This is a genomic window from Bradyrhizobium canariense (assembly GCF_018130465.1).
GTDB classification, from domain to species: Bacteria; Pseudomonadota; Alphaproteobacteria; order Rhizobiales; family Xanthobacteraceae; genus Bradyrhizobium; species Bradyrhizobium canariense_C.
The window spans coordinates 1-57,671 of sequence record NZ_JAFCKJ010000010.1 but is presented as its reverse complement, the minus strand read 5'-3'; the positions used below and the strand labels follow the sequence as shown (position 1 = coordinate 57,671).

Below are 57,671 nucleotides of genomic sequence, written 5' to 3'. Positions count from 1 at the left end.
CCGCTTCGCCTTCGAGGAACCGCCAGGGGCCGGTGATGCCATTGGCCGCCAGATGCGCAGCCAGCAAGCCGGAGCGCGAAGCAAAGCCCGGCCCGATACGCTTGGCGAGCGCACCATCGGCGATGAACTGGGTCGTGCCGCTCAGCTGGACGAAGGCAAGCCCCATCGCATGCAAGGTGCGTTCGGCATCCAGCCCGAACACCTTGGCGGCAGCCGCCGCAGCGGCAATCGATCCCAACGCGGTGGTCGGATGCCAGCCCTTGCCCAGCGAATTGTAACAGGCAAGGCCAAGACGACAGAACAACTCGACGCCTAGCGTGACAGCGGTGATAAATTGCCGGCCCGTCGTCGGCTCGTCTTGGGCCTCAATTGCCGCCAGCACTGCTGGGAGCACGACGCAGAACACGTGAACGCGCGCGGGATCATGCTGATCGTCAAAATCGAGGCTGTGGGCGGCGGCGCCGTTGGCGAGAGCCGCGGTAACCGGATTGACGGTGCTTGAGTTGAGCAGGAGCGTGGCCTTGCCGCTGCTTTCCCACGCCGTCAGCGCGGACACCAATTCGGCCATGCCCGGCGCCTTGGCGGCGCCAGCGATGACGCCCAGCGTGTCGAGCGTGAAGAGCTTGGTGGTGCGCACGACGTCGTCACGCAAATCGTCATACGACAAACCGGCAAGAATAGCAGCAATGTTGCGCCCAATGCTCGGTGCTACGGCAGTATGATCGTTCATCGGAGCCTACGCATTCATGTCATGCCGCAGGAGATCGGATATCTCGCGCCGTAATTGGAGGAATAGAGGATCGAGTTTCATGCTTTCGTGGCGCGGCCGCTCGTACGGCACGACCAGTTCACGCAGCACGTGGGCAGGGCGCTTGCTGAACACCAGGATGCGATCGGCCAGATAGAGCGCCTCTTCGATGCCATGGGTGACGAACAGCACCATCTTGCGCTCCGCCTCCCAGATGCGCACCAATTCGTCCTGCAGGACGTCGCGGGTCTGAACGTCGAGTGCGCCGAACGGTTCATCCATCAGCAACAGACTCGGACGAATACAAAAAGCGCGGGCGATGCCGACGCGCTGCTGCATACCGCCGGATAGCTGATGCGGCCAGGCATTTTCGAAGCCGCGCAGGCCGACGAGGTTTAGATAATGGGAAGCCTGTTTCAGCCGCTCAGACTTGCCGACGCCCATCACCTCGAGCCCGAAGGCCACGTTCTCCAAAGCTGTACGCCAGGGAAACAGATCGGCTCCCTGAAACACCATGCCACGACCGGCGCCCGTCTTGCCCGTGATGTCCTTACCGTCGAGCACGACCGTGCCACGATCTGCCGGGACCAAACCGTTGATGATCTGTAGCAAAGTGGATTTGCCGCAGCCGGACGGACCAAGGAGAGCGACGAACTCACCTTCCTGTACTTCCAGAGACTGATCGAGCAGGACCGGGGTATTTTCGAACGATTTACAAATGCTCGATACATTGAGATGAGCCATGTCAGGTAAGCTCTTTGTTGGCTTGCTCGAGGTAGGTGCGGTCGATGAGCTTATTTAGATCGATCGTGCCCTTCAGCGCGCCCGCCTCCTTATAAGCCGGGATGATCTTGGCGAACTCGTCCGGCGTCATGGTCTGCATGTGATCGGGAAAGGCCGCGATCTCGGTCGTCAGCGTTTCCCATACCGGCTTCAGGAATGCGTCATCGGCGGCTCGCAATTCCTTCGACGAGGCGTATTTGCCGAGTTGGTCCTTGTACCATCCGTAGTCCTTATTCGTCTTGCGAAACGAAGTGAGGATCGCTTTCAGGGTGGCAACGGCTGCAGCCTTGTTCTCATCCCGCTCCAGCCATTTGCCGCTTGTTATGACGACAGCGCTGAACCAATTGCCATATTCCTGCCAGGGACGCTCGAGAATCTGATAGTTGCCGCGCCTCGTTAGCTCGGCTGCTTGCTCGATATGCATAGGTACTGCGTCGACCCGACCGCCAATGAGCGCACGGGCGCGGTCGCCCGAGCTGCCTATCTCGATGAAATTGACCTTCTTCGGATCGATACCTCGCTTGATGAGCGCGCCGAATAGCATGACGTACATGAAATCGCCAATGCTGTTGATGGCAATGGTGCCGCCCTTGGCGGCCACTTCTTCAAGGCTCTTGGTCTTGTCGGCGTTGACGACCACGACCTGCGATGTGTTGCTATAGGAAAGGCCAATGATCTTGAGATCGGCTCCCGCCTCTGCCGCAGCCAGCGTCGAGGCAACGTCGGCATCGCCGAGATCAGCGCCGCCCGCAATAACTTCCTGCACGATCTGAGGAATTTTCTGAGTCGGCCGGACTTCAGGCGAGGCGAAACCCGGTATCTTAGCAAGCTCACTCTTCAAGCCTGCCTGCATCGGCACGTTCACTGCGGCGGCCGACGCCAGCGTATTGACTTTAAGCACGCGCCCGGCTTGTGCGAAGGACGAAGAGACCGGACCAAGCGTTATGATGCTCAAGCCACCTGCGCCGGCAGCGACACCGGCACGCAGGATGCTGCGCCGATTCATGACCTCGAACATCGTCATCAGTCAATCTCCTGTTGCTGTCTGAGAATGAACTTCATCGATCGCGGGTCCGACTGGCGTACCAGGGCGCAGCATAGTCGGCTATCCATCGCATCAGTTTCGTCGCTGAGATGCTAACCATCATGAGAATGACAATTAACGCGAAGAGCGGAGCGGTCGACAGGTCAAGGCCGGCATTGTTGAGCAAGCCACCATAGTCTGCACCGATAAACATTTCGGCGGTGACGATGGCGCGCAGCGCGTGCACAAAGCCCACGCGCGCCGCGATCATCAGGTAAGGGTGCAGCGCCGGCAGGATAACATAGCGGAAGCGTTTGAAATCGTCGGCGGCAAACGAATGCGCAACGTTGAGCAAGCGAGGCGAGACCGATCGGGCCGCTTCGGTGATAGCAATCACAACATACCAGACCGTCACCACGAAGACGATGGACGTACTGAGCAACAGGCCTCGCCCCATAAGGATAATGAACAACGGAACGATCGCTGCCGCCGAGACGACAATGAACATCGAGGCCCATGGCTTCACGACCGCATCGACCGAGGGAATGCGCCCCATTGCAATGCCGAGCGGCACGCCGATACCGAGTGCGAGCAGGTAGCCAATCATCATCTGCCACATCATTCGCCATAGCCCGGCCCAAACGAGCCCATCGGAAAGCGTCTCAACCAGTGCGCGCCCCACCTGCACCGGCGTGGCAAGCAGGGCGTCCCCTAAGCGCTGCCCGGCCATCTGCCAGAGGACCAGGACCAGAAGGATACCGAGAAGATTCAGGAGGCGCGGATGGGATTTCATGACGAAGCCTTTGGGCGCCATACACAAAGGCGCCGCTCGACGAGCAGCAAAATCTCCTGGAACGCGAGCCCCAACATGCACAAAAGGACCAGCACGCCGAGTACGGCCGCGCTGTCAAGGCGAACCGCAGACTGCTTCATGATCGAGCCGAGATTGACCGCAGCCAAAAACAGCTCCGCCGTGATCATTGCATTGACGGCGCGCACGACTCCGATACGAAGCGCAGTGAACAGGAAGGGCAAGCTTTCCGGTAACAGCACAAGACGCATACGTTGCCATGCAGTGGCACCGAAGGAGCGCCCGACGTCGAGCAGCTTGCGGTCGGCATTGCGGGCCCCTGTGCCGATAACGATGATCATATCGAAAACACACATCATGACGACGAGCGCGACGCGCGCTTCGAAATAAAGCCCGAACCAGATCATGATAAAAGGCGCCCACGCGACACTCGGCACTGCGTAGATAAGATTCACAATCGGATCGATCAGATCGTGGACGAAGCGCACACGCCCCATCAGCATACCGACGGGAACTGCGATCGCGCAGGAGATAACATAGCCGAGCGCCATGTGTCGCAGCGACCCGGCTAGTGCTACCGGCAGTTCGCCGCTCGCGATCAGCTCATAGAGCCGCGAGAGCACCCCCAAGGGCGTAGCCAACACAAAGCTGGAATAATTTTGCGCCACGGCCTGCCAGATCAAAAGACCGACCGCGACCGATGCGACGTATAAGAAACAGAATGAGCGTTCTTTAGCCCGGCGGAATGCGGGGCGGCCTCCCTTCGGTTCGACATCGGAATCGATCGTCATGGCTACGCTACCTTGAGTAATGGGGCTTCCGCCCGGTAACTAGATTAAGCTCATCCACATAGTTGGAAGCAAACTGTCGCAAATCAACTTCACGCCGATTACGGATGCACAGGTTCACGGTGGAAGAGAACGCATCCGGCCGAATGACAGGGAGGAGATCACATCTTCACTTCCATTGCATAGGACAAGCGCGCGGCCTGCAGGCTCACATAACCATAGGCGATGTCCCGCTCGAGCGATGCTCGGTCGCGCTGGCTCGGATCGCCATAGCCGCCACCACCCGCCGAAATGCAGATGATGCGCGCACCCGGCATCACCGCGACTCCGCTGTCGTGAATGCCGATCTTACGGCTGCCGACTTCGTCCGCGAGGTAATAGTCATGGCCAGGTCCAGCCGCTCCATCCTGCGTACCAAATGGACGGACGGAAACTCCTTCGCCCGCAGCATTAAGAATTGCCGGCGCATCACCCTGATAACGTAGCACGAGCTTGCCGCCGAGGCCGCCGCGCCAGCACCCAACCCCACCAGTGTCGGCCTCAAGCGCATATTCCTCTACCAGCAAGGGATAGGAATTTTCTGTACGTTCGATACTGGGGGAGGGTGTGCCGCCGGGATTGTGCAAGCCGCCGATGTTCGGCCAGCCATCATGACCGCGATTACCACCAGTGCCGCCCTTGTTGAAAAAGTAGTGCCAGATGAAAGGCGTGCCCGCGCGATCCTTACCGGCCAGCGCAAAGCGGAAGCGACGCGCGAAGCCGCCGATCGCGCGGCTGGGATCAGCCCCTTCCAGCGCCTGCAGCACGGCCTCGATCACAGCACAGGCGGTTGATGACGTGCATGCGCCAACGGGCGCGGGAGAAACGGGATCGAGCAGGCTGCCGGAGCGCGTGCGGAGTTCGATTGCGCGAGCGCTTCCGTCGTTCAATCCATCTTCGTCGCCGCTGAAATATAGGAAAGCCACCATGACAGCAGCGCGGGTGTTGGCCTGGGGGCTGTTGATGAACGCTTTCACCTGGTCCGGGCATTGGGTGAGGTCGACGATCGCATGTCCATCCTTGATCTCCACGGTGACTGGGATCGGCAACAGACCATTTGGCGCTCCAGAAAATTCCATGTAGCTAAGTCCCTCGTGAGTGCCATCGCAACACTCCGCGAGCATCCTGCGTGTTACTGCCTCACCGCCATCGAGGATGCCATTAACACACCCTCCGATCTCAGCGCTGCCGTAACGCACGAACAGATGATGTAAACGGCAGATGCCGATGCGGACCGCTGCGAGCTGCGCCATCAGATCGCCCCGCAAATCGCCAGGCTTGCGGGAGTTTTCCGCGACAAGCCGCAGTATGTCCTCGCGCAATCGGCCTTCCGCGACGAGCTTGAGCGGCGGTATGCGTAATCCCTCTTGCCAGATCTCGCTTGCAGCGGCGCTGTAGCCGCCGGCCGACATGCCTCCGATATCGCCTTGATGTGCACGGAGCGCCACCCAAAGGTGAACCTGCCCATCCGCAAAGAACGGCATGGCAAGGGTAACGTCAGGCAGATGGCTGCCGCCCCAATAGGGATCGTTGGCCATCAAGACGTCACCCTCGTGCAGATCGGCCGCGAAGGCTTCGGCCATCATGCGGACCGCCAGCGGCATAGCACCCATGTGTATCGGCACGCGCTCGGCCTGCGAGACTGTGAGGAAATTGGCGTCCAGCACGACTGCCGAAAAATCCTGGTTCTGATTTAAGATGGGCGAGAAGCATGTATGAGTCATGGTCTCGACCATTTCTTCCGTCACAGCCTTCAGCTTGTGGCGAACGACGGCAAGGGTCAGCGCGCTGGCCTTCTGACCTGTACTAAGTTTCATGATTCACCTGCAACGAGGAGGAGGCTACCAACCCGATCCATCATGGCAATACTGCCGGGCTCGACAAGAACGGTTGTGGAGGCAGATTCAATAATGGCAGGGCCACTAACACGCATACCGCGACGAAGATCGTCAAACCAATAGATGTCAGCCTCGATAGGGCGCCCAATATAGATGTCCCGCCTGCCCCGGAAGGCGGGTTCCGGGTCTGGCTGTCCATTCTCTTGAACAGGCAGATCAATCTTGGGCAATGCGCCAAATACCGAGATTCGACAGGCGTCGATAATGCCCGGCTCGCCTTCATGAGCATGCTGGTAAAGGCTTCGATACGCCTCCGTAAAGCGCCGCTCGATATCGACGGGGTAAAGGTTATCACCGAGGGGGACGGGAATTCCATGGTTCTGGCGCGCATAGCGACATTCCATGCTGCGTTGTACGTGGATATGATCAGCGACAACGCCGGTTTCCTTCAGCAAAATGCGCCCCTCGGCTTCGAGCTCCGCGAATATGGTGGCGAGCTCGGCATGGCTGGTCGCAAGAATGGGACGATCAAGCGTTCGCTGAAGATCCTGGCGAATGTCCGCTGCAAGAAAACCGAGCGCTGACAGCACCGATGCCATGCGTGGGATTACGACTTTTGGAATCTGCAGTTCGCGGGCAACCCCATTGGCGTGAAGACCGCCAGCGCCACCGAACGACATCAGCACGAAGTCGCGCGGATCCTGCCCCCGGCGCACCGTGGCGAGACGGATGCCTTCCGTGATACCTGAGGTAGCCAGCACGTGCACGCTCCAGGCTGCATCCTCAATGCTCATACCAAGCGGAATGGCAATGTCGTTTTCGATTGCCGCGCGTGCGCCGTTCACGTCGAGCGGCATGCGGCCGCCGAGAAACGTTGTTGGCGAGATCAGACCGAGCACGAGATTGGCATCGGTTAGGGTCGCCTGCGTGCCGCCCTTTTGAAAACAGGCTGGCCCAGGAACCGCGCCCGCGCTACGCGGACCAACCGCGAGGATGCCACTACTGTCCACCACCGCTACGCTACCGCCTCCAATCCCAATTGGATTTACCTCGATGGCGGGTGCGGCGATGCGCAGGTCCGCGAGATCGGTGCGGCTTTTCTCGACAGGCGCACCGTCTTGGATCAAACAAACATCGGTACTCGTCCCGCCGGTATCGTAGGTGACGAGATTGGCAATTCCGAGCGCCTTAGCGAAGAGTACGCCCGACATGGCGCCACCAGCCGGCCCGCTGGTTACCGCGCCGACAGCCCGACGGGCTGCCGCCTCGATTGGCAGGACACCGCCAGTCGATTGCATCACAAAGACTGGAACCTGAATGCCACGCGCGTTCAGTTGGCCGAACAGATGCCGCAGGTAGGCCTGAAGCCCAGGTCCGACATAAGCATTGACGAGCGCCGTGGAGAGCCGATCGTACTCGCCCTCGCGTGACAGCATCTCGTGGCTTAGTGACACGAAAGGCCGCCATCCCGAACGTTCGATCGCGGTACGAACCGCCAACTCGTGTTCCGGTCGCTTGTGCGCATGCAAAAAGCACACAACTACGCCCCCGACATCGGCGGCCCGAAATTGGGCAATGGCGGCTGCGAGCTCGGCTTCATCCAGCGGCGTGATTACGCTTCCATTCGCCCCTACGCGCTCCGTGACTTCCAGACGCAGCGGCCGTGCAACGATGGCCTCCGGGGCCGGCGTGCGAAGTGTGTATCGGTTGGGCCGCGATCCCTCTCGCAATTCGATCAAATCGCGAAAGCCGCGTGTCGTGATGAGTCCAAGACGAGCGCCGTTACGCTGCACCAGAATATTGGTGGCAACCGTCGTGCCATGGATGAACACGGAAACTTGCCGTAGGAGCGTCTGGAGATCCTCGCCGCGCTGAACTGCCATCAGCTCCAGGGCGTTGACAACGCCGCGTGAGGGATCGTCCGGCGTGGAGGGGGCCTTCGTGAAATGCAGAGCGCCGCCAGCATCTGCAAGCACGAGGTCGGTAAACGTCCCGCCAACATCCACACCGATCAACATTCCGTCACCGTTTTCTTGCCATCGCAGAGCTTGCGTTGGCTCCTTAGCCAGGAAAGCAGTATCCGAGGGAACGAACAATGACATTGATGAATAGCTTGCGATGCCATATAGGCATCAGTCGGAATGAAGGCGTGAGGGGCCACAATCCCTGCGGGTAGCAGGCTGGCATTACCGGCGAAAACGAGGAAAATAAGCGTGAACTTGAACGCCCTGCGCAACTTTATCGCCATCGTCGAGACCGGTTCGATACGCGAGGCGGCGGACAATTTGCAGATCGCGCAATCAGCCCTGAGCCGTCAAATTCTGAGGTTGGAACGAGATTTCGGGGCACCCTTGCTCGAGCGCTTGCCACGAGGCGTGGCGCCAACGACGGCCGGCCAGATTGTTTTGCGACACATCCGCCTTACGCTGGATCAGATTCGCGGAGCGCGCGATGAGCTCACCGCCTTGAAAGGGTTGCGCACAGGAAAAATTGGACTCGCTGTGATCGAACCCTTCGCCAGCAGCGTGCTGCCCGACTGCATCGCGCGTTTCCGGGGCACTTATCCGGGTATTGTTTTCGACGTGCGCGTCGGAAATACCCGCCAGGTCACAACGCTGGTGAAAGAAGGCATCAGTGAATTAGGAATCGCGTACAATGCTCCGCGAGAAGCAGGTATCGCGCTACGCGCATCAACGCGACAACCGCTGGTGGCCATGGTGAATCCACAGCATAAATTGGCGTCAGCCAGCACGCTCAAGCTGAAAGACGTTGCCGCCTGGCCACTCATCCTTCCACCTGGTGGCTCACCAACCCGGCTTCTCATCGAGGAAGCCGCGCGGCGGTCAAACACACAGATCGAGCGGATCCTGCTCGAGAGCGATTCCGTCGCATTGCGCCTTGCGGTCGCGCTTCGAACGGATGGAATTGCGGTGCTTGCGCAATTGTCAGGAGAGAACGACCGCAACGCCGGCGTGCTCCGGATGCTACCGATAAGCGACGCCATGCTCAGCGATGGAAGGTTGGAGTTGCTTGCAGCGGACGGCCGGGTTCTGACGCACGCAACCCAGCAATTCGAACGGTTGCTGCGAACAACGTTGAAGTTTGGCAATCAGAGAAAACAAGCATAGTTCTTTGGTAACCCTACTCTGGGAGACGTCCCGGAAATCAGTTACCCCGATGCGGCGATTCGATCTGATGTCGTACCTCGGGATGCCGGGCGGTGAGGTCCCGGCATCCCGCATGATCAGGTCCGACGTTCGATCAAGGCAGAATTGGTGGATGGTAGGTGAAGGTCGTCATCAAGATTGCAGCAAGGATCATGACGATCGGGAAGTGTACGAAGAATTGCACGGATGTGTAGCCGATGAGGTCTTTCGACTTCAGTCCGAGCACGCCCAGCAGAGGCAGCATCCAGAACGGATTGATGAAGTTCGGCAGCGTCTCGGCGATGTTGTAGACCATGGTGGTCCAGCCCAGATGAGCTCCGATTTCGTTGGCCGCCTTCATGATGTAGGGCGCCTCAATGAACCATTTGCCACCGGCTGACGGGATAAAGAAGCCCAGCGCCGCAGAATAGCACCCGATCAGGAACGAGAAAACGGTCGAGTTGGCCGAGACGTTTGTGAACCAGTGAGCGACGGTATCGGAAAGTGTCAGACCGCTGCTGTTTGGTACCTTGGTCAACATGTGGGCGATCCCGGCGTAGAAAGGAAACTGCAACAGCAGGCCCGAGATGCTCGGCGTTCCCTTCGAAAAGGCATCGAGGAGGCTGCGGGGGCGCCAGTGCAGGAGAATGCCAAGCACCAAAAACACGAAATTATAGGTGTTCAGGCCCGACAGGGTGATCAGCGGATTGCCGGATTGAAAAGTCTGCCAGAGCCAGCCCGACGCCAGTGCGACGATCAGAATGGTCAGAACGGGGCTGAACTCGAGAAGGTCACCCGGCCGGGTCGGCTTTTTTGGCTCGATCCGGTCTTCGTCGAGAGATACGCCGAGATCCTCTGCGGTTCTGGTCAGCGCCTCATTGGGCGCCGTCAAATAACAAATCGCCGCTGACAGCGTGGTCACGACGATAATGGTCACCAGATTTTGCCAGGTCAGGATCGTCTCGGAGAAGCTGATGACACCGGTGATCGGCATCAGCGAACTCGGAATGCTGGCCGCGTTGGCCTGAAGCTGGGCGACCGATGAGGTGATGCCGAGCGTGAAGCCGCAGCCAAGGCCGAGATAGCCGGCCGCACCGGCGGCGCGATAGTCGAGCTTGATGTCCTTGCGTCGCGCGATTTCGCGCACCAAGAGGCCGGAGAAGATCAGGCTCAGGCTCCAGTTCAGCAATGACAGCAGGATACTGAGCACGCCGACGAACACCACGGCGCCGCGCGCAGTGGAGGGCACGCCGGCCAGCCGTCGCATCGACGCCGCGACCGGCGGCGACATTGCGACTACATAGCCGCCGACTGCGGCTAGCGCCAATTGCATCGTGAACGGAATGAGATTCCAGAAGCCGTCGCCGAAGGCACGGCTGACGGCGAGTGGTGAGCCGCCATGCACGATGGTACCGAGCGCGATCACGACCACGGCGATCAAAACGAAGACGTAGGCGTCGGGGAACCAGCGCTCGGCGAAGCGGACCATGTACTGCGAGAATCTCGCAAGCGGGTTGGTTTGTGTCGCTGCTTCGTCGAGGAAGATGGCTTTATCCGTCGTATCGGTCATTGCGGCCCCCATAGTCGCGTTGGTGTTGAGTTCATCATGTCCCGATCAGAGTGCGAGCGTGAGCTCCGAGAGCGGAACGGATTGGCAGGTCAGGCACTGGTCGGTCGCGCCGTCGTCGCCTCCAAGCTGTGCGAATTTGCCGTCGACGACGCGCATGAGGCAGCTCTCGCATTGGCCGACGCGACAGCCGCTCGGCAATGCGACGCCGGCCGCCTGGGCCGCATCGAGAAGGGTGCCAAGCTCCGGCGTCCAGGTGAAGCTATCGTCGCTGTCGGCGATGTGGACGGTTTGCGCCCTCAGCGTCCGCGGCACGATCGGCGGAGACGCAAAGGCTTCCGTGAATATGTCGAAGCCCGGAATGCCACGCTCGATCAGTCGGGCCGTCATCGATGCCGTGAAGTCCGGTGAACCGCAGAGATAGGCGAGCGGCCGCAGTGGCAGCAGTGGATCGATCGCCAGCAGGTCCAGCCGTCCAGCATAGTCGTAGTCCGCGGGACGACGATCCTGGGCTCGCGGCGCCGAATACGCCGTGACGAGATCTAGCTCCGGCAGCAGGCCTGCGAGTTCTCGCAACCGACCAGCAAATGCATGTTCGCCGCCGTTGCGGCAACCATAGAGCAGCAGCACCCGGGCGACGCGTTCGGCCGGGTTCAGTCTCACCAACGCTTCGAGGTAACCGATAAACGGCGTGATGCCGATTCCGGCGGCGAGGAAAATCAGCGGCCGGTTTCCGTGCAGAGGCGGCGTGAAAATGCCCCGGGGCGACTCGATCCGAACGGGATCGCCGACCGCCAGACGATGAACGTGATCGGACAGGTGAACGGGTTCGTCGGCGGTCCCGGAAACACCGGACCGGCGTCTCCTGACCGCGATCGACAGAACATCGCGGCCGTCATGCCCAGTCAGCGAATAGGCGCGGGCAACATCGAGTCCCGGGACGCTCAGCATGATGTGCTGTCCCGGGCGGAACGCGGGAAGCGCGCCACCGTCCTGCGGCAAGAGCTCCAGTGCGACGATGTCGTCGGTCTCGCGATGAATGGCTGAGACCGCGAAGTCGCGTTTGCCGGACCAGTGGCCGCGGCTCGCGGTCTCATCCTTACGGATGTCGCAACTCGTGGCGCGCAACGGTACCGAGCCGCTCACGGGATCGCGAGCCGCATCGCTGAGCGCATCGTTCATGTTCGACGTCGGTGATCCCGCAGGCTGGATCGCGCCACGTCCGAGCGGCGGACAGTCCTCCCACCAGCCGAACTCGGCGACGGCGACGCGGTCGTCGAGCGCCTCATTCAGCCGCACGCGCAGCCGGACTTCGCTGGTGGAGGTTTTGACGATCGCCCAGTCGCCGTCCCTGAGGTCACGCGCGGCTGCGAGCGTCGGGTTGATCTCGATCGCCGGATCGGGCGTCTTCTTGCGAAGCGAGGCGACGTGACGATGCGACGAGTGGACGAACCAGCCGCTCTTGGCCGTGGTGAGCACGAGCGGAAATCGGCTGTCGGCGTGGTCAGCGAGAGGACTTTCGGCAGGCTCGATGTGGCCGGGCAACGGCGCATAGCCATGTTCGAGCATCAATTCCGAATAGATCTCGACACGGCGGGTGGGCGTGGCAAAGCCGACGACTGTGCCGTCCTGTTGCGCGAGCGCATATTTCTCGCGATGGAGCAGCTGCGGGAAGCGCATGCCCTCGGGATGCCGGCGCAACGCGTCGACCGTCACGCCGAGCGGTGCAAGCTGATAATTCCAGCCGGCATGGATGTCGCCGCCGAAGAATTGATCGGTCAGGCCCAGCCTGACCGCAAGTTCAATGGCGATTTCATAGTCCGCCTTGCAGGCGCCGAGCTGCGGCAGCATCTGCGAGCGGAACTGGATCGTCTCGACGGCTTCCTGCGTAATCTCGAAGCCGATCTTCAGGGCATCCCGTTCCCAGGGCATATTGGCCGGCAGCACGATATCGGCATTCTCGGCCGTCGGATTCATGAACATGTCGACGTGAACGTGGAAGTCGAGCGCGCGCAGAGCCTCGAGGTTGCGCGACGAATGACCCTGCGAGACGATGAAATTGGTCCCGAAGCTCATCAGCGCCCGCACCTGGTAGGGTTCGCCGGTCAGGACTGCGCGGCTGAAGTCCCGTGCCGTGATCCATCCCCGGCTCGGCGGCCCAAGCGGCAATTCGCCGAGGCCGAGCGCCTTCGCTCTTTGCTCCGGCGGCAGCAAGGAATAGTCGTTGACCGTGCGTGTCGGCGGCGGCGCCAGCCAGACATTGCCGCCGGGCCGGTCGCAAGCGCCGGTGAGTGCGTAGAGCGTCGCAACCGCCCGCTCGATCATCGTCGCATTGGTATGTTGGCCGACGCCGGTCCAGGAATGATAAGCGAGCCGCGGACTGTTTTCGAACAGTCGGTAGAAGTCCGCGATCTTGCTCTCGTCGAGCCAGGTCAATTCGGCCACGCGGGCGAGCGTGTAGGGAGCGGCCGTGGCTGTCAGCAAACGGAAGGCTGTCGCGGCCGTAATCGCGCGTCCATCCAGCGCACGGAGTGTTGCACCACCTTCCAGCTCGCAGGAGATGGGGGCGAGCATTGCAAGGCGTGGGTCGAAGGCGCGTGCCGCTCCGGACTGGTCCAGCACGACGAAGTTGCTGTCGGATTGATGCGCCCAGAGTTCACTCGCCCGAACGAAGCGGCCAGTGCCGGTGTCGATCAGCAGCGGTCCGTTGGTCCAGCGCGTCACGAAGTCTGCGTCGTAAGAGCTCGTGGTGATGAGATGCCGGATTGCGCCCATCGCCAGCGCGCCATCCGCACCGGGACGGATACGCAACCAGATGTCGGCCTGCTGCCCGGAGCCGTTCGGCTTGGGATCGACCACCGCGACCCGCGCGCCGCGACGCCGAGCGTCGGCGACGCGTGTGGCCTGGGCGAGCCAGGTGCGGGCCGGATTATGTCCCCACAGCACGATGGCGTCGGCCTGTTCATAGTCGGGAGCGCCGATGCCGCGTCCGAAAGTCAGGGCATGGGCATAGTCCTTGTGCCAGCCGCAGATCTCGACCGCGTAGATCAGGTTAGGGCTGCCGAAGCAGCGAATGAAGCGCTCGACCCATTCGAAGCTGTCGACCATCGGCGTGCCGCTCGGCGTGGTCACGGCAAAGGCCACCGCTTCGGCTCCGGATGTCTTGCTGATGTCGCCGAGCTTCCCGGCGATGTCGTCCAGCGCTTCATCCCAGGAAATTTCGATCCAGCCAGGATCCGCCGCGTCTCTGGGCGCGGTCCGGCGAAGCGGTTTGGTAAGGCGGCGCGGACTGTGCACCATTTCGGGCGCGGCCCGACCCTTCGCACATAGCGCTCCGCCGGTCGGATGTCCGGGCAGCGCCTCGACAGCGATCAGCCGGCCATTCTCGACGACCATGGCCGACCCGCATCGGGATCGGCAGAGCGTGCAATAGCCGGGTACGCGCTGCGCCATATGAGGTGTCAGACCGTCCGAAGGTTCAGAAGTAGTGCGTTACAGTAAAGCGTTACATATCCTCATATGTGGCGTATTCTTCGTCAAGCCTATTTATTGTGCCGCGACCAAACCTGACTATTGTGCCGCGGACGAACCGGGTGATTCCGGAGTTGGCGAAGCGGGAGCGGGATGGACCAGAATCTAAGGGAGCAGGTGCTGCAGCAGGTGCGCGCGGAGATCATTTCCGGGCAGAGCATGCCAGGATCGATGTATTCGGTGCCGACACTCGCAGCCAGCCTTGGTGTGTCGACGACCCCGGTCAGGGAAGCGCTGCTCGAATTGGCTCGCAGTGGGCTGATCGAGCCTATGCGCAACCGCGGCTTCAAAGTGGTCGAGCCGACCTTGACCGAGCTACGCAATCTGTTCGACCTCCGCGAGGTGCTGGAGCTTCACGCCGTGTCGATCGTTGCGCGCAAGCCAAAGAAGAATCTCAAGAAGCTCGTTCCGTATGCCGATGAGGTTGCGCGCGCGGTCAAGGCGGAGGACATCAGGCTCTACCTCGAGGCCGATCGAAGCTTTCACCAATTGCTGACCGAGGCGGCGGACAATCCGCGTCTCACCGAAATGGTGATGGGTTTGCGCGATCAGATGCGGCTTTATGGTATCAAATCGCGCGCGGGTCTTGCCCGCCAGAATGAATCCGCAGCCGAGCACTATCAGATCATCGAGCTTGCGATGGCCGGCAAGGAGGAAGCCCTGACCAATCTTCTCAGGCGTCACATCCGGGCATGGGAGCCGGTCTTCATCGAGGCGCTGTCGCGGATGGCGAGCCCACGCGAGCCGATCGTCGCTGGTCGCGATCGCGGCCGGTAATTGCCGGTTCACGAGAGTTGCGCAGCTGCGCGTGCGATGCGCTGGCACGCATCTTCGAGTTCGACAGCGGATGTTGCGTAGGAAATCCTGAAATAGGGTGAGAGGCCGAACGCCGACCCCGGAACGACTGCGACGCCTGCCGCGTGCAGCAGATGCTCGGCAAAGTCCTTGTCGCTCTTCAGCGTTCGTTCCTCCGGCGTGATTTTGCCGATCAGGCCGGCGCAACTCGCGAACGTGTAGAAGGCGCCCTCGGGTACGCGGCAGGTGATGCCTTTGATCCCGTTCAATGCGCTGACGACGAGATCGCGCCGCTTTTGAAACGACCAACAGCAATCGCGGACAAAATCCTGCGGGCCATTCAGCGCCTCGATGGCTGCAGCCTGACTGACCGACGAAGGACAGGATGTCGATTGGCTCTGGACGACGGCCATGGCCCGGATCAGGGCGCTTGGTCCGGCACCATAGCCGATGCGCCAGCCGGTCATCGCGTAGGCCTTCGAAACGCCATTGACGGTTAGCGTCCGGTTGCGCAGACCCGGCTCGATGGCCGCCGGCGTGGCGAATTGGAAGCCGTCATAGACGATGTGCTCGTAGATATCGTCCACCATCAGCCAGACGTGCGGATGCTGGAGGAGTACGTCGAGGATCGGTCGGTAGTCTTTTTTCGAATAGGCTGCGCCGGATGGATTCGACGGCGAGTTCAGCATGACCCATCGTGTGCGAGGCGTGATGGCGCGCTCGAGATCCTCAGGCGAAAGCCGAAAGCCATTGGCCTCGGAACATGGCACCAGCACCGGCGTTCCGCCGGCGATCGCGACGATGTCGGCGTACGTCACCCAGAACGGCGTCGGGATGATCACCTCGTCGCCAGGGTTGATGGTGGCCATCATGGCGTTGAAGAGCACCTGCTTGGCGCCGGCCGACACGGTGATCTCGTCCTGCGCGAATTCGAGCGCATTATCGCGCTCGAACTTGGCGCGTATGGCAGCCTTGAGCTCCGGCGCGCCGTCCAATGCGGTGTACTTGGTCGCGCCGGCGCGTATCGCGCGCTCGGCTGCATCCTTGATTGTATCAGGCGTGTCGAAGTCAGGCTCGCCCGCGCCGAGGATGATGACGTCCCGGCCCTGGCGCTTCATCTCCGCAGCGAGCCCGCTGATCTTTAGGATCTCCGACACGCCAATCGAAGAGAGGCGATGGGAGGGGCTGAATGACGTCGAACCGGGGAAGGGAGCGTTCATCAATCGGCTCTCTAGGCCACGTCGAACTTGACGCCCTGGGCGAGCGGCAATGTCCGGCCAAAATTGACCGTATTGGTGGCGCGGCGCATGTAAGCCTTCCAGGCGTCCGAGCCTGACTCGCGTCCGCCGCCGGTTTCCTTCTCACCTCCGAAGGCGCCGCCGATCTCGGCGCCGGATGGGCCGATATTGACGTTGGCGATGCCGCAATCCGAGCCCCGCACCGACAGGAAGACCTCGGCTTCGCGCAGATCGTTGGTGAAGATCGAGGAGGAGAGTCCCTGCAGGACGGCGTTGTGCAGATCGAGCACCGCATCGAAATCGCGATATTTGATCACGTACAGAATCGGCGCGAAGGTCTCGTGCACGACCGGGCCTGTCTGGTCAGCGATCTCGACCAGCGCTGGGCGGACATAATACGCCTCATCAGCGCCGTTGGAGAGAACGCGCTCGCCGCCGAACACCTTGCCGTCCACGTCGCGTGCCTCGCTCAGCGCTCTCTGCATGGAAGCGAAGGCTGCCGCGTCGATCAGCGGACCGACCAGGGTGCCGTCCTTGAGCGGGTCGCCGATGGTCACGGACTCATAGGCGCGCTTCAGTCGCGGCAAAAACGTGTCATAGACGCTTTCGTGAACGAAGAGGCGCCGCAGCGTCGTGCAACGCTGGCCGGCCGTCCCCATGGCGGCAAACGCGACACCGCGCAATGTCAGGTCGAGGTCCGCCGTCGGCGCGACAATTGCGGCGTTGTTGCCGCCGAGCTCGAGGATCGCGCGCGCAAAGCGTTTTGCCAGGCGCGGTCCGACGATGCGGCCCATTGCCGTCGAGCCGGTCGCTGACACGAGTGGGACCTTGGCGTGATCGACGAGGATTTCACCGATCTCGCGACCACCGAACAGAACGACCGACAGTGCGTCCGGCGCCTTGCCGCCCTCCGCTTTGAATCGCTCCAACGCGCGATCGAACAACGCTTCAGTCGCAAGCGCCGTCAGCGGCGTCTTCTCGGACGGTTTCCAGACGATGCTGTTGCCGCAAATCAGCGCCAACGCGGCGTTCCAGGACCATACGGCGACGGGGAAGTTGAACGCCGAGATGATCCCGGTGACGCCGAGGGGATGCCAGCTTTCCATCATCCGGTGCTCGCTGCGCTCGGTTGCGATGGTCAAGCCATAGAGCTGGCGCGACAGGCCCACCGCGAAGTCGCAGATATCGATCATCTCCTGGACCTCGCCGAGGCCCTCGGACGCGATCTTGCCGGCCTCGATCGATACGAGCTTGCCGAGCGCTTGCTTGTTGGCGCGCAACTCCTCGCCGAGAAGGCGGACGAGCTCGCCGCGCTTCGGCGCAGGCACCAGTCGCCATTCAAGGAAGGCCGCATGCGCCTTGTCAATGGCTGCCTGTGCGTCGGTGGTACCGATCTCGTTGACATGGCCCGTGATCTCGCCGGTGATCGGCGATCGCGCGATTAGCTTGCCGCCGGTGTACCGGCTGCGCTTGACTCCGAGTGAGATCAGGAGCGCGTCCGCCTCGCCCGCGAGTGATTTGATCGCGCGTGCGGAAGACTGGGTTGTGATCGTCATGGCGGTTTTCTCTTGAATGGTTGACAGGCGATTCGATCAGGCCATGGCCCGTCGTGCGAGCTGCGGTGAACTGAGGTGGACCAGGGCGTGCTCCAGGGAATTCCTTTCCGCCTGCGCGTACAGCTTCATTTCATCGTGAACCTCGGCACCGAGAGCGGTTTCGAACGCGGTCCGGTTGGAACGCGCGGCATAGTTCTGCTGCTGGCCGGTACCGAGATTCGACTGGAAGATACCTGCCGCGCTGACAGGGAGGAAATCCTCGTAGACGATTGGATCGTAGCGCAGAAAGCCCGCAGCCATCAAATCATCGAGGCTGGATGGCGGAACATGCCTCTTGCAGGCCTCAATGCCTGCGGACGTCGCCGAATAGCGGAAGAAGGCGAGCCCTTCCGAGCGAAGCTCCGACCAATCGTCCGGGAACACTTTAAATCGCTCGGTCAGTTCGGTGTCGTAGTCGCAGGCGGTCGGGTCTGCCTGGCGCGCGGAGGCGAGCAGTCGGTCGTAAAGCTCGCGGCCCTTGGGCGTGAGGGCAACACCGCGCTGCTCGATCTCGCCGAAGCGGGCTGTATGCGTTCCGGCTACCTTTGCGGCATTCGCCTGCCTGAACAGGATCAGCTCTTCGAGTGCCTTGAAGCTGGTCTGGCGCAGCAGGATCGGGCAGTCGCGGCGCGGCGGCCCTTCGATGACAGCCTTCGGAGTAATGCCGCGTTGTGGCATCCCGGCCTGGACGGCATCGATGTCCAGCGCGCGCGGCGTCAGATGGTTGATGTGAGGGCCTCTGAAACTCACCACGTCGGCAATCAACCGATGGGCGTCATGCAGTCTCTTGTAGACCTCGAGGCTGACCGTCGCCTCGCTATGCCAACGGAAGGTGTCGAGCGCTTCGCGCACAAACTCTTCCGCCTGCGCGACGGTCAAGTGACCCTCCGTCTCGAAAATGCTCACAAGCTCGAGCGTGCGTGGCGTAAAAATGTGGCGCTCGGCAAGGATTTGCTCAGCCTGGGCACGAAGGGTCTCATCATCGATCAGGTCGAGGCGCAGCAGCGAGGTGAATACCCGGAACGGATTACGCCGGAGCGCGGCATCGTCGATCGGCCGAAAGGCCGTGGCATGGACGGGCACGCCGGCCACCGACAGGTCATAATAGCCGACCGGGTGCATCCCCATCACTGCGAAGACGCGACGCATGTTGCGCAATTCGTCCGCGCGCCCCAGGCGAATCGCGCCGTGACGCTCGACGTTCAATCGCTCGAGCTCATCGCTTCGCTCGAGGCTCGCACGAAGCTGGGCGTGCTGCCGCAACGTCTCGCGATTGGTGTCGTCGACGAGCTCTATCAGGGTGCCGTATTGCGGCACTTCAGCCCGGTACATGTCCGACATGGCGCGGGAAAACAGAGTGCGGATCTGGTCCGCGTCCGCGCGCAGCGCTGGCATCAAAATCTCCGTCGACGGCGGCTCAGCCATCATAGTTGGCCTGATCCAAGGATCATGCAAATTTGTTATGATCCTTGCGATTAAACCTTGCCTCGATGGCCAATTCAAACGATGTTTGCTCAGAAGATCATTCTAAATTGGAATGAATGGAGATGAACTCGCAAACACCTCGTCGCTTTCTTCCCTCCACCGCCGTCCTGGCGGCGTTCGAAGCCACTGCGCGGACTGGCAGCATGACGCTCGCTGCGCGCGAGCTTCGACTGACCCAAAGCGCCGTTAGCAGACAGATCAAGATCCTGGAAGAACAGCTCGAGGTCGAACTCTTCATCCGCGAGCGTCAGACCGTTCGACTGACCTCTGTCGGCGAGTCCTACGCGCGCGAAATTCGTGATGCGCTCCACAAGATCAGCACCGCCTCCTTCAATCTCCATGCAAACCCGAGCGGAGGGACTCTCAATCTCGCTATCCTGCCGACATTCGGCACCCGCTGGCTCGCGCCGCGCCTGCCCAGGTTTCTGGCTGCCAATTCCGGGATCACGATCAATCTCACGACCCGCTTGTCCTATTTCGATTTCCGGTCCGAATCCCTGGACGCGGCGATTCACTTCGGTCAACCGGAGTGGCCCGGTGCCGAGATGGCGCTGCTGCGATCCGAACAAGTCATCCCTGCGTGCAGTCCTGGGTTGAAGAGACAATATGGCTTCCGAGTTGCAGGCGATCTCCGGAAGGCCCCGCTGCTGAGCATCTCAACCCGCTTTCACGCGTGGGACCGGTGGTTTTCCGTTCACGATGTGCCAGCCACGACGGCTCAGGGTATGGTGTTCGACCAGTTCGCGACCGCAGCCCAAGCGGCGATCGCCGGCCTCGGCGTGGCGCTTCTGCCGACCTTCCTCATCCAGGATGAACTCGCGAGCCGCAAGCTGGTTCGCGCCATCAACCTGCCCATGGAAAGTCCCGAGCGCTATTATCTGGTTTGGCCTTCCGAACGGGCTAAGTACCCGCCACTCGCGGCTTTCCGGGAGTGGCTGGTCGCGGAGACTGCGCCGGACCGTTCATCATGATGAGCTGGACTTTCTCCGGCAGAGCGCAATAATTTCCCTTCGTTTTGTTCAGAAACTGTCACTTTGGAGGGCTGTAAATGGCGCGTCCGGCGGATGCCAGGAAAGACCAGGATCTTCTCAACATCCTGATCGCAAATGCGCGGACGTCGATTTCCGATATCGCCAAGGCGCTGGGCGTGTCCCGCGCGACTGCGCAGGGGCGAATGGCAAGGCTGGAAAAGGAGGGAACGATCGCCGGCTACACGGCGATTCTGGGCAAGCAGGATCATGTCACCGCGATCTCGGCGATCATCCTGATCGAGCTGGAGGTCAAGCAGCAGGGCAACGTCATTGCGGCCTTGCGAAAAAAGGTCGAGGTCGTACACTGCTACACGCTGAGCGGCCCGTTCGATCTGTTCGTGAAGATCAATTGCGTGACGTCGACGCATCTCGACGAGATCATCGACTGGATCGCCGAGATGGAAGGTGTTCGCCGCACCACGTCCTCGATTCTTCTCGCCAGAAAATTCGAAAGGTGAATAAGGCATAGGCAAAACACTGCCTCAAAGCGGTTGTCGCTGCTCCCTTTCCTGGCAAAATTGCTCATTTCCCATCGAAATAGAACTTAGCCCAACGGATTGTAACTATATTATTCCTATAGCCGGCGCTTTGGATATTTATGTCGCGCCTATGCTCCTGAATAACAGCAGGGACAAGGAGCATTTGAAAATGAATGGTGCGTCCGCTCTCGTGAGCATGCTGTCCGGATATGGCGTCGAAGTCATTTTTGGCGTCCCCGGCGATACGAACGTCGCCTTCTACGAGGCGCTGAGAACGACGGCGGATGCGCCGCGTCATATCCTGTGCCGCGACGAGCGCTCCGCGGTGTTCATGGCGGACTGCTATGCGCGCCTGTCCGGAAAGCCCGGTGTGGCGGAGGTGCCGAGTGGCGCCGGCGCGCTTTACGGTCTGCCGGGCGTGGCTGAAGCGAACAAGTCTTCGGTGCCGCTGATCTTGCTTGTGAACGATATTCCCCAGCCCGGCGTCGGCCGTGGCACACTGACCGAGCTGCCCGTCGAGGAGCTGTTCAAACCAGTCAGCAAGCGCGCAGAGACACTAGGACACGTCGGAAAATTGCCCGAGCTCGTGCGCCGCGCCTTCCGCGAGGCGACCGGCGGCCGTCCCGGCGCTGTCGTCCTCGCTCTGCCCGAGGATGTCCTCTATCAAGAGCTTCCGGATGCCTCCGTGTCGCTGCATGTCGAGTCGCAATGCCGACAGGCGCCGTCATACCGAAGCCGGCCGCCGGATTCCGATCTCGATGCGGCCATCAAGGCCATTCTCGCCGCCGAGCGTCCCCTGATTGTCGCGGGTGGTGGCGCCAATCGGTCCGGCGCGGCGGCCGCCATCACGGCGTTTGGCGAACGGCTCGGCATCCCCGTGGTCACCACGATCACAGGGCAGGGCGTCATCCGCGACGACCACAAGCTCGGCATTGGCATCATCGGCGACAATGGCTTCCATCCGCATGCGGTGTGGGCGCTCGGACGTGCCGATCTCGTGATCTATGTCGGCTGCCGCATGGGTTCGGTCGCCACCATGAACTGGCAATGGCCGGTGCCGAATGGCGAGACGCGCATCGTCCAGATCGATCTCGAACCGGAAGTCATCGGCAATACCTACGCCATCGACCATCCGCTCGTGGGCGATGCGCGTGCCGTGATCGATGCCCTGCTTGGCAAAACACCCGTGGATCATGCGTCCAACACGGCGGAATGGGTCGGTGACATCAACCGCCGCCGTGCCGAGTTCTGGGACGTCATGGCGCCGCATCTCGAGAGCGACGCGATTCCCCTGCGTCCCGAGCGGGTCATCGAGACGCTCAACCGTTGCATGCCTGTGCCCAGTAACGTGGTGTCGGATGCCGGCACGCCGACACCCTACGCGACACGCTTCCTGCGCCTGCGCGATCCGCAGTCCAGGCTCGTGATTCCCCGTTTCTACGGCGGGCTCGGCTATGCCATCCCGGCGGTTATCGGGGCCTATTTCGCAGCGCCGCATCTGAGGCCTGTTGGCTTGTTCGGCGACGGTTCGCTTGGCATGTCGGCCGGTGAACTGGAGACGCTGTCGCGGCTGCAGATCCCGGCGGTGCTGGTTCATTTCAACAACGCATGCTTTGGCTGGATCAAGGCGCTCCAGCGGGTTGTCGACCGTGACCATGCCAACAAGGCCTCCGGAGCCGCACAGCCGACACCGGTCAACGACCCGACATTCAGCGTTGATTTCGGCAGCTACGACATGAGCAAGCTCGCCGCCGTCTACGGGATCCGAAGCTTCCGCGTCGAGACGCCGGTGCAACTGGAGACGGCCTTGCGTGGGGCTTTCGCGCTGAGCGAGCCGGTTTTCGTCGACGTCGCGGTCGAATCCATCGCCGACCGCCTGCCGCCGGTGTTCTCGTGGCTGAAGAAGGTGGGCGCCGACCCGGCGGCGATTGGCGTCCAGGCTGCTCTCTAGGGAGGTTCGAAATGGCTCATTCATCGCAACGCATCGCAGTTTTGGGGGCCGGGCAGATCGGCGCCGTGATCGCCGGGATGCTGGCGGACCAGGGACACAAAGTTACCCTGGCTGACGCTTCAGAGGCGCAACTCGGCTTGAGCGCCGGGCAAACCTTCGCTACCAAGATCGTGGACGCTGGAGATCTCCATGCGGTGCGCGGTTTTCTGAAGGATCAGGATATCGTCGTCAGCGCCTGTCCGTATTTTCTCAATCAGGGGATCGCGCGGATAGCTGTGGAGACCGGAACGCACTATTTCGATCTGACCGAGGACGTGGCGACAACGGCCTACATCAAGGAGATCGCAGCAACCGCCGACGTGATCCTGGCGCCGCAGTGCGGGCTTGCGCCGGGGTTCATCTGCGTGCTTGGAGCCGACATGGCGGCTCGTTTCGAGACGGTGAAGGCCATCAAGATGCGGGTCGGTGCGCTGCCGCTCTATCCGACCAATGCCTTGCGCTACAACGTCACCTGGTCCATCGACGGCCTGATCAACGAATATTGCAATCCCTGCGAGATCGTCTTCGATGGCAAACCGATATCGGTGCCCGCGCTCGAAGGCGTCGAGAGCGTGATGATCGACGGCGTCGCCTATGAGGCGTTCAATACCTCGGGCGGCCTCGGCACGTTGACGGAGACGCTGGCCGGGAAGGTCCGCGACATGAGCTACAAGACGCTGCGCTACCCCGGCCACGCCGAGATCATGAAGCTCCTGCTGCAGGGCCTGGGGCTCGCTGACGATCGCGAGACCATGCGTCGCATCCTCAACCGCGCCGCGCCGTTCACGCGAAAGGACGTCGTCGTGATCTTCGTGACCGGCATCGGCGAGCGCAACGGACGCATGGAGGAGGACAGCATCGTGCTGCGTTACGACGGGCAGCCGGAGCTCGGCGCGATCCAGCTCACCACGGCCGCCGGCTGCGTCGCGATGGTCGAGCTGTTTCTGTCGGGCAAGCTTCCCACGAGGGGATTTGTACGGCAGGAGGATGCGAGCCTTGCCGATTTTCTCGCGACACGCGAGGGCGGCCGGCTGGCGAGAGAGGCGCGCAGCTCCGAGACGAGCGATTTTGCGGGACGGTTCTCCAACAAGAGAGCAGCTTAGGGGGCGCAGAGACCGCCGGACCGGATCTTGCGTCATGAGGAATTCAACCGAAGAGGGGAAGCTTGATATGGTCAATCGTCGTGAAATCGGATCACTCGTTGGGCTAGGCGCCGCCGCGGCGGCAATGGCAGCCGGCTCAGCCGTGTCCCAGGCTGTCGCTCAGACGCAGCCGGCCGAGAGTACGTTTGCTCAAATTCGCAAGACGAAAAAGCTTCGCATCGCCGGCATCGTTGGGACGGAGCCCTATTATCACAAGGACATCGCCACGGGGCAGTGGTCGGGCTTTTGCGTGAGCATGGCGAATGATCTCGCCAAGGCGCTCGAAGCCGAAGTCGAGATCATCGAATCGACCTGGGGCAACTCGGTTCTCGATCTTCAGAGCAACAAGATCGACATCATGTTCGGGCTCAGCCCGACGCCGTCACGCGCCCTGATCGTTGAATTCACGCGTCCGATCATGAACAACACCTTCACGGTCATCGCCAAGCCCGGCTTTGAACCGAAGACATGGGAAGACCTCAACAAGCCGGAGGTGCGGGTTGCCGTCGATATCGGCTCCACCCACGATCTCTACGCGCGCCGAACGCTGCCCAAGGCAACGCTGGTCGCACTGAAGACACCTGATGACGCCGTGCTGGCGGTGCAGGCCGGGCGGGCGGATTGCCTGATCCAGGTCGCGATGCTTTCGCTGGTCACGGTCAAGAAGAACGCGAAGGTGGGCAAGGTCATCATCCCGACTCCAGTTGCCTCGCAACCGACCTGCTGCGGCGTGCGTGTGGACGTCGATACCCGCTTCCGCACCTATGTCGATAACTGGCTCGAATACAGCCGTTCGTTGGGCGCTCTCCGCGAGTGGATTCTCTCGAGCCTGACTCTGGTCAATATCGGGGAGCAGGACATTCCTCCCGGACTTCAGTTTTGATCTCGGACTGCCCGCGTCTTCAGATGACGCGGGCAGTTTCCTTTCTGCAGCGTCGTTGAGTTCGGACGCAATTGGCGTCCGACGAGACAGGGAACATCTGATCGATGCGACATGGGCGACATCCTCCGCTGGGCATCATCATGCTTGACATCGCGATCGAGCGCCCGCCGGGAGATGTGGGGCATTGCGCCAGCTGGCCCTTCGACGTCGTCTTCAGGACCGTCCCGGGCGCCACCGCGCGGAAGATCGTGAGCGGCGATGACGCCGACCTAATGGATGCATTCGTCGCCGCAGGCGATGAGCTTCGTGCCGAGGGCGCGATCGGCCTGACCACGTCGTGCGGCTTTCTGGCATCGCGTCAGGGCGAGCTCTCCGCGCGGATGAATCTTCCGCTCGCAACCTCGAGTCTTTTGCAACTGCCCATGGTGGAGCGCTGCCTTCCGTCCGGCCGCCGCGCAGGCGTTGTCACTTACGACGCGGAGGCGTTGACGGATAGGCATTTTGCTGGAGCCGGCGCCGATCCAGAGACGCCTCGCGTCGGCCTTCCGCCGGACGGTAGCTTGCGCGCGCATATTGAGCATGGCTGCTCCTATGATCGCGATGGACTGCGCCGTGACGTGCAGGAGGCCGTCAGCACGCTGCTTTCGGACAATCCGGGCATTGGCGCGATCGTTTTCGAATGCACCAACCTTCCGCCATTCTCGGAGGAGGTGTCGCGCGAGTTCGGATTGCCGGTCTACGACATCATCACGCTTGGGCGCTGGTTCTACTCGGGGCTGATCCAGAGTGCCTATTCGCAATCGCTGAGTATGGGGTAGCTGCGATGCATTATGACTGGAGTTTTGGCTTCCTTCTGCAATACAGCAGGCTGATCACCATCGGTACGGCCTACACGATCGGTTTTACCATCCTAACCGCGGCGAGCGGGTTCGTGATCGGATGCGTGGTCTCAATCGCGAGCCTCTCCAAGGTGCGTTTCGTCTCGACGCCCCTCGTGATGCTCGTCGAGGTGTTCCGCTGTACGCCTGTGCTGGTTCAACTGGTGTGGATCTACTACGCGCTTCCAGTGCTGATTGGCGTCGAGCTCTCTCCCGCCGTGGCAGCGTTCATCGCGCTGAGCTTTTACGGCGGCGCGTTCTATTCGGAAATCATCCGTGGAGGCATTGTCTCGATCGATATGGGGCAATGGGACGCTGGCCGCGCGCTGGGCATGCGCCGCTTCGATCTGATGAAGCGCGTCGTCATGCCGCAGGCCCTCAAGCGGATGATTCCTCCGCTCGTCAACCAGGCCGTGCTGCAACTGAAGAACACCTCGCTGCTCTCGGTCCTAGCGGTCCCGGATCTGCTTTACCAGGGGCAGCTCATCACATCTGCGACCTACCGGCCATTGGAGACATACACCATGATCGCGGTCATCTACTTCCTTATCCTGTTCCCGATGACGCGCGCTGCGAGCGTGCTCGAAGCGCGACTGGCGCGGTAGGGTTGATCAAAGAAGGGAATGGCGCCGTGTCTGACAACGCGATGATCGAACTGGTTCACGTCAAGAAGTCTTTCGGGGCCGTCAGCGTGCTGAAGGACATATCGCTGCGAGTCCCCCGCGGCGGTGTGCTCGCGCTGATCGGGCCCAGCGGATCAGGTAAGTCGACGCTGCTGCGATGCCTCAATCTCTTGACCATCCCGGACAGCGGCGCCATCCGGGTTGGCGAAAGCACCATGGATTTCACCAACGGGCACAAGCTGCCCCGTGACAAGGAACTGGCGGCGTTCCGCGCGCGGACCGGCATGGTGTTCCAGAACTTCAATCTCTTCCCCCACATGTCTACCCTTCAGAACGTGATGGAAGGACCCGTCACGGTTCTGAAGATCCAGCCGGAGGCGGCGCGCGAGACGGCGCTTGGGTTGTTGGAGAAGGTGGGGTTGAAGGACAAGGCCGACGTCGCGCCCGACAAGCTGTCCGGCGGCCAGAAGCAGCGCGTGGCAATCGCGCGCGCCCTTGCGATGAAGCCGCAAGTGATGCTGTTCGACGAGGCAACGTCTGCGCTCGATCCCGAGCTGGTCGGAGAGGTCCTCGCGGTGGTCCGCCAGCTTGCGGCCGAAGGAATGACCATGGTGCTCGTGACCCATGAGATGGCGTTTGCGCGCGAGGTCGCCGATAGCGTCGTCTTCATGCGCGACGGCATCGTCGTGGAGGAGGGGCCGGCCCGGCAGGTGATCGACACGCCAAGCCAGACTGCAACACGGGCCTTCCTGAGCCACTTCCACAGCAGCGGCTTGCCGACAGTTGCGGCGAACGGCTGACGTGACGATCTGCAATCGAGTTGAGTGATGACGCGGCAGAGGACGCCATTGCGCATCGCTGTGATCGGCGCAGGTATCGTCGGTGCGGCGACGGCATGGGAGCTGATCAAGGACGGACATGACGTTACGCTGATCGAGCCGGGAGAACCGGGGGGGCCCCAGGCGGCTAGCTATGGCAACGGTGCCTGGATCAGCCCTGCCTCGATCATCCCGATGTCCATGCCCGGCCTGTGGCGCAAGCTGCCGGGTTATCTCTTCGATCCGAACGGGCCTCTGGTGCTGCGCTGGACGGTGCTGCCTGCGCTGGCGCCCTGGCTGCTCCGTTTCCTCGCGGCCGGATGGACCGTGGCGAAGGTCGAACGTACCGCCCACCTGCTTGCCTCGATCTTGCGCGACAGTCCGGCGCGGCACGCTGTGCTCGCAAGGGAGATCGGGAAGCCGGATTACATACGCCAGACTGGTCTGCTCTACGCCTATCCCGATCGCAATGCCTTTGAGGGCGAGGCGCTTGCCTGGCGGCTTCGCAGGGACAATGGGCTCCATTGGATCGAGCTCGATGCGGGCGAGCTGCGCCGCCGAGAGCCGGATTTGAGCGCCACCTATCAGTTCGGCGCCCTTGTCCACGAAGGAGCCTACTGCACCGATCCGGGGGCCTATGTAGGGGCCATCGTTGATGCCGCGCGCGCACGCGGCGCACGTCTGGTCAGGGCGCGCGCGACCGGCTTTGTTGTGACCGATGGCCGTCTCGCATCGGTCGTCACCGATCAGGGCGCGATCGAGTGCGATCGCGCCATCATCTGCGCCGGCATCTGGTCAAAGGCTCTTGCGGAGGCTACGGGCGATCGCGTGCCGATGGCGAGCGAACGCGGCTATCACGGCGTCATCGCTTCGCCTGCGGCAGGGCCAAGGCTTCCGATCATGCCGAGCGATGGACGAATGGCCAACACGCCGACTCCGGCGGGCTTGCGCCTTTCGGGGCAGGTCGAGCTCGCGCGAGTTGACGCCGAGCCGGACTGGGCGCGCGTCGAGATTCTCGTCGCGCATGCCCTGCGGACGTATCCTGGCCTCGGGTCGCGCGCCAGCCTGACGATCGATCGCTGGATGGGGCTCCGGCCGTCGACGCCGGACGGGCGTCCCGTCATCGGTGTGGCATCGGCATCGGCGGACATCATCCACGCGTTCGGACACGGCCATGTTGGCCTAGCGTCGGGCCCGATCACGGGCTCTATCGTCGCCGATCTCATTGCCGGCAGGACTGCCGGCATCGATATCGCGCTATTTGGCGCGTCACGTTTTCGCCATTGATCCCTGGAGACGACCATGAAACTGCGAGGTGGCTACACCAACTATGGAGAGACGATCGGCATCCTGATGCTGGACACCAAGTTTCCGCGCCCGCGCGGCGACATCGGAAATGCACTCTCCTATGATTTTCCCGTGCGCTACAAGATCGTGCGCGGTGCTCACGCGACGAAAATTATGGGCGATCATCCGGATGCGAGCCTGCTGGAGCCGTTCGTGGTGGCCGCGCAAGAGCTGGAGGCCGAAGGCGTCAAGGCGATCACGACCAGCTGCGGTTTCCTCGCTCCGTTCCAGAAGCAGCTCGCTGCGGCAGTGAACATTCCTGTGTTCACCTCCAGCTTGATCCAGGCGCCGCTGATCCACGCCATGCTGCCGCCGGGCAAGATCATCGGCGTCTTTACGGAGCGCGGATCACATGAATGACGGTCACTTTCGTGGCGTCGGCTGGTCGCGGGACGATATCCCCGTTCAGATCCAGGGCATGAAGCCTGATGCGCAGTTTCCGGCGGCCTACATTCTCGGTCGGGAAGAGCTTGATACCGATGTGCTGCGAGCCGAGATGGTCGAAATGAAGCAAGCCTTCATTGCATCTTGCAAGAATCCAGGCGCCATCCTGTTCGAATGCACTAATATGTGTCCCTTCGCCAAGGACGTTGCGAACGTATCGGGACTGCCTGTCTTTGACATCAACACGATGATCAACTTCTTCTACCGCGCAGCCAATCCGGTGCCGTTTCTGCAATCGGGTGGGGTGAAGTCGGACACACCGTTTAGGCAGTCTGGCTTTCGCTCAAACCAAGTTCCTTGATCATCGAATCACGCATCAGGAATTTCTGGGCCTTGCCCGTCACCGTCATCGGCATTTCCTCGACAAAACGAATGTATCTGGGCACCTTGTAGTGGGCGATTTGACCGCGACAGAACTCGCGGATCTCGTCTTCAGTGCAATCGTGGCCCGGCTTGATCACGATCCAGGCGCATATTTCTTCGCCGTATTTTTGATCCGGAACGCCAAAGACCTGCGCCGACTGCACCTTGGGATGCCGAAACAGGAATTCTTCGATCTCGCGCGGATACACGTTCTCGCCGCCGCGGATCAGCATGTCCTTGGCGCGCCCTACGATGTTGCAATAACCCTCGTCGTCGATGATCGCGAGGTCGCCGGAGTGCATCCATCCATCCTTGATGACTTCCCCGGTCCGCTCAGGGTCGTCCCAATAGCCGCGCATGACGGAATAACCGCGCACGCACAACTCACCTGTCTCTCCGCGCGGGACAATCTGGCCGTTCTTGTCGATCACCTTCGCTTCGAGACACCGCTGAATGCGCCCGACCGTTGCCACCCGCCTTTCCAGCGGGTCGGTTGTCGAGCTCTGGAATGATACCGGCGACGTCTCCGTCATGCCATAAGCGATGGTCACCTCGCTCATGTTCATCTCGGAGACCACCTGCCGCATGGTTTCGATCGGGCATGGAGAGCCAGCCATGATTCCCGTCCGCAGCGAAGAAAGGTCGAAGGTCTTGAAATCGGGATGCGCAAGTTCGGCGATGAACATCGTTGGCACCCCATGGAGCGCCGTGCAGCGCTCCTCCGCGACCGCGGCCAGAACCGCGGCTGGATCGAACGCTTCGCCCGGAAAGACCATGGTCGCGCCCGTGCTGACGCATGCGAGAACCGCCAGAACCATTCCAAAGCAATGATAGAGCGGCACCGGGATGCAGAGCCGATCGGCTTCGCTGAAATTCAGCGCTTGCGCGATAAAACGCGCATTGTTCACCACATTATGATGCGTGAGCGTGGCGCCCTTCGGGCTGCCGGTGGTTCCGCTTGTGAACTGGATATTGATCGGGTCGTGGCAGTCGAGAGATTCCTCGAGAATTGTGGTGCTGCGCCCTTTCGCCAGAACGTCGGTATAGTTCAACATGTTCGGCGTGCGGCCTTCGCCCATTCGAATAATCCATTCCACCCCGGGCAATTGGGGACGAACCGTCTGGAGCATCTCCAGGTACTTCGAAGTCTTCATCTCCTGGGCGGAGACGACAGCCCGGCATCCCGATACGCCAAGCGCGTAACCCAGCTCGGAAAGACGATAGGCAGGATTGATATTGACGAGGACGAGGCCGAGCCGTGCCGTCGCGAATTGCGTCACCAGCCATTCGACGCGGTTGGGTGACCAGATCCCGACGCGATCACCCTTACGAAGGCCGAGCTCCTGCAGCCCGGCGGCAAACGCCTCGATCTCGTTCGCAAACTCTTTCCAGCTCCAGCGGACGCCCTGCTCGCGGAATACAACGGCGAGACCGTTGGGGAATCGAGCGACGGTCTCAGCGAGCAACGCCGCGATCGTGAGATTGCTGAGCGGCGCATCCGCTGTACCACGGACATACGAGTTAGCCTCGGTTTGAGCCATTTCTTTCTCCCTCCGGCTTTTTCGCCAGAGGCGGCAGCGCTACAGCGCGACGAAGCTTCTTTGTCGCCAATATGGTCACAAATCGTGCCAAAATAGAGGGGTGATGTCACTGCGGCGCCGATCGCCTTGGTCAGGGCTGTGGTTTTAGCTCAAAAGAGGTATGGGAAAGCTCCCGAGGCAGCATTGCGGCAGGCACAGATCCCGCCAGAACTGCTCCGCGGGCTGCGCGAAGGCGCCGTCCCTTTGAGAAGCTAGTGCGAAAGCAGGCCCATAATGCCGTGACGGACCGCGCGGCCGCGGCAGATCTACCGCGATCGTCGCAATCGTGTGAACAGGCTTGCCGCCGAGCACGACTGTCCTGTCGGCCAGAAAAGTTGCTTCCGACATGTTGTGCGCTATCAATAGACCCGTCGCAGCGCCTTCAGCCACATGTCCTGCATCAGGATCCGCAACCGCGCCGTGCCGGCACTGCGCGTGAACGGTCAACCAAAGTGCATATTGTTGTTGTTTGAAGGTAGGCGATCGAAGCGATCACGAGGTCGGGGGCTATCGACTTCGCGCCCCAGTAAAAATCAACAGCCAGCTGGCTCGAAGCTTTGTGTCCGGTCCTAAGACGGCTCGGGCCGCCAAGCGTCAAGCAGCGCATCGATAAACGCGCACGTTCGGCGACAAGCGTCTGCTCGAAGGATAGACGGCGCGAACAGGGGCCCAAAGCAGCCGAGCATCCGGTACACGCCCGGAAAGATGGCAGGCCGTCTCCGCCTGATCGTCGTCGCTGGCTGATTGGCGCGAGCAAATCGGACATCTGCGCGATTAGAGCGGTCACCTTTTCGGAGCGCGCCGCCGGTACGAGTCCTTCTCCCGCCACCACGGGCCGATGTTGTACGACTACCAACGATTTTGTACGATTTCTTGCGCATGATCGTAGCGCCCCATGTCCGCGCGATCGATCGGCCATTGCTTTCATCAGCATGGGCGTGTTGTTCGGCGTTTAGCCTGCCTCAAGGCGCCGTCCATCGCGCGACGCGCGCCGTCTCCGTCCTCCGGTCCTGAGGTGATGTGGTAGGCGTCAGCCGTCGTGCCATAGCCGGCGATTTCCGCGATCGGTTGGGCGCCGCGGCGGGCGCACGCAAATCGCAACATCCGCTTCCCTTCCTCGAATGAGGCGCGCGGTATCGCCGATCACCTGCGCGCTCGCGGCGCAAGCTGTAACGGGCGTACCGATGGAACCCCTGAAGCCCTAGCGGATGGAAATATGACCGGCCGCGAGATTTGCGAGAACGATTGCCGGAAAGCCTCCGATGCCCGATGCGATCACGGTCGCCGCCTGTTGAAGCGAGTCTGCGTCGGAAGGAGCCCATGTGGCTTGTGCAATGGCCTCGGCCGCGGCGACCAGTGCGAACGGGATGAAACGATCCATCCTCCGCTGGTCCTTTGGGAGCAACGACCAGATCGGGATCGAAGCCGCCATCCGGATCGTCGGCCTTTGTCGGCACGATTCCAGCGGCCCGCGGGAAGGGGCAGCAAGCACTGAACGGGCCTCCCGCAGGCGTGACCATGCCAACTCACTGCCGCAACCCAGCGGTGATACTTGTCCCTGTAACGACGAGGTTACCTTCCAATCTTGATTCATCGCCGCTGATGGCAGCTAAGCTGCCATTCGCAGCAGATCGATGATCTCGGCTTCGTTTTTGAAGGGCCTCGGATTGGCCTGTACGAAGCGATGATTGATTGCAATCTTGCTAATCAGATCGAATTTGTCTTCGCCTATGCCGACATCAGCGAGTCGGACAGGTAGTCCAAGCGATTTCGTGAATGCTGCAAAGGCGTCTGCGGCGTCGCCTCCCGGGGCGCCAAGAGCCGTCGCCAAACGCTTCTGCGCATCCTCGGTGAACGACTTGTTGTAGCGAAGCAGGCTCGGCATGATGACCGGTGTGCAATAGTAGTGCGGAACGCCGAAGGTCCCGCCAAGCACATGGCCGATGCCGTGACTGGCTCCCATCGGGACCCGCGCCTGGAGGCCGAAAGCGGCGAGCCACGCGCCGTATTGAGACAGTCGACGCGCCTCCAGATCATCAGGTTGCTGCAAGGTCCGGAGCATCCCCTCGCGCAGGGTGCGGATGCCTGCCAGGACGACCTCGTCGGCGAGTGGCGTGCCTGCGGGCGAGCACAATGCTTCAATGCCGTGGTCCATCGAGCGCGTTCCCGATCCCATCCAAAGCTTGGAAGGCGTGTGAACGGTGAGAGCAGGGTCGAGAATGATCGAGACCGGCATCATCTGGGGATGGAAGAAGATCTGCTTCAGCCTGTTGCGTTCGTCCGTGACAAGCGCTGCTGCATTGTATTCGCCGCCATTCAGCGTGGATGGCACGGCGATCTGTCGGACCTTGGGCGCCCGGAACGGAGAGACGGTGACGCCCGGTCCCATGGGGAAGGGATCAAAGCCCGCTTCATCGCGGATGTCATGTTCCATCGCCATGATGACGATCTTGGCGAGATCGATCGCCGACCCCCCGCCCACGGCGACGACCAGATCGGCTCCTGCGTCCTTGGCTTGACGGGCAACCTCGGCAGCTTGCTTGCGCGTAGTGTGCTCTGCAATTCCGTCGAAGGTCGCGACGTGCCTGCCGCCGAGCGCACGCCGGATCGTCTCGATCTCGTCGGTCCTGGTGTTCAAGGTTCGACTGACGGTCAGGAAGACGCGCCTGGCATCCAGTCGCACCGCTTCATCGTTCAAAGCGTCAGCAGCAGCCTTACCGTAAACGACACGATCGATTGCCGGAAAATTGTGTATCCCTGCCTTGCGCATTGCTGTCTCCCAGTCAGTTCAAAAATGAAATTAACAATAGCGTCAATATAAGAGACCACAACGAAAGAAATGCGGTCCGGATCGCCTTTCTTTAGTGAGGCCTATTGAGATGGCAGCCTGCCGGGGAGATGCGTGGCCGTCTTATCGCTTGACTAGTTCAAAAAAAGAACTGTAGTTTGGAGGCAGCAAGATGGCCCGTGTAGCGGCCGCGACGTGCCGATTGAGGCTCGACCCGGGCAGCGCGATGCGTCATCGCAACGACTGTCGACGAGCAGCCGCCGGCGCGACAAAACAAAGCCAGTACCCGAAAAGGGGCAACGTTTGGGAGGACGAGCAATGTTGTTGAGATCGAAGATCGTTGCGGCTCTGGCTCTGTTTTTGAGCGGGCCGGCGTTCGCTGCCGAAGAGCCGGGAATCTCTGCTACCGAGATCAAGGTCGGCGGAGTTTTTCCTTTCAGCGGACCGGCGTCATCAATCGGCCTCGTGGGCAAAGGACTCATGGCCTACATTCAGGCCCTGAATGACCGCGGTGGCGTCAACGGACGCAAGATCAACTACATCGCCTATGACGACGGATATAGTCCTCCCAAGGCGGTGGAGCACGTTCGCAAGCTCGTCGAAAGCGACGAAGTGTCGTTCATGTTCGGCCAGCTCGGCACGCCGGGCATCTCGGCCACGGCAAAATACCTGCGGTCGAAAGGAGTGCCTAGCATCGCAATTATTAGCGGGTCATCCAAGTTTACGGATGTCGCCAATTACCCGATGACCACGACAGGTCTTGTCAGCTACGACACCGAAGGCAAAATCTATGCAAAGTATCTGACGAAGGCCTTGCCAAACGGCAAGTATGCAATCCTCTATCAGAACGACGACCTCGGTAAAGACTACGTCAGTGCCTTCAAGGCGTTTCTCGGAAAGGATTTCGACCGAAAGGTCGTGACTGCTTCCTATGAGGTCACCGAACCGACGGTTGATTCACAGGTCGTCAACCTGAGGAGTTCCGGTGCCGACGCTCTTTTGATCGCCGGCACGCCGAAGTTCGCGGCGCAAGCCATCCGGCAAGCCTCGGTGATCGGCTGGAAGGCGACCGTGATCATCAATTTTCCTTCCGGCTCGGTCGGAGGCACGCTTACGCCTGCGGGCCTTGACAAATCGGTCGGCGTAATTGTCGGCACGACCAACAAGGACATTGTGGATCCGACCTGGAAAGACGACCCTGCCATGCAGGCCTACCGGTCATTTCTGGACAAGTATTTGCCGGGTGTCGATGTCACCAATGGCAGCTATCTGACCGGCTATCAGCAAGGCATCCTGTTCGAGCAGATTCTGAAGCAGTGTGGCAACGACCTGTCTCGCAAAAATATTCTGACGCAGGCCAAGAACCTGAAGGATTTCGTCATTCCGACGGCGCTGCCCGGCATCAAGGTCAATACAAGCGACACCGAGAACATGATCTGGACCCAGATGCGGTTGCAGCGATGGACGGGCACAAGCTGGGAAGGCTTCGGAGAAGTGCTGGACGCCAAGTCCGAGTGACTTCGCATTAACGAGCGACGGGCGCGGTAGTTAGCGCGGGCCGAAGTGCCGACCGGTCCAGCCGGGCACCGCGGTGATGGGCATCCGGTTGAACCTCGTCTCGCGCGCTCATCGACCATCACAGCAATTCAGGAGGTTGTTTTCGATGTCGACGAAGGCACTGACGTTTGCGGCGAGGGAGCTTTCCATCGATCGTCGAACCGATGGAACGCTCGTGTTGTGCTCGCCCCTCGAATTGGGGAAATGTGACTGGCGCATCACCGATTTTCTTCCGAGCTGGGCAGGTTCGGTTCCGGACAGAATTTTTCTCGCGCAACGCAATGCGAATGGGGGGTGGGACGAGATCACCTATAGCGAAGCATGGTCGCAGGTTCAGGCGGTAGGCCAAAGCCTGATCGATATGGGCGCAAAGCCGGCTGACAAGCTAGCGATACTTTCAGGAAACTCCATCGAGAACGCGTTGATCTCGTTTGCCGCGATGTCGATGGGGGTGATCCTGGCGCCGATATCGCCAAACTACACGCTGATGCCCGGCGGTCTGGCTCGTCTCAAGGATATCGCGGAAACGTTGCGCCCGAATTTCGTTTTCGTCCAGAGCGCGAGCGGCTTTTTCGCCGGGCGCACCATTTCCGAACTGGCAGCCGCGACCTGGATCAGCGTCGATGGTGGGCCGGATACCGTGCCTTTCGGCGCACTGACATCCCGAACCGGGAACGAAGGATTTGCGGATGCTTCACGGGCAATTTCTTGCGACGCCGTTGCAAAGATTCTCTTCACATCCGGTTCGACCGGTTTCCCCAAAGGCGTGCTCAACACCCATCGCATGATGGCGAGCTCCTTGCAAATGGGAAGTCTGCTGGTATCTCCTCCGGACGCACCGGTGCAGGTTGAGTGGTTGCCCTGGCATCATACCATGGGCAGCAATGTGATCCTTCACGGGATTCTCAAGAATGGCGGGACGCTTTACATCGACGACGGCCGGCCGCTGCCTCAGCTCTTCCACAAGACAATCGCGAATCTTAAGGAGATTTCGCCGACCGCGATGTTCAACGTGCCTGCCGGCTATAATCTCCTGTGTGACGCGATCGAGAACGATCGCGACCTTGGCGCCGCCGTGTTCAAGCGGTTGGACAGATTGAGCTACGCCGGGGCTGCAATTTCGGAAACCACGCTTGAAAAACTCTATCGGTTGATATCGTCGATCACCGGCCGGCGCATTCCGGTGATGTCGGGCTACGGCACTACCGAAACGGCCCCGACAATAAGTACGACCCATTGGGCAACCGAGCAGCCGGGCGAGATTGGTCTTCCCGCGCCGGGGCTGCAACTGAAGCTGATTCCTGTTTCAGATACTTTCGAGGTTAGGGTCAAGGGACCCAACGTTACGCCCGGTTATCTCGGAAGGCCGGATTTGACGGAAAAGGCCTTCGATGAGGAGGGGTTCTATCGCATCGGCGATACCGTCTCGTTCCTGGATCCTCAGAAGCCGGAGCTTGGGCTGCGCTTTACGGGCAGAATTTCCGAGAACTTTAAACTCGCGAACGGCACATGGATCTCGATTGGGAATATGCGCGCGGCGATTTTGGCGGCAACTCGCGGCGTATTGCTGGACATCGTCATTGCGGGAGAAAACCGCGAATCGTGCGCGCTACTCTGCTGGTTAAATCCTACCGAGGCGGTACGGATTTCGAAGACATCAGCATCAGATTTGACCTGTGACCCCCTCGTGACTCAATTTCTGAAGGATCGTTTCAAGGAATACAATGAAACCGCGGGGAGCAGCGAAAGGATCTACTCGTTCTCCCTGCTGAAAGATCCGCCATCATTGGCCGCAGGAGAAATCACCGACAAGGCCTATGTCAATCAACGTGCTGTGCTGAAGAACCGCTCTGATCAAGTAGAACGTCTCTACTGGAAGGACCCAAATCATGATGTGACTTGGGTCTGAGGTGGCATTCCGCTTTTTCGTGGAGAGTCGGACGTCTTGGTGTCGCCATTTGGTGGCGGCGGGGGTGCTTGCGCTGAAGCTTAGCGAGAACTTCGATGCATACCAGCGTGAGCGGCCACCTTAAGCAGCGCTGCGGCGCGCCCTTGCTTTGGGTTTCTCCGGTGCCTGTATTGCCGGGGTGCTTCGCGCGCCGGGGCCAGGGTGAGTATGAACCTCCTTGGCCGAAAGCGGCTCACCGCATTCGGAGCACACCATAACCGGATCGAAGTTCTTGCCACATTTGCGGTGCTCATGCAGCAACGGCCGCCCGCGGGTGTCGACCATGTGCGTGTCACCCCAGTGCACGATTGCCATCATGATTGGATAAAGATCGAGCCCTTTTTGGGTGAGGATGTATTCATGCCGTTTGGGCGCCTCCTGATAGGGAATGCGGCGCAGCACGCCTTGCCGCACCAGTTTCTTCAGCCGCTCCGCGAGCAAATGACGAGTGATCCCAAGCGCGGACTGAAATCCTTCGAAGCGGCGCGTGCGCAGAAAGCATTCGCGCAGGATAAGTAGGGTCCAACGGTCGCCGATCACGCCAATCGTGCGGGCCATCGAACACGGCTCTTCTTCAAGGGCATCCCATCGCATTTCCTGCTCTCCAATCCATCCGGCACGCTGTATTCGCTCGAATCGTCCAAGGTAACTTCAGCTCACCTCCCATTCTAGATAGGTACTCAGCTCCAAACAATCCCCTAAGGAGATGGCAAAATCAGCAGAATAGCGTAAATAATTGACAGTTCGTTTTTAGAACTATAAAGACAGTCATGGTCGTATTTCGGCTGCTGAATACCAGGCCTGAACATCCAATGCGCTCGCGGGAGAAGCTGACATGCCCCTGAAAGTTGAATTCCAGTTCGATTTCGGCAGCCCGAACGCATATCTGGCGGAAGTAGCCATTCCGGGCATCGAGCGGCGTACCGGCGTAAAATTCGAGTACGTCCCGGTTCTGCTTGGCGGCATCTACAAGGCGACAGGCAACATGTCTCCCTTCGATTCGCTTCGCGGAATCAAGAACAAGCCGGAATACCAGGCGCTCGAGACTCAACGGTTTATCCGTCGCCACGGAATCACGAAATTCCGTCCGAATCCGTTCTTTCCGGTCAACACGCTGATGTTGATGCGCGGTGCCGTCGCGGCTCAGTTCGAAGGCATGTTCGAGCCTTATTTCCGCGCCGCTTATCATCATATGTGGGAAGAGCCGAAGAAGATGGATGATCTCGAAATTTTCCGGAACGCATTCATCTCCTCAGGCATCGATATCGATAGGTTGATTGCACGTGCGCAGCAGGATGACGTCAAGAAGGGGTTGATCGATCGGACCACCGACGCGGTTAGCCGTGGAGCATTCGGCTCACCGACTTTCTTCGTTGGAAAGGAAATGTTCTTCGGCAAGGACCAGCTCCGTGACGTCGAGGAGTCGATCGTCGAACAGACCAGTCAGCTGGTTTCGAAAACGGCCTAAGGTTGAGAATTGAGGCCTGCAGAGCCAGGCCGATGTTCCGGGCTTGCATGAGGAAACCTCAGTCAGCCCAGCAACAAAGTAACCTCAGGGAAAATGCCCATGCCTGGCCCTCTTAGCGGTGTTCGAGTCCTGGATTTGACAGGCGTGGTGTCCGGTCCCTACGCGACCATGTTTCTGGCGGATCAGGGTGCTGACGTTCTGAAGATTGAGCCGGTTGGTGGCGATATTACGCGGCGCAGCCGCGCTACCATTGACAAAGACGGAGAGTTTTCCGCGCTCTTTATCTCTTCGAACCGCGGGAAGCGCTCACTATCGATCGACGTCAAGAGCGCGGCCGGCCGAGAGGTCCTCGCCAAGCTGGTCGCGCGGGCGGACGTCCTGGTGCAGAATTTTCGGCCCGGTACCATGGAGCGCATCGGCCTTGGCGTCGATGAGTTGCGCCAACGCCATCCGCGCTTGATTTATGTCTCGATCAGCGGCGTCGGCGAGACCGGCCCGTATGTGAAGAAGCGCGTCTATGATCCGATCATTCAAGCGCTGTCGGGCTTTGCCGATATCCAGTCGCAGCCGGTCACAAACCGTCCGCAGATGATCCGCACCATCGTATGCGACAAGACGACCGCCGTGTTCACCGCGCAGGCAGTGGCAGCGGCGCTCTACGCCCGCGAGAAGACCGGGCAGGGCGATCATATTCAGGTCGCAATGCTAGATGCGATGATTTCGTACCTGTGGCCGGAAGGCATGATGCAGTACACGGTAGTGGGAGCCGAGACCACCGCTGCCGATCCTAACGATCGACCGGATCTCGTATTCAAGACCAGCGACGGCTACATCACGGCCGGTACCATCTCGGATTCCGAATGGCAGGGGTTCTGCCGGGCCGCCGGCGATCCCGAGCTTGCCAAGGATTCTCGATTTGCGACGCCATCCGCGCGTTCGGTAAACGCCACGGCACGTATCAACAAGATGGCGGAGTACATCGGACAGCACACCACTGCCGAATGGCTGGAGCGCCTGGACGCGGCCGACGTCCCTTGCGCTCCGATTCTGCGGCGAGGCGAGATCATTCACAATGAACAGGTAATCGCGCGCGGCATCATCGCAGAGTTCGAGCAGCCGAAGGTCGGTCGGGTGCGGCAGCCGAAGCCGGCAGCCCGCTTTGAGATCAATGAGGCCGCGATCGGCGGGCCTGCTCCCCGGGTCGGCGAGCACTCGCGCGACGTGTTGCAGGAGCTGGGTTACGACGATAGCGCCATCGACAAGATGGTCGCCGAGCGTAGCGTACGCGTGGCGATCTAACGTCGAACCCCTGCGCGAATGGTGGTCGGTTTCTAAACCTTGGCCGGCACCGGCGTGATCGGTACTAACGGGGCATTTGCCGCGACGGCTCGCTGGAAGGCCTCCCGTTTCTTGATGCGTTTGAGATAGGGCTGCGCGTTGTCGCAAATGCTGACGCCATAGGCGACAGCCCACTCAAGGCAGGTCGTGAGCAGGATGTCGGCGCTGGTAAACCGGTCGCCCATCAGGAATTTCCGGCCGTCTGCGAGCGCGACTTCGACATGGCGCAACTGCTGACGGAAATACTCGCCGGCCTGGGCAACGACCTCGGGGGCTATGCCGTAGATCGGACCGAGCGCGTCGGCGCGATGGCGGCGCATTACGTAAAGGCTGGTTGAATCCAGTTCCGCGACGATAAAGAAGCACCATTCCAGCCACGCGGCATACTCACGGGTGGTTTCAGGAATCAGCGAGCGTTCCGTCGTGGAGTACATTCGCGACAGGTAGGCAACGATTGCGGCGCTCTCGCCGATGCTGAAGTCGCCGTCCTGAAGCAGCGGAATCTTCTGGCGCGGATTGAGCTTGGTGTATTCCGCGGTCTTGGTCTCCCCCGTTCGCGGTCCGATCGGTTTTGTCGTGTATGCCAAGCCCAGTTCGTGCATGGCCCAGTGTGGGCGAATGGTGCGGCTTGTGCCAACGCCCCACAGGGTAAGGTTTGGCGTCACGTTCATGTTACCACTTCTCCACGGACGGACGCAGATCGAGCTCGTGAGTCCAGCCATCTCTGCTTTGCTGGTGGGTGAACCAATAGGCGTCAGCAATGGAAGACGTCTTGGTCAGGCTATCTGGGGGAATTTCGCTTGCCTCGATCCCTTTTGCTGCTTTCATGCGCTGGTGAATCGCCTCGCTGTCGACGCCGGCGTCAATCAGCAGATGCACGACATGGATGTTCTTCGGTCCGAGCTCGCGCGCCATCGCCTGGGCTACCGCTCGAAGTCCGAACTTCGCTGAAGAAAATGCCGCAAACCCCTGGCCGCCACGTACACTAGCGGTCGCACCCGTAAAGAAGATGGTGCCGCGTCCGCGCGGCAGCATGAAGCGCGCAGCCTCACGTCCGACCAGGAAGCCGCCGTAGCAGGCCAATTCCCAAGCCTTGAAGAACAGCTTCTCGGTTGTCTCCAGCAGTGGCTTGTTGACGTTCGATCCAGCGTTGAAGAGGCAGACCTCGATGGGCCCGAACTCCTTTTCGATTCGCGCGAATATGCCTTGGACCTCTGCTTCCTGGCGGGCATCGACACTGAAGGCGTGAATGTTATGTCCCCCAGCCCTCAGCTCGCCCACGAGCCCCTGCGACTTGGATGCATCGCGCCTGCAGATGCAAACCGTGTAGCCGCCCTTCGCAAAACGCCGGGCGACAGCTGCTCCGATGGCATCGCCTGCACCCACAAGTATCGCCACGCCGCGGCCCTCTGCCATTTCATGTCCCCTGTTAGTTCTGATTTGATACTGTTATCGTACCGACAGTTCGATACATTGTAAATCAGGTGCTTCGCTCAGTTCCGCGCCAATAATACGGCAGGAACGTTGCCTCTTTACCCCCATGGGAAGGGGATCGGTTGAATTAATGATTGACGAGTTCTAAAAAAGAACGTTAGGTAGGCGGCGAACGTGTCGCGCTGCAATGTGAGCATGGTTTAGACGGGAGGGGTCGTGGCGGAGCTTTCAGAGGCGATCAATCTCGACGAGATTGCTGTCGGCTTGCCGCGCCGCATCCATGACGTCACGGCAAGGCAGGTTGCCAAATCCCCGGGCCGGATCGCGCTGGTCGAAGACGGGGCATCCTGGAGCTACCGCGATCTGGATCAGCGCGTCAGTGAGATCGCCGCCGTCCTGTCGTCACTGGGAATCCGAGCGGGCGACCGAATGGTCATTGTCAGCGAAAACTGTATTGCGCTTGCCGTGTTGCTATTCGCGACGAGCCGGCTCGACGCCTGGGCGATCGTTGCCAACCCTCGATTGTCCGCACGCGAACTGGATGAGATCCGCGACCATAGCGGTGCCCGTCGGATGTTCTTCGCTTCTGGTGTTTCGAGAGAGGCTGCGGCGCACGCATTACGCTACGGCGCGGAGAACCGACAAATAGGAGCGCTGCTGGAGATTGGTGTTGGCCCGCTAAGCGAAAGCGCTACCATCGAGCCGGTGGAGGCCGAGCCGGCAAAGCAAGTGGCGGTGCTGATCTACACTTCGGGAACGACGGGGACGCCGAAAGGCGTGATGCTGTCGCACGAAAGCCTGCTGATCAGCGCAAAGGCGACCGCCCACGTCCGCAAGATGGATCACAATGACAAGATCTATCTCGTATTGCCAATCTCCCATATCGTCGGCATCTCGCTCCTAATCATGACATTGATGGTCGGGGGCACGGTGCGGATGGTCAGCAAGTTCGATCCTGCGGCGACCGCCAGGGCGATCGGAGAGGAGGGTATTACCATCCTCAACGGCGTGCCTGCTACTTATCAACGCCTCCTGGAATACAAGAGGGTGTCAGGCGTGAAGCGGCTCTCCCGGGGCGCGTTACGCTTGATGACCGTCGCCGGCGCGCCCCTCGATTTGAACCTGAAGTCGCGCGTGGAAAAGGAGTTCGGCCTTCCGCTGCTAAATGGCTACGGCATCACCGAATGTTCGCCGGGAATATCGGGGGTGCGCTTCGATGCCCCCCGGTCGGACCAGGCGGTTGGTACGCTGCTGCCGGGAGTAGAGGCGCGGGTCAGAACACTCGACGGTTTTCCTACGACAAGAGAAGAAGTCGGGGAGTTGCATGTCCGTGGCCGCAACGTGATGCTCGGTTACTATCGTGCCCCCGAGCTTACCGCCGAGGTGATAGACAGTATGGGCTGGTTCAATACCGGCGATATAGCGCGTTTCGACGGCGATTGCCTGTACATTGTCGGGCGCACCAAGGAGATGATTATCCGCTCGGGCTTCAACGTCTATCCCGCCGAGGTCGAAGCGGTCCTCAGTTCACACAAGGACGTCGTGCAATGCGCCGTGGTCGGCCGTGTAACTGACGGCAATGAAGAGATTGTCGCTTTTGTGCAGCTGCTGCCGGGATCACCGGTGACGCCGGAGGATCTCATGAGTTTCATCAGATTTCAGCTCACCTCATATAAGCGGCCGTCCAAGATCATCATCCTTGATGCCTTGCCGGCCACCTCAACGGGCAAGATACTCAAGCACAAGCTCGCGGAGTCTCTGCAAGGCGAAGGTAGCCAAGTTCATCCAGCGCTGACGGCCGAATCTACGCAGACAATGTATCTGACCTGACCGGGAGAACACCCTTGAAAAAAAGAAATGCAACTGCCGCCGTGATCGGAGCCGGCGATTTCATCGGCGGCGAAATCGCCAAGAAGTTTGCCTCCGAGGGCTTTACTGTCTTCGCTGGCCGCCGCAACGGCGACAAGCTGGCGCCGTTGGTCAAGGAGGTCGAGGCTGCGGGCGGCGAGATCCATGCTCGTTCGCTCGATGCGCGCAAAGAGGAGGAGATTATCTCCTTCCTGAGTGACGCTGACAAACACGCGCCTTTGGATGTCTGCATCTTCAACATTGGTGCCAACGTCAACTTCCCGATCCTCGACACGACCGAGCGCGTGTTCCGCAAGGTCTGGGAGATGGCCTGCTACTCCGGTTTCCTCGCCGGCCGTGAGGCAGCCCGGCTGATGCTGCCGCGCGGCCAGGGCAACATCTTCTTCACCGGTGCGACAGCGTCCTTGCGCGGCGGCAGCGGCTATGCCGCGTTCGCCAGCGCCAAATTCGGGCTGCGCGCCGTAGCGCAAGCGATGGCGCGCGAACTCGGCCCAAAGAATATTCATGTCGCCCACCTCATCATCGATTCGGGTGTGGACACTGAGTGGGTCCGCCAGCGGCGCCTGGAAGCGCTCGGGCCCAATGCGCTTGACGATCCCGATGCGCTGATGCCACCGGCCTCGGTGGCGACGTCCTATTGGCAGCTCTATCAGCAGCCGAAGAGCGCCTGGACCTTTGAGATGGAGATACGCCCCTTCGGTGAGAAGTGGTAGGACGCGCACGATGGAACTCGCACTGTCTTCCGAAGACGCGGCCTTTCGTGATGAGGTTCGCGCTTTCATCGCTGAAAACTATCCGCCGGAAATGCGCGTCCCAAATCCCGAGACCGATTTGACGAAGGAGCAGTCGCTGCTCTGGCACCGGATCTTGCACAAGAAGGGGTGGATTGCTCCGCTCTGGCCGAAGGAGTACGGCGGCCCAGGCTGGTCGGTCACGCAACGCTTCGTCTTCGAACAGGAGACGTCTCGGGCCGGAGCGCTGCCGCCGCTTGCGTTCAGCGTCACCATGGTCGGTCCGGTCATTTACACCTTCGGCAATGACGCGCAGAAAAAGAAGTTTCTGCCGCGGATCCTTTCGGGCGAAGATTGGTGGTGCCAGGGCTATTCGGAACCTGGCTCCGGCTCCGATCTTGCCTCTGTGCGCACCAGGGCGGTGCGCGACGGTGATCACTACATCGTCAGCGGTCACAAGACCTGGACCACGCTGGCCCAGCATGCCGACTGGATCTTCTGCCTGGTGCGGACCGCCCCCGCGGCGAAGCCCCAGGCCGGCATCTCCTTCCTGCTGATCGACATGAAATCGCCGGGCATTACCGTGCGGCCCATCATCACCATCGACGGATCCCACGAGGTCAACGACGTCTTCCTCGAAGACGTGCGGGTGCCCGTCGAGAATCTAATCGGTGAGGAAAACAAGGGCTGGACCTACGCAAAATTCCTCCTCGGCAATGAGCGCACCAGCATGGCCGGAATAGGCCGTTCCACGCGCTATTTGGACCGGCTGAAGAAGATCGTGAAGGCCGAAATTCCGGCCGATGATCCGGCGCATCTGGAATTCCGGCGGGATATCGCCCGCATCGAGCTCGACGTCTTGGCGCTGGAGGCGACCGAACTGCGGGTGGTGGCGCAGATGGCGCGGGGTATTGATCCCGGACCCGCGGCATCCCTGTTCAAGATACGGGGCACCGAAATCTTCCAGAGCATCACGGAGTTGACCCACCGTGCGATCGGCAATTACGGGCTTGCGCTGCGCGAGCAGCCGGTGAGCGCCAACCGCTTCATGCCCGGGCCGGACTATGGCCATACCGCCTCGGAGAAATACCTGAACGCGCGCAAGCTCAGCATTTACGGCGGATCAAACGAAATCCAGCGCAACATCATTGCCAAGGCGGTACTTGGCCTTTGAACTCAGCAAAGCGGGACCTCTAATGGATATCCAGTTCACTGAAGAGCAGGAGTTGTTGCGGTCTAGCGTGCAGCGTCTGCTCCGTGACCAGTACGATTTCGATGCTCGCCGCCGGATTGTTGCTTGCGAGGAAGGCTGGAGCCGGAAGCAGTGGTCATCCTTTGCTGAGCTCGGTTTGCTCGCCGCGCCATTCTCGGAAGAGGCCGGCGGCCTCGGCGGTGGTCCGCTCTCTACGATGATCGTGATGCATGAGTTCGGCCGCCATCTCGTGGTCGAACCTTTCGTCGAGACCATCGTGCTTGCCGGTGGCTTGCTCGAAAGTCAGGGGTCTCCGACTCAGAAGAGTGAGTTTATTCCCGACATCATCGCAGGAAAGTCGATCTGGGCGCTTGCCTGGACCGAGAAAGCGTCACGTTTCGATCCAGCCAATGTCGCGACGACGGCACGACGCGAGGGCGACGATTACATACTGGTTGGCGAGAAGGCCGCGGTGATCGCCGCGCCGTGGGCGGACTATCTGATTGTTTCCGCACGCACCTCGGGGAACCGGAACGACCGCGAGGGCGTCAGTCTTTTCATCGTGGATCGCCGGGCGGCGAATCTGCATCTGCGAACCTTCAAGACAATTGACGGCCGCCGCGCGAGCGAGATCGGCCTGGATGGCGTGAGGGGCCGCTTGCTCGGCGGAGAGGGTGCGGGTGTCGCCGCACTCGAGGCTTCCCGCGATCGCGCTATTGCCGCGTTGTGCGCCGAAACAGTCGGCGCCATCGGGGAGCTGAACACAGCGACACTGGAGTACAGCAAGACCCGAAAACAGTTTGGCATGACGCTCGGCAGCTTCCAGGTGCTGCAGCATCGCATGGTCGACATGTTCATTGCGCATCAGGAGGCCCTCTCGTTGATGCAGCATCTCACCCTGAGCCTGACAGCGAATGAGCCCGGCCTTTCCAGGCTCGCGTCCGGCGCAAAATCGAAGGTCGGCTATGCGGCAAGGTTCGTGGCCGACCAGGCTGTGCAGCTTCACGGCGGCATGGGCATGACCGACGAGCTCAATGTGGGACACTATTTCAAGAGAATCTCCTCCATCAACATCCAATTCGGCGATCCCGCGTATCACGTGCTGCGTTACGCGCAGCTCGACGCGGCCGCCTGACCAAAGAGGCAAGCATGACGACTGAAGCAGTAATCGTTTCCACCGCCCGTACCGGCGTCGGTAAGGCCTATCGCGGCGCGCTCAACAACACCGAAGGCCCAACCCTGGCCGGCCACGTGATGGCCGAAGCGGTGAAGCGGGCCGGCATCGCGCCCGGCGAGGTCGAGGATGTGGTGATGGGCTGCGCGATGCAGCAGGGCACCATGGTGATGAACGTGGCGCGCAAGGGCGCCATCCGCGCTGGCCTGCCGGTGACTGTTGCCGGCACCACGATTGACCGGCAATGTGCCTCCGGCCTGCAGGCGATCGCGGTTGCCGCACGCTCGGTCATATCAGACGGCGTCGAGATCGCAATCGGCGGCGGCATCGAATCGATCAGCCTCGTACAGAATGACCACATAAACAAGTTTCATGTCGTCGACGAAGAGTTGATGGCGATGAAGCCCGAAATGTACATGTCGATGCTGGAAACAGCCGAGGTCGTTGCCGAACGTTACAAGATCGGTCGCGACAAGCAGGATGAATATAGCCTCGAGTGCCAGCGCCGCGTGGGTGCAGCGCTGCAGGGCGGCCGTTTCAATGACGAGATCGTGCCGATCACGACCAAAATGGCGGTGGTTGACAAGGATACCAAGCAGGTCAGCTATCAGCAGGTGACGCTGTCGAAGGACGAGGGTCCGAGGCCGGACACCACCGCCGACGGCCTTGCAAAGATCAAGCCCGTCTTCGAGGGAAAAACCATCAGTGCGGGCAATGCCAGCCAGCTCTCCGACGGCGCCTCGGCCTGCGTAATCATGAGCGACAAGATCGCGGCAAAGAAGGGCCTCAAGCCGCTTGGCATCTTCCGCGGGTTCGTTGCCGCCGGCGTCGAGCCGGACGAAATGGGCGTGGGCCCGATCGCAGCGATCCCGCGGCTCCTCAAGCGCCATAACCTGAGGATCGACGACATTGATCTCTGGGAGCTCAATGAAGCCTACGCGGTGCAGGTGATCTATTGCCGCGACAAGCTCGGCATTGATCCGACCAAGCTCAACGTCAATGGCGGTTCGATCGCGATCGGTCATCCCTACGGCATGACCGGGGCGCGGCTCACGGGCCACCTCCTGATTGAGGGCCGGCGGCGCAAAGCGAAATACGGCGTGGTGACAATGTGCATCGGCGGCGGCATGGGCGCGGCTGGTCTGTTTGAAATCGTCCATTGATTGGAAACGCAGGAGAATCTCGTGAAGACAGCGATTACTGAACTGTTCGGCATTAAGCATCCAATCATCCAGGGCGGCATGCATTATGTCGGCTTCGCCGAGCTCGCCGCCGCGGTATCCAACGCCGGGGGACTCGGGATCATCACCGGCCTGACGCAAAGGACGCCGGAACTGTTGGCCAAGGAAATCGCACGCTGCCGCGACATGACGGACAAGCCGTTCGGCGTGAACTTGACTTTCCTTCCGAGCTTTACCGCACCGCCTTACCCGGAATACATCGCCGCGATTAAGGAAGGCGGCGTAAAGGCGGTGGAAACCGCTGGCCGCAGCCCCGAGCAGTACATGTCGGCGTTGAAGGCGGCCGGCATCAAAGTGATCCACAAGTGCACGTCGGTGCGGCACTCACTCAAAGCGGAGAAGATCGGCTGCGACGCCGTCAGCGTTGATGGCTTTGAATGCGGCGGACATCCCGGAGAAGACGACATCCCGAATATGATCCTGCTGCCGCGTGCCGCAGATGAGCTAAAGATCCCCTTCGTTGCATCGGGCGGAATGGCGGACGCGCGGAGTCTAGTCGCCGCTCTGTCGATGGGCGCGGCCGGCATGAACATGGGCACCCGCTTCGTCGCCACCAAGGAAGCGCCGGTCCACGACAACGTAAAGCAGGCGCTGGTCAAGGCGACCGAACTCGACACCGTGCTGGTGATGCGCGCGCTACGCAACACCGAGCGCGTTCTGAAGAACAAGGGCGTGACCCATCTGCTCGAAGTCGAGCGCGAGAAGGGGGCGAGCCTCAAGATCGAGGATATCCACGAACAGGTGGCGGGTGTCTACCCCAGGGTGATGGTCGATGGCGATATGGATGCAGGCGCCTGGAGCTGCGGCATGGTCGTTGGACTCATCAACGACATTCCGACGGTGAGGGAATTGATCGAACGTATCATGGCGGATGCCGAGCGAATCATCCGTCAACGCCTGACTGGTTTCCTTGAGGGCGCCGAGCAAAGGCCAGCTGCCGCCCGGGCGATCGCGTAGCCAGGTGTTCTAACGAGGCGATGCCCACGCACGTTTGTGCGTGGGATGATTGTTATGGCGAAGCTCGATTGACCAGCAATGGATGGCCTTCGGCAGTCTCGGGGGAGGGGAGTTTATGGATCTGGCCGACTTCCACTACTACGAGCCTTCAAAGGGCCACGGGCTCCGACATAATCCATTCAATGCGATTGTCGCGCCGCGTCCGATTGGTTGGATTTCGTCACGCAATGCGGCTGGTCAACTGAACCTCGCTCCATACAGCTTCTTCAACGCGTTCCTATACGACCCTCCGATAATCGGATTTTCCTCAATTTCCTGGAAGGACACCGTCAAGAACGTCAGCGAGACCCGCGAATTTGTTTGGAATCTGGTTACGATGGATCTGGGCGAGCGCATGAACAAGACGGCCGCGCCCCTCGATCACGGTGTAAGCGAGTTCGAAACGGCAGGGCTGACGCCAATCCCCGGGCGCCACGTAGCGGTGCCGCGGGTAGGCGAGAGCAGGGCCGCTATGGAATGCAAGGTCGTCGAGGTCTCTCAGTTGGCGAATGCGCGCGGTGAGAAGGTCGAAGGATGGTTCGTACTCGGCGAGGTCGTCGCAGTATACATCGACAAGTCTTTGATCGAGGACGGCGTCTACAACACGGCACTTGCGCGTCCCATACTGCGCGCCGGCCGTGGTGGTGATTACCTCGAGGTCAAGACGGAGAACATGTTCGAGATGCCGCGCCCGCCAGGCAGTAGCAAACCGGAGTTCCATGGCAGCTAATGTGGAACAGGTGACCTCAGGCCCCACGCGTACAGGACAAGTGCGAGCAGTGAAAACGCGCTCAAAACGATGCCGAGCGCGAACATTGCTTCATGCGACACCGTGGCCGCAAGCCATACGCCGATTGCGGCGTTCATCATCTGCCAGAAACCCAGCAGCGCCGAGGCTGCGCCGGCCTTCTCCCCAAATGGAGAGAGCGCCCGCGCGGTGGCCAGTGGACTAACGACGCCCATGCCGAGGAGAAATACGCACATCGCGCCCAGAAACGGCAGAAAAGTCGGGCTGATCATTGAGATGAGCAGTACCGCAACGCTGCTGGCGGCCGTTGCCCACAGTCCTGCCCGGATCGGGCGATCGAGGCCGTAGCGTGGTGCCAATTTCGTCGCCAGCATGCCCGCGGTGAATACGATAAAGACGGTACCGGCGAAGAAGAGGCCGAGCTGGATCGGCGTGAAGTGCAACGCTTCGATGAATAAGCGCGGTGCAGCCGAAAACATCGAGAACAAGCCGCCTATGATCAGGCTCGCCGTCGCAGCGGGAATAGCGAAGCGACGATCGCCAATCAGGTCAATATAGGTCCTGGCGATGGCGACCGGATAGAGCGGAGTGCGGGTGGAGTTGTGGGTTTCGCCGAGGACGATGCCGTAGCCAATGGCGCCAGCTCCGGCAAACGCCGCGACAAAAGCGAATTCGGAGCGCCAGCCAAAACTGTGATCGAGTGCGCCGCCCAGCAGCGGCGAGAATCCGGGGGCTGCTGACATTGCGATCATGATGATAGCCATCGCGCGTGCCAGCGCCGGCCCACTGAACATGTCGCGGGCGATGGCGCGAGACAGCACGGACGTCGCGCACGCGCCAGCAGCCTGCACGACGCGGCCGGCCAAAAGGTTAGGCAGGTCGTTTGCCAAACCGCACCAGACGCTGCCGCCGATGAACACGGCAAATCCAGTCAAGACTGGCCAGCGCCTCCCGTAACGATCCGAAATCGGTCCGACCAGGAGTTGGCCTATGCCGAACACAGCAAGAAAGACGGTGATGGCGGATGTGACCGCCGCGCTGGTGACATTCAATGAGATCGCAATCTGTGGCAGCGACGGCAGCAAGATGTTGGTCGCGAGCGTACCCATGGCGGCCAGGACGGAAAGAACTGCGATCGCCAGGCCACTGGAGACGGGAACGTCCCTCGGCACGCTTTTGGTCGTTTGGCGCTGGCCAGCCATGGGAGCTTTCGCGCTGATAGGATAGGCAGGTCACAAGGAGGCGAGTGACGCGGTTCGCGCCGCTCGCCGAGCCCTTCTGGTCGGATCGGCTGTGCTATCTGCGGACGACGCGCTCGATCGCGATGGCGGTGGCTTCACCGCCACCGATGCAAAGGGCTGCAACGCCGCGTTTGAGGTTTTGCGCCTCCAGCGCATGCAGCAGCGTCACCATCAGGCGCGCGCCGGTGGCACCGATTGGATGACCGAGCGCGCAGGCGCCGCCATTGACGTTCAGCTTCTCCCTGGGGATGCCGAGATCCTTTTGTGCGGCCATTGCCACTACGGCAAAGGCTTCGTTGATCTCGAACAGATCGACATCGCCGACGCTCCAGCCGACCTTGTCCAACAGCTTGCGAATGGCCGGGATCGGCGCGGTGGTGAACCATTGCGGTTCCTGGCTATGGGTGGCGTGCCCTTTGATCTCGGCCAGTACGGGGAGACCGTCGCGATCCGCGAGCGAGCGCTTTGCAAGAATGAGCGCCGCAGCGCCATCGGCATTGGCGGAGGAGGCGGCCGGCGTGATGGTGCCGTTGGCGCGGAACGCGGCTTTCAGCCCGGGGATCTTGGCGGGATCGACCTTGAGCGGGTGCTCGTCATTGGCGATGATCCGCGGTCCAGCTTTCTCGGTCAGCGTGATCGGCGCGATCTCGGCCTTGAATGCGCCCCCCTCCACGGCCTTGCGGGCGCGGGTCAAAGTCTCCATCGCGTAGGCATCCTGATCTTTCCGGGTGAACTGATAGGCTTCCGCGGTGGCCTCACCGAAATCGCCCATCGAGCGGCCGGTCTCATAGGCGTCCTCCAGCCCGTCCATCATCATGTGATCGATGATCCGGTCATGGCCGGCGCGGTAACCGCCGCGTGCCTTAGCCAGCAGATAGGGCGCATTGCTCATGCTCTCCATGCCACCCGACAGTACGATCGAGGCTGAGCCCGCATTGATGATGTCGTGGGCCAGCATGGTCGCCTTCATGCCGGAACCGCAGACCTTGTTGACGGTTGTGGCGCCGGTGGCATCAGGCAGTTTGGCGCCGCGGGCGGCTTGGCGCGCCGGCGCCTGGCCTTGTCCGGCCGGCAAGACGTTGCCCATGAAGACCTCATCGATCCGCTCGGGCGCCAGCTCGGCCCGTTCCAGCGCCGCGCCGATCACGTGGGAGCCGAGCTTGTGGGCGCTGAGAGGCGACAACTCGCCCATGAAGCGGCCGAGTGGCGTCCGAGCGGCGGAAAGGATGACGACGGGGTCGGAAGCGGTGGCCATGGCGATCTCTCCTGTTGATAGGCGTTGTTATATGACGATAGTCATATAAGATAGCCAGCATTGCAATGAAATGTTGCCGCGAACTTCAAGGAAGCGCGTTCCAGAATTGCTTTGGGGATGGGGACGGGTTGTGCAGCCGATCACCTTAGGACCTTGCACGGAGTGGCGATGCGATACGTAGAAGACCACAGGCGTCAAACTCGCGATCGAATCGTTGAAAATGCCTCCTACGGTTTGCGCCAAAGGGGCGCGGAGGGGCTCAGTGTTGTCGACTTAATGAAGCTCGCGGGTCTCACGCACGGCGGTTTCTATAATCATTTCGATTCGCGTGCCGCGCTTGTCAGCGAGGCGATCGCCTTTGCCATGGACCAAACGACTGAGCGATGGAAAAAACTGGCGACCGGGAAAACCAACAGGGAACGCTTCGAGGCCTTGATCGCCGATTATCTTAGTCTCAGGCATCGCGACAATCCTAAACACGGTTGCGCGCTTCCAACCCTAGCCGTCGATGTCGCGCGGTCGAGCCCGAGCGAGCAGCAGGCCCTGGCTTCTAAACTGGAGAAGATGATCGATGCCCTTGTCGAGTTGCTTCCCGGTGAGCCAGCTGGACAGGCCCGCCAGATCGCGACAGGGGCTATCGCAACCCTGGTGGGATCGATCGTGCTGTCGCGTGCCGTCGGCGCGGGAAAACTTTCCGACCGCATCCTCGATGCCGGACGCAAGACCGTAGGCGGCCGCACTCGAAAGCCGCAACGAAGAACAACGAGGGCGACGCACTGCGAAAAATCATAAACGTAAGGGAGGTCACCATGATGGCCGGAAAATGGCCAAGACAGCCTGCAACCTATTGCGGGAACAACTTACCACAAGAATGTCGCGGTTCGTCTGGCCCTGGTATCTGCGCATGAGGCTGCCTCCCACCAGTTGCAGTCCGAGCGAATTCATATGAGAGCGGCGGGACAATTGCTCGAAGGGAGCGTCAAGTGACAGGGAAACCGATCGCGATCGTGACCGGGGTAGGGCCGGGCACTGGAGCTGCCATCGTCAAGCGCTTCTCTGCCGGCGGGTTTCGTATCATAGCGCTTGCTCGGTCAACCGATCTCATCAATCGTCTTGCGCAAGAGCTTCCCGACGTGCATGCGGTGACCTGCGACGTCTCAGACGAGAGTCAGGTGCGGACGGTGGTCGCTGACGCAAAGCGCCGTTTTGGCGCGGCCGAGGTTCTCATCCACAACGCGGTCGGCGGGGGATGGGGGAGCTTTCGCGAGATCGATCCGAAGATGCTGAAGAACAACTTCGAGGTCAACGTCATGGGCCTGTTATATCTGTCGCGCGAAGTGGCTCCTGACATGATTGCTCGCGGTCGGGGTGCCATCCTGGTGACCGGAAACACGTCGTCGATCCGGGGCAAGGCCAATTTCGCCGGCTTCGCTCCGACAAAGGCCGCTCAGCGCATATTGGCCGAGTCGATCGCACGGGAAATGGGGCCTCTCGGCGTGCATGTGGCCTATCTTCTCATCGACGCTGTGATCGACACGCCCCGGATGCGCGCACGCATGAGCGACAAACCGGATGAATTCTTCATCAAGCCTGCTGCCATCGCCGACGAATTGTACCATCTCTACGGCCAGGACCGATCGGCGTGGTCATTTCTAACGGAACTGCGACCATTCCGCGAAAACTGGTGACACCTGGCCGATGAGAAACGCGGTTGCGGTTGGATTACGCGCTTATCATTTTAGAGCGCCGCAGATGCTGAACCTGAAAGGTCAAACCATGACGGATGAGTCGATCTCGGTTGATACAGGGACGGACGAACTGCTGTGCGTGATCCGGGATCGCGTTGCCGTGATCACCTTAAATCGGCCCGAGGCACGAAATTCGCTGTCCGATCATCTCACGCCGGCGCTGCGTCGGATGATCAAGCAGAGCGGTGACGATCCGGATGTCGGCGCGCTGTTGATTACCGGTGCAGGCAGCGCTTTCTGTTCCGGAGGCGACGTTAAGGGGATGGGCGGCAGTTCGGCCGCACCGGCTATGTCACTCAGCGACAAGGTTGCGCGACTGAAGGAGCGTCAGCGAACGCTGACCGGCGTGCTTGTCTCGGCCCGCAAACCCACCATCGCGGCCTTGCCGGGACCGGCGGCTGGCGCCGGGCTTGCGATCGCTCTCGCCTGCGATATTCGCATCGCGGCTGAATCCACCATCATGACGACTGGTTATGCCAGAATTGCGCTCACCGGCGATTACGGCATTTCGTGGCTGTTGACCCGGCTCGCCGGGACGGCGCGTGCCCGCGAACTTATGTTCCTGTCCGAACGGATCGATGCGCGCCGTTGCGAAGCACTGGGGTTGGTAAATCGCGTGGTGCCTGATGTCGACCTGCAGCGCGAAGCATTTGGGATCGCGAGAACGTTGGCGCACGGTCCGGCGAGTGCGTTTGCCTCCATCAAGGATAATCTCGACCTTGCTTTTTCGGCTGACTTCCTGACGTCATTGGACCATGAGGCCGAGAAGATGGTCCTCGCAGCGAGCACCGCGCAGCATACCGAGGCGGTGCGGGCCTTCATCGAGAAACGCGCTCCTAATTTCAGGTGAGGCTGATCGAGTCACTGAAGAACTAGATTGCCGGCCACCAAACGCACGCGAGCAAGCAACATGACTCAATCCAATCGCGATACCCAATCTTTACAGGACGTCGCGCTCGTTGTCGGCGGCGGTCCGGGCATCAGCTCGAGTTGCGCCCGGCTGTTTGCGGAAAACGGCATGCGGGTCTGCGTCGCTGCCAGGAATCCCGACAAGGCGGCCCTTGAGACGCTCGAGAAGACGCATGACGTGCGCCGATATGCCTGCGATGCCAGCGAACCGGCAGCCGTGGCGCAGCTGTTCGGAAATGTTGTTCGAGACGTCGGAACGCCGAGGCTCGTCGTGCACAACATCGATGGCCGCGTTCCCGGCATTTTTCGCAAGAGCGTTATCGAGGCCGACCCAGTCTTGGCGCTCGAAACACTTCGAAACTCGGCCTTCAGCGCGTTTCTGGTCGGTCAACAGGCAGCTCGGCTCATGCTGGGAAACGAACCCGACGCCAACGGCGCGAGAGGAACGATCATCTTCACGAACGCCAGCGCGGCGCTCAAAGGCTTCCCATCAAGTGGCGCCTTTGCAATGGCATGTCAGGCCAAGTCAGGACTGGCGCAAAGCATGGCAAGAGAGCTGATGCCGCAGGGGATCCACGTTGCGAATGTGCCGATCGACGCCGCGATCGGCTGGACCCAGGAGGACGGGACCCGCGCGCACCGGCTGGCGGGAACGACCGTCGACGACAACATGGCCGACCCCATCCATATCGCGAAAACCTATCTTCAGCTGCATCGCCAGCATCGGTCGACCTGGGCGTTCGAAGTCGTGCTCCGACCGTGGCTCGAGAAATGGTGACTGCCAGCTCTAGCAGTATCCGTGGCGATTAATGCCGCACTGATATAGCGGCTACGCGCTTGTTGCGAGCCGCTAACGAACTGCCCCTGTGCCGTTCGCGGTTTGCCTGAACGCTGCGGCCGAATGTACGCCAAGCCTCAACAGGGGCCTCTAGAACCTGCGCACGCAAAGCAAGCATTCACGCAGCATCAACAGATTCTAACGCGCGCTGATTGCCGCGACTGTGCGTTTCAACGAGCAGGGCGCGCTTTCTGAAGTGCGTCTTATCCCACTGATTTCTCCGAACGATTTGCTCTAGAACATTAAATGCCAAATAGGAATTAATTTTCTGCGCTTGGACATCTGTGTGCCTAACACAAGCGAACGTCTGTCAGACTTGACAGTTCTATTTTAGAACTATTTACTCGCCCGGCCGATGGAAGTGAAGGAGCGAACCTACCGATTTGAAGGGGGCCGCGCAGCACTCCCGAAAACAAGGCGCGAGGAGGATGGCATGAGGAGCGTGGACGATATCACGGCGGCCGAGCTGCTGGACGGCTTGCCGTCCAGGGTACATGAGGTCTACGCGCCGTTCGTGCGGGACATGCCGGATCATCCGGCCTTCGTTCAAGGGGGGCGTTCGTGGAGCTACCGGCAGTTCTCGGAAGCTGTCGACGCCGTGGCGAAGGACCTTTCCGATTTGGGGATCGGGCCCGGCGATCGCGTGATGATTGCGAGCGAGAACAGCGTGGCCTTGGGGGCGATGCTCTTCGCGGCGAGCAAGCTCGATGCTTGGGGCATTGCGGTTAATCCCCGCCTCTCCGCCAGGGAGATCGATCTGATCGGAACGCACAGCGGCGCCAGGCGCGTGCTGTTCAACTCAGCGCTTTCGAAGGAAGCTGCGGATCACGCTGGCCGCGTCGGCGCCAAGATAGACGCCGTGGGACCGTTCGGTGGAATCGGCATTGGTCCTCTCAATGCGGATGCGCAAGCGGAGCCCGTTGAGAAGGACGGCGCCCTCCAGGTCGCGGGCCTCTTGTACACCTCGGGCACGACCGGTGCACCGAAGGGGGTCATGCTGAGCCACCGCAATCTGCTCTTTACCGCAAGGACTTCAGGAATTCTTCGTCAAAGCGGCCCGGCCGACCGCATCTACGGCGTGCTGCCGATGTCCCACATCGTCGGGTATACGATCCTGCTGATCGCCACGCTGATGCACGGCGGCACATTGTATGTTGTCGCAAAGGCCGATCCCGCCGCCCTGGCCCATGCCATCGCCGAGGAGGGGATTACGAGCCTGTTCGGTGTTCCCGCCACATATCAGCGTCTGCTCGAACACAAGGCGGTCAAGGGTATCCAGCGGCTCGAGCGAGGCAAGCTGCGGACCATAGCCGTTGCCGGCGCGCCGCTCGACCTCGACTTGAAGAAGCGGATCGAGGACGAATTCGGAATCCCGCTATTGAACAATTACGGCATAACCGAATGTTCGCCCGGCCTATCGGGTGTCCGTTCCGAACACCCAATCTCGGACGATTCGGTCGGCCCCTTTCTTCCCGGTATTGAGCATCGGATTGTGGACAGGCAGGGCAAGAAGGTGGCGACCGGCGAAGTGGGCGAACTGCACGTCCGAGGTCCCAACGTGATGCTTGGCTACTATCATTCACCCGGGCAGACGGCCGCGGCGATCGATAAACAGGGATGGTTCAACACAGGGGACCTCGCCCGGGTGAACAGCGAGGGGCATCTCTACATTGCTGGCCGGACCAAAGAACTCATCATTCGCTCCGGCTTCAACGTTTATCCCGCCGAGGTGGAGGCGGTGCTGAACGCACACGACCAAGTCGTCCAATCAGCTGTGGTAGGACGACCAGTTGATGGCAACGAGGAGGTCGTCGCGTTCGTGCAGCTTCTCCCCGGCGCCAGCGTTAGCGCCGAAGACCTCAAGGCGTTTACGGCCCAACAGCTCACGTCTTACAAGCGTCCGACTGAATTGATCGTGCTCGACGCGCTGCCCGCAGCCTCCACCGGCAAGATACTCAAACACAAGCTTCGAGAGATCGCGATCGAGCGGGCCGGGAAGGTGTCCGACGCCGTAACCGCGGTCTGAGTGATGCACTGCAAGGAATGGAGCGAAGCCGCACCAGAAGCCGGTCGCCGACGCCGTGATCGCGTTGAATTTTCGCCATCGTTCAAGAGTTCCGTGAGACTCAAGCACCAGATCTAAAAGAGCAGTCATGTTTCCTCCGGTTGGCTCTATTAGAATTAGGACCATCGCTTTCCATATCGGACTAGTCGTAGTTTCAGGCGCCCT

General features: G+C 60.8%; 48 protein-coding genes and 1 pseudogene (1 of these 49 running past the window's edge). 29 read left to right on the top strand and 20 right to left on the bottom strand.

Features of this window, described 5'->3' with window-relative positions; translation table 11 throughout:
- The 7 genes from JQ591_RS24355 to JQ591_RS24325 all read right to left on the bottom strand — a co-directional run.
- Positions 1 to 730, bottom strand: partial view of an MmgE/PrpD family protein gene (locus JQ591_RS24355; protein ID WP_211398513.1) — the 5' portion only. The gene continues 686 nt to the left of window position 1, outside the view; 730 of the gene's 1,416 nt are visible here — the first part of the coding sequence; its start codon is at positions 728 to 730; its stop codon lies beyond the left edge, outside the window.
- Positions 731 to 736: 6 nt separating this feature from the next.
- A complete protein-coding gene (locus tag JQ591_RS24350; protein ID WP_211398512.1) occupies positions 737 to 1,492 on the bottom strand; it encodes an ABC transporter ATP-binding protein in 756 nt (251 codons plus the stop codon).
- 1 nt (position 1,493) lies between these two features.
- The gene (locus JQ591_RS24345) at positions 1,494 to 2,555 is read right to left on the bottom strand and encodes an ABC transporter substrate-binding protein (protein ID WP_211398511.1); all 1,062 of its coding nucleotides are present in this window, start codon (positions 2,553 to 2,555) and stop codon (positions 1,494 to 1,496) included.
- Between the two features lie 34 nt (positions 2,556 to 2,589).
- Entirely contained in the window at positions 2,590 to 3,348 is a 759-nt protein-coding gene (locus tag JQ591_RS24340) for an ABC transporter permease (RefSeq protein ID WP_211398510.1), read from the bottom strand.
- A complete protein-coding gene (locus JQ591_RS24335) occupies positions 3,345 to 4,157 on the bottom strand; it encodes an ABC transporter permease (RefSeq protein ID WP_211398509.1) in 813 nt (270 codons plus the stop codon). The genes JQ591_RS24340 and JQ591_RS24335 overlap by 4 nt, the downstream gene beginning before the upstream one ends.
- A gap of 158 nt (positions 4,158 to 4,315) precedes the next feature.
- A complete protein-coding gene (locus JQ591_RS24330) occupies positions 4,316 to 6,010 on the bottom strand; it encodes a hydantoinase B/oxoprolinase family protein (RefSeq protein ID WP_211398508.1) in 1,695 nt (564 codons plus the stop codon).
- Positions 6,007 to 8,049, bottom strand: a complete 2,043-nt coding sequence (locus tag JQ591_RS24325) for a hydantoinase/oxoprolinase family protein (protein ID WP_211398507.1) — start codon at positions 8,047 to 8,049, stop codon at positions 6,007 to 6,009. The genes JQ591_RS24330 and JQ591_RS24325 overlap by 4 nt, the downstream gene beginning before the upstream one ends.
- A 195-nt stretch (positions 8,050 to 8,244) precedes the next feature.
- On the opposite strand from JQ591_RS24325, the gene JQ591_RS24320 reads away from it, so the two are divergent.
- Positions 8,245 to 9,159 (top strand): LysR family transcriptional regulator, encoded by a 915-nt coding sequence (locus tag JQ591_RS24320; RefSeq protein ID WP_211398506.1) that lies wholly within the window; start codon positions 8,245 to 8,247, stop codon positions 9,157 to 9,159.
- A 133-nt stretch (positions 9,160 to 9,292) separates the two neighbouring features.
- On the opposite strand, the gene JQ591_RS24315 is transcribed toward JQ591_RS24320, so the two are convergent.
- A complete protein-coding gene (locus tag JQ591_RS24315; protein WP_211398505.1) occupies positions 9,293 to 10,747 on the bottom strand; it encodes a short-chain fatty acid transporter in 1,455 nt (484 codons plus the stop codon).
- A 45-nt stretch (positions 10,748 to 10,792) separates the two neighbouring features.
- Positions 10,793 to 14,197 (bottom strand): molybdopterin-dependent oxidoreductase, encoded by a 3,405-nt coding sequence (locus JQ591_RS24310; RefSeq protein WP_211398504.1) that lies wholly within the window; start codon positions 14,195 to 14,197, stop codon positions 10,793 to 10,795.
- Positions 14,198 to 14,368: 171 nt separating this feature from the next.
- Between JQ591_RS24310 and JQ591_RS24305 the strand changes: the two genes are divergently transcribed.
- Entirely contained in the window at positions 14,369 to 15,052 is a 684-nt protein-coding gene (locus tag JQ591_RS24305) for a GntR family transcriptional regulator (RefSeq protein ID WP_211398503.1), read from the top strand.
- Between the two features lie 8 nt (positions 15,053 to 15,060).
- Here JQ591_RS24305 and JQ591_RS24300 read toward each other — a convergent pair whose 3' ends face one another.
- From JQ591_RS24300 to hglS, 3 genes are read right to left on the bottom strand one after another with little or no spacing between them, the layout of a single operon-like run.
- The gene (locus JQ591_RS24300; protein ID WP_211398502.1) at positions 15,061 to 16,290 is read right to left on the bottom strand and encodes a pyridoxal phosphate-dependent aminotransferase; all 1,230 of its coding nucleotides are present in this window, start codon (positions 16,288 to 16,290) and stop codon (positions 15,061 to 15,063) included.
- A gap of 11 nt (positions 16,291 to 16,301) precedes the next feature.
- Positions 16,302 to 17,864: an L-piperidine-6-carboxylate dehydrogenase gene (amaB, locus tag JQ591_RS24295; RefSeq protein ID WP_211398501.1), complete on the bottom strand. Its 1,563-nt coding sequence runs from the start codon at positions 17,862 to 17,864 to the stop codon at positions 16,302 to 16,304.
- 36 nt (positions 17,865 to 17,900) lie between these two features.
- Positions 17,901 to 19,298 carry a 2-oxoadipate dioxygenase/decarboxylase HglS gene (hglS, locus tag JQ591_RS24290; RefSeq protein WP_211398500.1) on the bottom strand — a complete coding sequence of 466 codons (1,398 nt, stop codon included), beginning with the start codon at positions 19,296 to 19,298 and terminating at the stop codon, positions 17,901 to 17,903.
- Positions 19,299 to 19,450: 152 nt separating this feature from the next.
- Between hglS and JQ591_RS24285 the strand changes: the two genes are divergently transcribed.
- The 11 genes from JQ591_RS24285 (at position 19,451) to JQ591_RS35410 (ending at position 29,324) form a co-directional block, all read left to right on the top strand.
- The gene (locus JQ591_RS24285; RefSeq protein ID WP_211398499.1) at positions 19,451 to 20,359 is read left to right on the top strand and encodes a LysR family transcriptional regulator; all 909 of its coding nucleotides are present in this window, start codon (positions 19,451 to 19,453) and stop codon (positions 20,357 to 20,359) included.
- A gap of 77 nt (positions 20,360 to 20,436) precedes the next feature.
- Entirely contained in the window at positions 20,437 to 20,877 is a 441-nt protein-coding gene (locus JQ591_RS24280) for an Lrp/AsnC family transcriptional regulator (RefSeq protein ID WP_211398498.1), read from the top strand.
- Between the two features lie 190 nt (positions 20,878 to 21,067).
- The gene (locus JQ591_RS24275) at positions 21,068 to 22,849 is read left to right on the top strand and encodes a thiamine pyrophosphate-binding protein (RefSeq protein WP_211398497.1); all 1,782 of its coding nucleotides are present in this window, start codon (positions 21,068 to 21,070) and stop codon (positions 22,847 to 22,849) included.
- Positions 22,850 to 22,860: 11 nt separating this feature from the next.
- Positions 22,861 to 23,991, top strand: coding sequence for a saccharopine dehydrogenase family protein (locus JQ591_RS24270; protein WP_211398496.1), 1,131 nt, complete (start codon positions 22,861 to 22,863; stop codon positions 23,989 to 23,991).
- 67 nt (positions 23,992 to 24,058) lie between these two features.
- Positions 24,059 to 24,913, top strand: coding sequence for a transporter substrate-binding domain-containing protein (locus tag JQ591_RS24265; RefSeq protein WP_211398720.1), 855 nt, complete (start codon positions 24,059 to 24,061; stop codon positions 24,911 to 24,913).
- Positions 24,914 to 25,017: 104 nt separating this feature from the next.
- Positions 25,018 to 25,731, top strand: a complete 714-nt coding sequence (locus tag JQ591_RS24260) for an aspartate/glutamate racemase family protein (RefSeq protein ID WP_211398495.1) — start codon at positions 25,018 to 25,020, stop codon at positions 25,729 to 25,731.
- 5 nt (positions 25,732 to 25,736) lie between these two features.
- Positions 25,737 to 26,396 (top strand): amino acid ABC transporter permease, encoded by a 660-nt coding sequence (locus JQ591_RS24255; RefSeq protein WP_211398494.1) that lies wholly within the window; start codon positions 25,737 to 25,739, stop codon positions 26,394 to 26,396.
- A gap of 26 nt (positions 26,397 to 26,422) precedes the next feature.
- Positions 26,423 to 27,214 carry an amino acid ABC transporter ATP-binding protein gene (locus tag JQ591_RS24250; protein WP_349630401.1) on the top strand — a complete coding sequence of 264 codons (792 nt, stop codon included), beginning with the start codon at positions 26,423 to 26,425 and terminating at the stop codon, positions 27,212 to 27,214.
- 27 nt (positions 27,215 to 27,241) lie between these two features.
- On the top strand, positions 27,242 to 28,519 hold the full coding sequence (locus tag JQ591_RS24245) for an NAD(P)/FAD-dependent oxidoreductase (protein ID WP_211398493.1): 1,278 nt from the start codon (positions 27,242 to 27,244) through the stop codon (positions 28,517 to 28,519).
- 15 nt (positions 28,520 to 28,534) lie between these two features.
- Positions 28,535 to 28,939 carry a hypothetical protein gene (locus JQ591_RS35415; protein WP_249137594.1) on the top strand — a complete coding sequence of 135 codons (405 nt, stop codon included), beginning with the start codon at positions 28,535 to 28,537 and terminating at the stop codon, positions 28,937 to 28,939.
- A complete protein-coding gene (locus JQ591_RS35410; protein ID WP_249137591.1) occupies positions 28,932 to 29,324 on the top strand; it encodes a hypothetical protein in 393 nt (130 codons plus the stop codon). The genes JQ591_RS35415 and JQ591_RS35410 overlap by 8 nt, the downstream gene beginning before the upstream one ends.
- Here JQ591_RS35410 and JQ591_RS24235 read toward each other — a convergent pair.
- From JQ591_RS24235 to JQ591_RS24225, 3 genes and pseudogenes are all read right to left on the bottom strand, one after another.
- Complete coding sequence (locus JQ591_RS24235; RefSeq protein ID WP_211398492.1) at positions 29,287 to 30,927, bottom strand: AMP-binding protein; 1,641 nt, start codon at positions 30,925 to 30,927, stop codon at positions 29,287 to 29,289. The two genes, JQ591_RS35410 and JQ591_RS24235, sit on opposite strands and share 38 nt — an antisense overlap.
- A 990-nt stretch (positions 30,928 to 31,917) precedes the next feature.
- Positions 31,918 to 32,560, bottom strand: a pseudogene (locus JQ591_RS24230) (beta-ketoacyl synthase N-terminal-like domain-containing protein); the annotation flags it as partial.
- Positions 32,561 to 32,575: 15 nt separating this feature from the next.
- Positions 32,576 to 33,736 (bottom strand): iron-containing alcohol dehydrogenase, encoded by a 1,161-nt coding sequence (locus JQ591_RS24225; RefSeq protein WP_211398491.1) that lies wholly within the window; start codon positions 33,734 to 33,736, stop codon positions 32,576 to 32,578.
- 336 nt (positions 33,737 to 34,072) lie between these two features.
- Here JQ591_RS24225 and JQ591_RS24220 point away from each other — a divergent pair, with 336 nt between their 5' ends.
- On the top strand, positions 34,073 to 35,272 hold the full coding sequence (locus JQ591_RS24220) for an ABC transporter substrate-binding protein (protein WP_211398490.1): 1,200 nt from the start codon (positions 34,073 to 34,075) through the stop codon (positions 35,270 to 35,272).
- A 145-nt stretch (positions 35,273 to 35,417) separates the two neighbouring features.
- On the top strand, positions 35,418 to 37,220 hold the full coding sequence (locus JQ591_RS24215; RefSeq protein ID WP_211398489.1) for an AMP-binding protein: 1,803 nt from the start codon (positions 35,418 to 35,420) through the stop codon (positions 37,218 to 37,220).
- A 120-nt stretch (positions 37,221 to 37,340) separates the two neighbouring features.
- Here JQ591_RS24215 and JQ591_RS24210 read toward each other — a convergent pair whose 3' ends face one another.
- Positions 37,341 to 37,853, bottom strand: coding sequence for a winged helix-turn-helix transcriptional regulator (locus tag JQ591_RS24210; protein ID WP_095425810.1), 513 nt, complete (start codon positions 37,851 to 37,853; stop codon positions 37,341 to 37,343).
- A 241-nt stretch (positions 37,854 to 38,094) separates the two neighbouring features.
- Between JQ591_RS24210 and JQ591_RS24205 the strand changes: the two genes are divergently transcribed.
- Together JQ591_RS24205 and JQ591_RS24200 are read left to right on the top strand one after the other, a co-directional pair.
- Positions 38,095 to 38,727, top strand: a complete 633-nt coding sequence (locus JQ591_RS24205; RefSeq protein WP_095425811.1) for a 2-hydroxychromene-2-carboxylate isomerase — start codon at positions 38,095 to 38,097, stop codon at positions 38,725 to 38,727.
- A gap of 99 nt (positions 38,728 to 38,826) precedes the next feature.
- A complete protein-coding gene (locus JQ591_RS24200; protein WP_211398488.1) occupies positions 38,827 to 40,026 on the top strand; it encodes a CaiB/BaiF CoA transferase family protein in 1,200 nt (399 codons plus the stop codon).
- Positions 40,027 to 40,058: 32 nt separating this feature from the next.
- Here the strand turns inward: JQ591_RS24200 and JQ591_RS24195 are convergent, their stop codons facing one another.
- Both JQ591_RS24195 and JQ591_RS24190 read right to left on the bottom strand, forming a co-directional pair.
- Entirely contained in the window at positions 40,059 to 40,736 is a 678-nt protein-coding gene (locus JQ591_RS24195; protein ID WP_211398487.1) for a glutathione S-transferase family protein, read from the bottom strand.
- A 1-nt stretch (position 40,737) separates the two neighbouring features.
- The gene (locus JQ591_RS24190; RefSeq protein WP_211398486.1) at positions 40,738 to 41,481 is read right to left on the bottom strand and encodes an SDR family NAD(P)-dependent oxidoreductase; all 744 of its coding nucleotides are present in this window, start codon (positions 41,479 to 41,481) and stop codon (positions 40,738 to 40,740) included.
- Positions 41,482 to 41,715: 234 nt separating this feature from the next.
- Between JQ591_RS24190 and JQ591_RS24185 the strand changes: the two genes are divergently transcribed.
- The 7 genes from JQ591_RS24185 (at position 41,716) to JQ591_RS24155 (ending at position 49,432) form a co-directional block, all read left to right on the top strand.
- Entirely contained in the window at positions 41,716 to 43,329 is a 1,614-nt protein-coding gene (locus tag JQ591_RS24185) for a class I adenylate-forming enzyme family protein (protein WP_211398485.1), read from the top strand.
- 14 nt (positions 43,330 to 43,343) lie between these two features.
- Entirely contained in the window at positions 43,344 to 44,081 is a 738-nt protein-coding gene (locus JQ591_RS24180; RefSeq protein ID WP_211398484.1) for an SDR family oxidoreductase, read from the top strand.
- 10 nt (positions 44,082 to 44,091) lie between these two features.
- The gene (locus JQ591_RS24175; RefSeq protein ID WP_211398483.1) at positions 44,092 to 45,273 is read left to right on the top strand and encodes an acyl-CoA dehydrogenase family protein; all 1,182 of its coding nucleotides are present in this window, start codon (positions 44,092 to 44,094) and stop codon (positions 45,271 to 45,273) included.
- 22 nt (positions 45,274 to 45,295) lie between these two features.
- Positions 45,296 to 46,426, top strand: coding sequence for an acyl-CoA dehydrogenase family protein (locus tag JQ591_RS24170; protein ID WP_211398482.1), 1,131 nt, complete (start codon positions 45,296 to 45,298; stop codon positions 46,424 to 46,426).
- Positions 46,427 to 46,440: 14 nt separating this feature from the next.
- A complete protein-coding gene (locus JQ591_RS24165) occupies positions 46,441 to 47,628 on the top strand; it encodes an acetyl-CoA C-acyltransferase (RefSeq protein ID WP_211398481.1) in 1,188 nt (395 codons plus the stop codon).
- Between the two features lie 21 nt (positions 47,629 to 47,649).
- Complete coding sequence (locus JQ591_RS24160; protein ID WP_211398480.1) at positions 47,650 to 48,663, top strand: NAD(P)H-dependent flavin oxidoreductase; 1,014 nt, start codon at positions 47,650 to 47,652, stop codon at positions 48,661 to 48,663.
- Between the two features lie 115 nt (positions 48,664 to 48,778).
- On the top strand, positions 48,779 to 49,432 hold the full coding sequence (locus JQ591_RS24155) for a flavin reductase family protein (protein ID WP_211398479.1): 654 nt from the start codon (positions 48,779 to 48,781) through the stop codon (positions 49,430 to 49,432).
- On the opposite strand, the gene JQ591_RS24150 is transcribed toward JQ591_RS24155, so the two are convergent.
- Together JQ591_RS24150 and JQ591_RS24145 are read right to left on the bottom strand one after the other, a co-directional pair.
- Positions 49,429 to 50,652 carry a multidrug effflux MFS transporter gene (locus JQ591_RS24150; protein WP_211398478.1) on the bottom strand — a complete coding sequence of 408 codons (1,224 nt, stop codon included), beginning with the start codon at positions 50,650 to 50,652 and terminating at the stop codon, positions 49,429 to 49,431. The two genes, JQ591_RS24155 and JQ591_RS24150, sit on opposite strands and share 4 nt — an antisense overlap.
- A 94-nt stretch (positions 50,653 to 50,746) precedes the next feature.
- Positions 50,747 to 51,946 carry an acetyl-CoA C-acyltransferase gene (locus JQ591_RS24145; RefSeq protein WP_211398477.1) on the bottom strand — a complete coding sequence of 400 codons (1,200 nt, stop codon included), beginning with the start codon at positions 51,944 to 51,946 and terminating at the stop codon, positions 50,747 to 50,749.
- Positions 51,947 to 52,114: 168 nt separating this feature from the next.
- Between JQ591_RS24145 and JQ591_RS24140 the strand changes: the two genes are divergently transcribed.
- The 5 genes from JQ591_RS24140 (at position 52,115) to JQ591_RS24120 (ending at position 57,467) form a co-directional block, all read left to right on the top strand.
- Positions 52,115 to 52,738: a TetR/AcrR family transcriptional regulator gene (locus JQ591_RS24140; RefSeq protein ID WP_211398476.1), complete on the top strand. Its 624-nt coding sequence runs from the start codon at positions 52,115 to 52,117 to the stop codon at positions 52,736 to 52,738.
- A gap of 191 nt (positions 52,739 to 52,929) precedes the next feature.
- A complete protein-coding gene (locus JQ591_RS24135) occupies positions 52,930 to 53,634 on the top strand; it encodes an SDR family NAD(P)-dependent oxidoreductase (protein ID WP_211398475.1) in 705 nt (234 codons plus the stop codon).
- An 88-nt stretch (positions 53,635 to 53,722) separates the two neighbouring features.
- Positions 53,723 to 54,544: an enoyl-CoA hydratase-related protein gene (locus tag JQ591_RS24130; RefSeq protein ID WP_211398718.1), complete on the top strand. Its 822-nt coding sequence runs from the start codon at positions 53,723 to 53,725 to the stop codon at positions 54,542 to 54,544.
- A 60-nt stretch (positions 54,545 to 54,604) separates the two neighbouring features.
- The gene (locus JQ591_RS24125; RefSeq protein WP_211398474.1) at positions 54,605 to 55,381 is read left to right on the top strand and encodes an SDR family oxidoreductase; all 777 of its coding nucleotides are present in this window, start codon (positions 54,605 to 54,607) and stop codon (positions 55,379 to 55,381) included.
- Positions 55,382 to 55,874: 493 nt separating this feature from the next.
- On the top strand, positions 55,875 to 57,467 hold the full coding sequence (locus tag JQ591_RS24120; RefSeq protein WP_211398473.1) for a class I adenylate-forming enzyme family protein: 1,593 nt from the start codon (positions 55,875 to 55,877) through the stop codon (positions 57,465 to 57,467).
- The last annotated feature ends 204 nt before the right edge of the window (positions 57,468 to 57,671 follow it).

Bases quoted from the DNA above. Each gene is read 5' to 3' on its own strand.
- JQ591_RS24350 (WP_211398512.1), bottom strand. From the start codon at position 1,492: ATGGCTCATCTCAATGTATCGAGCATTTGTAAATCGTTCGAAAATACC.
- JQ591_RS24345 (WP_211398511.1), bottom strand. From the start codon at position 2,555: ATGACGATGTTCGAGGTCATGAATCGGCGCAGCATCCTGCGTGCCGGT.
- JQ591_RS24340 (WP_211398510.1), bottom strand. From the start codon at position 3,348: ATGAAATCCCATCCGCGCCTCCTGAATCTTCTCGGTATCCTTCTGGTC.
- JQ591_RS24335 (WP_211398509.1), bottom strand. From the start codon at position 4,157: ATGACGATCGATTCCGATGTCGAACCGAAGGGAGGCCGCCCCGCATTC.
- JQ591_RS24330 (WP_211398508.1), bottom strand. From the start codon at position 6,010: ATGAAACTTAGTACAGGTCAGAAGGCCAGCGCGCTGACCCTTGCCGTC.
- JQ591_RS24325 (WP_211398507.1), bottom strand. From the start codon at position 8,049: ATGTTGATCGGTGTGGATGTTGGCGGGACGTTTACCGACCTCGTGCTT.
- JQ591_RS24315 (WP_211398505.1), bottom strand. From the start codon at position 10,747: ATGACCGATACGACGGATAAAGCCATCTTCCTCGACGAAGCAGCGACA.
- JQ591_RS24310 (WP_211398504.1), bottom strand. From the start codon at position 14,197: ATGGCGCAGCGCGTACCCGGCTATTGCACGCTCTGCCGATCCCGATGC.
- JQ591_RS24305 (WP_211398503.1), top strand. From the start codon at position 14,369: ATGGACCAGAATCTAAGGGAGCAGGTGCTGCAGCAGGTGCGCGCGGAG.
- JQ591_RS24300 (WP_211398502.1), bottom strand. From the start codon at position 16,290: ATGAACGCTCCCTTCCCCGGTTCGACGTCATTCAGCCCCTCCCATCGC.
- amaB (WP_211398501.1), bottom strand. From the start codon at position 17,864: ATGACGATCACAACCCAGTCTTCCGCACGCGCGATCAAATCACTCGCG.
- hglS (WP_211398500.1), bottom strand. From the start codon at position 19,298: ATGCCAGCGCTGCGCGCGGACGCGGACCAGATCCGCACTCTGTTTTCC.
- JQ591_RS24285 (WP_211398499.1), top strand. From the start codon at position 19,451: ATGAACTCGCAAACACCTCGTCGCTTTCTTCCCTCCACCGCCGTCCTG.
- JQ591_RS24280 (WP_211398498.1), top strand. From the start codon at position 20,437: ATGGCGCGTCCGGCGGATGCCAGGAAAGACCAGGATCTTCTCAACATC.
- JQ591_RS24275 (WP_211398497.1), top strand. From the start codon at position 21,068: ATGAATGGTGCGTCCGCTCTCGTGAGCATGCTGTCCGGATATGGCGTC.
- JQ591_RS24270 (WP_211398496.1), top strand. From the start codon at position 22,861: ATGGCTCATTCATCGCAACGCATCGCAGTTTTGGGGGCCGGGCAGATC.
- JQ591_RS24265 (WP_211398720.1), top strand. From the start codon at position 24,059: ATGGTCAATCGTCGTGAAATCGGATCACTCGTTGGGCTAGGCGCCGCC.
- JQ591_RS24260 (WP_211398495.1), top strand. From the start codon at position 25,018: ATGCGACATGGGCGACATCCTCCGCTGGGCATCATCATGCTTGACATC.
- JQ591_RS24255 (WP_211398494.1), top strand. From the start codon at position 25,737: ATGCATTATGACTGGAGTTTTGGCTTCCTTCTGCAATACAGCAGGCTG.
- JQ591_RS24245 (WP_211398493.1), top strand. From the start codon at position 27,242: ATGACGCGGCAGAGGACGCCATTGCGCATCGCTGTGATCGGCGCAGGT.
- JQ591_RS35415 (WP_249137594.1), top strand. From the start codon at position 28,535: ATGAAACTGCGAGGTGGCTACACCAACTATGGAGAGACGATCGGCATC.
- JQ591_RS35410 (WP_249137591.1), top strand. From the start codon at position 28,932: ATGAATGACGGTCACTTTCGTGGCGTCGGCTGGTCGCGGGACGATATC.
- JQ591_RS24235 (WP_211398492.1), bottom strand. From the start codon at position 30,927: ATGGCTCAAACCGAGGCTAACTCGTATGTCCGTGGTACAGCGGATGCG.
- JQ591_RS24225 (WP_211398491.1), bottom strand. From the start codon at position 33,736: ATGCGCAAGGCAGGGATACACAATTTTCCGGCAATCGATCGTGTCGTT.
- JQ591_RS24220 (WP_211398490.1), top strand. From the start codon at position 34,073: ATGTTGTTGAGATCGAAGATCGTTGCGGCTCTGGCTCTGTTTTTGAGC.
- JQ591_RS24215 (WP_211398489.1), top strand. From the start codon at position 35,418: ATGTCGACGAAGGCACTGACGTTTGCGGCGAGGGAGCTTTCCATCGAT.
- JQ591_RS24210 (WP_095425810.1), bottom strand. From the start codon at position 37,853: ATGCGATGGGATGCCCTTGAAGAAGAGCCGTGTTCGATGGCCCGCACG.
- JQ591_RS24205 (WP_095425811.1), top strand. From the start codon at position 38,095: ATGCCCCTGAAAGTTGAATTCCAGTTCGATTTCGGCAGCCCGAACGCA.
- JQ591_RS24200 (WP_211398488.1), top strand. From the start codon at position 38,827: ATGCCTGGCCCTCTTAGCGGTGTTCGAGTCCTGGATTTGACAGGCGTG.
- JQ591_RS24195 (WP_211398487.1), bottom strand. From the start codon at position 40,736: ATGAACGTGACGCCAAACCTTACCCTGTGGGGCGTTGGCACAAGCCGC.
- JQ591_RS24190 (WP_211398486.1), bottom strand. From the start codon at position 41,481: ATGGCAGAGGGCCGCGGCGTGGCGATACTTGTGGGTGCAGGCGATGCC.
- JQ591_RS24175 (WP_211398483.1), top strand. From the start codon at position 44,092: ATGGAACTCGCACTGTCTTCCGAAGACGCGGCCTTTCGTGATGAGGTT.
- JQ591_RS24170 (WP_211398482.1), top strand. From the start codon at position 45,296: ATGGATATCCAGTTCACTGAAGAGCAGGAGTTGTTGCGGTCTAGCGTG.
- JQ591_RS24165 (WP_211398481.1), top strand. From the start codon at position 46,441: ATGACGACTGAAGCAGTAATCGTTTCCACCGCCCGTACCGGCGTCGGT.
- JQ591_RS24155 (WP_211398479.1), top strand. From the start codon at position 48,779: ATGGATCTGGCCGACTTCCACTACTACGAGCCTTCAAAGGGCCACGGG.
- JQ591_RS24150 (WP_211398478.1), bottom strand. From the start codon at position 50,652: ATGGCTGGCCAGCGCCAAACGACCAAAAGCGTGCCGAGGGACGTTCCC.
- JQ591_RS24145 (WP_211398477.1), bottom strand. From the start codon at position 51,946: ATGGCCACCGCTTCCGACCCCGTCGTCATCCTTTCCGCCGCTCGGACG.
- JQ591_RS24140 (WP_211398476.1), top strand. From the start codon at position 52,115: ATGCGATACGTAGAAGACCACAGGCGTCAAACTCGCGATCGAATCGTT.
- JQ591_RS24130 (WP_211398718.1), top strand. From the start codon at position 53,723: ATGACGGATGAGTCGATCTCGGTTGATACAGGGACGGACGAACTGCTG.
- JQ591_RS24125 (WP_211398474.1), top strand. From the start codon at position 54,605: ATGACTCAATCCAATCGCGATACCCAATCTTTACAGGACGTCGCGCTC.
- JQ591_RS24120 (WP_211398473.1), top strand. From the start codon at position 55,875: ATGAGGAGCGTGGACGATATCACGGCGGCCGAGCTGCTGGACGGCTTG.